Raw genomic sequence first — 57671 nt, 5'->3', positions numbered from 1 at the left:
GTCTGCGGCTCAACTAGAAGTACCGTTGGTTGCGGAAGCAGGCCATGGTGACAACTGGGAACAAGCTCACTAGACACTATTTAAGCGATTCTTGCTAAATTACATGAGCTGGCGCACAAACGTCAGCTTTTTTTATGCGTGAAAAAAGACCTTAGCAAGTAAGAGCGAATGTAGTTTAATAAAAGTTTAATGAAAAAAAATTACAAAAAGAGTTTTCATTTCTGACCAATTGTTGTACATTATTCGGCGTAGGGTACAGAGGTAAGATGTTCTATCTTTCAGACCTTTTGTTTCACGTTATTGGATTAGGCTGATTCAGCCGCCCCAGTCAGCATTTGACTGGGGCGTTTTTTATTGGGGCAAAGAAAATCCAGCCACGCTTTTGGCTGTATGAAATCTCATACTCCTAACGCCTCTTGTCGACATTCATTTCTCGTTTTTTCACTGATGGATCATTCCTTTCTGTTGTAAGTAACAGAAATTCTGTAATTAAACACCATTCACACTTTCATTATTTCTTGATGGGAATAAAGTTTGTTTTTATGAAAATCCTTACGGAATAGATTTAAAATATCAAATTAAATCAGTTGCTTATGTTTTGGTTGGTGATCTTAAAGCTGGTGGTGAGCAATAAAAGTAGGGTATTGAATAAAGACCGACTTTCAACAATCCTAGAAAGATAATAATTATTACTTCCTATTTCTCTCCCCTTTATTCCCTGCCAGGATGGCGGGGATTTTTGTTTTGTCGCCGTGAGTAATCGGTTAAGGGCCTAAAAAAGCCCCACTTTAATCAGTGAGGCTAATGGCATTTAGGCTACTTTTGAGCTTATTCTTGTTCGTCGCTTTGCTGCTCTTCAGCAACCACTTCTTCGACGAGTGACGCCGCAAGCGCAGGAGCAAACCATTCATCAAGTTTGTTGCGCAGTACATCGACACCAATACCTTTCAATGAAGAGAAAGCAGCAACGCTGACGTCACCACCAAATCCTACGGCATCTTGCTTGATCTTCAGAACCTGAGCTTTACGTGCGCCACTCTTTAGTTTGTCTGCTTTGGTCAGTAGAACCTGCACCGGAATGCCACTGTCTACTGCCCAGTAAATCAGCTGTTGGTCCAGATCTTTCATCGGATGACGGATATCCATCAACACAACCAAGCCTTTCAAGCATTGACGTTTTTGCAGATACTCGCCTAAAGACTTTTGCCACTTTTTCTTCATCTCAAGTGGTACTTGCGCAAAGCCATACCCAGGTAAATCCACGATGTGGCAACCATCAGTCACTTTAAACAAGTTGATTAGCTGAGTTCGACCGGGTGTTTTACTGGTTTTTGCTAAACTCTTCTGGTTAGTCAGTCTGTTAAGAGAGCTAGACTTACCTGCGTTGGAACGTCCCGCGAACGCAACTTCGATACCTTCATCTTCAGGCATGTGACGAATATCAGGTGCACTGGTGATGAAATGGGTGTTTTGATAATGAATTTTTACGCTCACTGTTAACTCCATCTCGACTTTGTGTAGTCGATTGATTACTTTTTTGTGAAATTGTGTAAAATAACCGTGCTCGGCATAAGGTCGCCTATTGTACCATGAGTGTTAACGCAGAGTGGTACTGGAAGCTTGATAATTATAATGGAATGTCATGAAGAAATTAGCGCTAATCTTGAGTCTTTTAGCCAGCTGCTCTGTGTGGGCCCAAGGCAGCATTGAAGCTGGTAAAGCAAAATCCCAAACTTGTGTTGCCTGCCATGGTGCTGATGGCAACAGTCAACTCGCAATGTACCCTAAACTTGCAGGTCAGCATGCTAAATATATTGAGAAGCAGCTGAAAGACCTGAAACTGGGTATGACTAGCAACGGTAAGCAAGGTCGTTACGACCCTGTGATGAGTGGTATGGCAATGCCACTGTCAGAGCAAGATATGCAAGATCTTGCGGCTTACTACGCTTCACTACCAATTTCTCACAATACTACGCCTGAAAACGTAGTTGAGAAAGGTAAAAATCTGTACACCGCTGGTGATGCTGAGCGTGGCCTAACGGCTTGTATCGCTTGTCATGGCCCACGTGGTAACGGTACTGAGCTTTCAGGTTTCCCTAAAATCTCAGGCCAACATGCAGACTATATCAAAGCTCAGCTAGAAAAATTCCGTGATGAAAATCGTGGTAACGATATGAACGCGATGATGCGTGACGTAGCGAAAAAGCTGACAGATGAAGATATTGCCGTACTTTCTAAATACGTTGGTGGTCTACACTAAGCCCTACTTATTCGTTCGAGCATAAAGTTGTAATGAAAAAGCCCAGAGTTATCTCTGGGCTTTTTCATTTGATCCAGATCTCACTTGGATTTTCTGTCACTTTCTCATCTATCTCATGTCTTTGTAAGAGATCGTCCATTCATCAAGTTAAATATACGAACAGGGTTATTTTAAGTATTTGAATTTAAAGTGTTCGCAAAATGAGAATGGATTTAGGCATCAATTTTCTTTCAGAGAGATTGTGTCAAAGAATCAAATCGTTAAAGTATCTACATCGGCAGGGGTGCTGATAAGGAAACAGACCATGATGGTCTACAGGGATGCAGGCATTGCTTGCAAGTAAGAAAAAGGGATGGGGTAGGCAGGAAGCTTACCAGATAGGGATGGTCAACTTGTCTAATGGTTTAGACAGCGGAAAGGATCAGACTAAGGACAAGTCTCAATACAGGAAGTAACAAGGAAAGCCAAAATTCACTAGGATGGTGAAAAACAAACCTTTTGCAGGGAAAGCTCTAAAAACAAAAGGAAATTTGGTGCACTAGTATCGGTGCAACACAGTTTCGCCAATAGGCATTTAGAAAGCGATAGATCTATCTATCGCTTTTTTTATTGGTTAATTTTATTAAATCGACGATTATTTGCACAATAGCACTCCACTCTAAAGCCAGTTTCTGGTATGTTTCGCATCCCTGTTTGGAGATGTAACAATGCACAATTGCCCACTTTGTCAAAGCTTAGAGATCAAAAACTACTTTGAAGATAAGCGTCGTGCATACCTTCAATGCATGCAATGTGAGCTCGTGTTTGTCAATCCAGAGCAAAGACTGGATGCTGAGGCTGAAAAAGCCCATTACGACATGCACGAAAACGACCCAACAGATGGAGGCTATCGACGCTTTTTATCTCGAGTCGCTGACCCCATATTAGAGCGTATTGAGCCTGCATCTCACGGGATAGATTTCGGTTGTGGTCCGGGTCCAACGTTATCACTGATGTTGGAAGAGCAGGGCCATACCATGAGTTTGTACGATATCTACTATCACCCGGATAATAAGGTGTTAGAGAAACAGTACGATTTTATGACGTCCACAGAAGTTATTGAGCATCTGTACGATCCCGATAGCGTGTGGCAGCAATGGTTAAATTTGGTTAAGCCAGGTGGCTGGATTGGTCTTATGACTAAACTGGTTATCAATGTCGAAGCGTTTGCCAATTGGCACTACAAGAATGACCCAACTCATGTGGTGTTCTTTAGTCGAAATACGTTTCAGTACTTGGCAGAGCGGGATCAGCTCGAGCTTGAATTTATTGGTAATGATGTAATTTTACTGAGGAAGCCGCAGTAATGAGCCGTAGTAAGAAAGCAAGATCAGGTGGTAACGGTGACGTAATCGTTGTCCGTAACCGTACACAGTCAGACGTTGAAGGACGTTTGCGTAAACGTGAAAAAAAGCGTAAAGGTTTAAAAACCGGTACTCGCAACTCTGAAGAGAAAGCGCAACAGCTACGTAGCGCAGGTCAAAAGCTTGACCCTCGTTTAGGTAGCAAGAAAAAAATTCCACTCGTGGTTGATGCTCCTAAGAAGCTAAGCAAGGCGGACCGCCGTGTGAATGCTGAGAAAGAGCTAGAGATGCTAGAAAATGACGCGCAGCTAAACGTATTGCTTGACCGCCTAGACAACGGTGAAAGCTTAGGTGCGGGCTTGCAAAAATACGTCGATGAGAAACTAGATCGCATCGAAGTACTTATGAAGCAGCTTGGCGTCTACGAAGAGCCAGCGGAAGACGAGTACGAAGAAGAACAAGAAGAAGTGGTAGAGTCTGCACCGAAAAAAGCGAATAAGAAAGTCGCATCGGATGACGATCTGCTATCGCAATTTGAAGACTTGGATCTGAATCAGTTTAAAGGATAAGAGCCCGTTATGAACGTAACCGTGTTAGCCATTGCTGGTGGAATCATTATTCTCGGCTTAGCGTCTTATGCAGGTTACCTTCTGCTCCAGCTTAAAAAGCAAAAGGAGTTGCAAGAGCAGCATAAGCAGCTAGCGATCGAGAAACGCAACGCGAACATCTTCGAAAGTGTCAGTGTGTTGTGCCTAGCGGGTATTCAAGGTCAATGTGATCTCTCTGAAATCAGCATTCGTCTTTACAACATCATGGACTATGTCCAGGGTGACGACCGAGTGGATTTCGATAAAGAATATCCAGCAACAGCAGAACTGTTTCACATCGTAAAAGACATGGCGCGCGGTGAAGATCGTCAAAAGCTGGTTAAGAAAGAGCGCATGACGCAGAATCTTGAACGCCAAAAGTCTGAGTCTCGTCTACAAGATGCGATTATTGAAGAGCTCAAGCAACTTCAGAAAAAGGTTAAGCCTTTAAATAATCAGATCAACATTCAAATGATCTAGTGAATCCCCGATTACTTCCTATGATCAGTAAGTGATCGGGTTATCATTTCAGAGCTTTGTTACTGAAAAAGCGAACTGTCTGGCAACGAGCAACCTTACGCTGTGGCAAAATATGCGTCGATATGTAAGGCCTAACGCCAGATAATTATTACAGCCTAAATGGAAAAGCATTATGTCGCAGCAAGTTGTCGCCAGTCAGCAAATAGTGTGGGATCAAGCCGTTCTCGATAAATACAACTATTCGGGCCCTCGTTATACCTCGTACCCAACCGCGTTGGAGTTCCACGAGGCATTTACTATTGCCGATTACGATATGGCTTGCACCGAGTATCCAGATCGACCGTTGTCTCTGTATATCCACATTCCATTCTGCCATAAGCTTTGTTATTACTGCGGCTGTAATAAAGTCATTACTCGCCATTCTCACAAGGCCGATGAATACCTTGATGTATTGGAGCTTGAGATCCGCACTCGCGCTGCACTACTTCATGGCCGAAAAGTCACTCAATTGCATTTTGGTGGTGGCACACCGACATTCTTAACCAAAGCGCAGATTAGTCGATTAATGGCGATTTTACGCGGCGAGTTCTCTTTTGAACCTGACTCTGAAATCAGCATTGAAGTTGACCCGCGTGAAATTGAGCTAGACATGCTTGATCACTTGCGCAGTGAAGGGTTTAACCGCCTGAGTATCGGTGTACAGGACTTCAACAAAGAAGTGCAGAAGTTGGTTAACCGAGAGCAAGACGAAGAGTTTATCTTCGCCATGGTTGAGCGTGCTAAACAGCTTGGTTTCCGTTCGACTAACCTTGATTTGATTTATGGTCTGCCAAAGCAAACGAAAGAATCATTCGCACAAACGCTGAGCCAAGTACTGGAGATGAAACCCGGCCGCTTGTCAGTGTTTAACTACGCACATATGCCGCAACTGTTTGCTGCGCAGCGCAAAATCAAAGACGAAGATTTGCCTCAAGCGGAAGAGAAAATGGCAATTCTTCAAGATACGATCAGTACGTTAACTGGTGCTGGATACCAATTCATCGGGATGGACCACTTCGCGTTACCTGACGATGAGCTAGCGGTTGCTCAGCGAAATGGTGTACTTCACCGCAACTTCCAAGGTTACACGACGCAAGGCGAGTGTGACTTGGTTGGCTTTGGGGTTTCCGCGATTTCCATGATTGGTAATGCTTACGCTCAAAACCAGAAAGAGCTGAAAAAGTATTATGCTCAGGTTGCGGAGCAGCGCCATGCTTTATGGAAAGGCGTAGCACTTGATAGTGATGACTTACTTCGACGCGACGTGATTAAGCAACTGATTTGTAACTTCAAACTTGATAAGACCGCAATCGAAGCGAACTTCAATGTTAACTTTAATCAGTACTTCAAAGAAGATTTAGGCCTGTTGCAAACCTTTATTGATGATCAATTGGTCGAAGTGGATGATAGCGAGATTCGCGTAACCTTGCGTGGTCGACTGCTGATCCGCAATATCTGCATGTGTTTTGATAAATACCTGCGTGCCAAAGCGCGTCAGCAACAGTTCTCTCGCGTTATCTAAGCCACACAATAGAGTCTACCCAGCCACCTGAATAGGTGGCTTTTTACGTTATGGTGCAATGTAGGTTGATTGGGCAACATCCCATAAAGCTTTAACTAATGGGTTATCAAGCTGCGCCCGTTTGCAACATATACCAAGCTTAAATGGTTTAATTGCGACTTTCAGGCGCTGAATCTTTTCTTTGACTGGGCTGTTATTGATAACGACATCCGGTGCAATGCCAACACCACAACCGAGCGCGACCATACTGACAATGGCTTCGTGACCAGATACTTGCGCGTAAATGTTCGGTTTGATTTTCATCTTTTTAAACCATGTGTTTGCTCGTTCACGCGCAGTGCCAGACTCAGGGACAATAAACGGAATATTTGACCAGTCAGGTTTCTCTTTTTGCAGCTCTTCAGAAAAGCTGCTCACCCCAACGGGCGCAATGAAAGAAAGTGGCATCTCGCTAATTGTCTCGAACTCAATGCGCGAAGGAAGTTGTTCAGGCAGCGCCGAGATGGCGACGTCAACATCATCCGCCAATACTCTATCGATGGCGGTTGCAGGATCGCCAGTTTGCAGCTTAAATTCGATAAAAGGATGCTGAATGCGGAACTCACTCAGTAATTCTGGTAAATGGCTGTAGCTTGCGGTCACCGAACAAAACAGACGGATTTCACCTTTGAGCTCTTTGTCTATTCCTCTGACTTGAGCATTGTAGCTCTGCCATTCCCCAATGATTCGTAATGCAACGGGGAGGAGCTTTTTAGCCGCAGGTGTTAGCTCTACGCTACGGTTATCGCGCACAAATAAGGCTTGCCCGGTTTCGGCTTCAAGCTTCTGGATTTGGCGGCTCAGAGCTGATGGACTGATGTGCATCGCTGAGGCGGTTTTGGCAAAGCTCCTACTATCACACAGGTGGGTAAAAACCTGCAGACTTTTAATGTTCATAAAAGCGTCATTTCCTTGTTGCACTTTTTGCAATAACTAATTGTGAATATATCACTTTAAGCAATCGACTGTCTGTTTTAGTATCAATTCATTCGATAGAGAAATATCGACCTGATGGAAAAATTCTTACAAGGAGAGCCCTGCTATGGCTAACTATTTCAATACCTTAAACCTACGTCAGCAACTAGACCAACTTGGTCGTTGTCGCTTTATGGATCGCAGTGAGTTCGCTACTGAAGCCGATTACCTAAAAGGCAAAAAGGTCGTGATCGTTGGTTGTGGCGCGCAAGGTCTTAACCAAGGTTTAAACATGCGTGACTCTGGTCTAGACGTAGCATATGCACTTCGCCAAGCTGCGATCGACGAGCAGCGTCAATCGTACAAGAACGCAAAAGAAAACGGTTTTGAAGTAGGCAGCTACGAGACGCTAATTCCTCAAGCAGACCTAGTAGTTAACCTAACGCCTGACAAACAGCACACCAACGTAGTAGAAACAGTAATGCCGCTAATGAAAGAAGGCGCAGCACTGGGTTACTCTCACGGCTTCAACGTTGTTGAAGAAGGTATGCAAATCCGTAAAGACCTAACAGTAGTGATGGTTGCACCTAAGTGTCCAGGTACGGAAGTACGTGAAGAATACAAACGTGGTTTCGGTGTACCAACGCTAATCGCAGTTCACCCAGAAAACGATCCAAAAGGTGAAGGTTGGGATATCGCGAAAGCATGGGCAGCGGCAACAGGTGGTCACCGCGCAGGCTGTCTAGAATCTTCATTCGTGGCAGAAGTAAAATCTGACCTTATGGGCGAGCAAACTATCCTATGTGGCATGCTACAAGCGGGTTCTATCGTATGTTACGAGAAGATGGTTGCTGAAGGTATCGACCCAGGTTACGCAGGTAAACTACTGCAGTACGGTTGGGAAACAGTAACAGAAGCACTGAAGTTTGGTGGCATCACTCACATGATGGATCGCCTATCAAACCCAGCGAAAATCAAAGCATTTGAGCTTTCTGAAGAGCTAAAAGACCTAATGCGTCCGCTTTACAACAAGCACATGGATGACATCATCGAAGGCGAATTCTCTCGCACTATGATGGCTGACTGGGCAAATGACGACGTGAACCTACTAGGCTGGCGTGAAGAAACAGGCCAAACAGCGTTTGAAAACTACCCAGCGTCTGACGTAGAAATTTCAGAGCAAGAGTACTTTGATAACGGCATCCTAATGATTGCAATGGTTCGTGCGGGTGTTGAGCTAGCATTCGAAGCAATGACAGCATCAGGTATCATCGATGAGTCAGCGTACTACGAGTCACTACACGAGCTACCGCTAATCGCAAACACGATCGCTCGTAAGCGTCTATACGAAATGAACGTAGTAATCTCAGACACAGCAGAATACGGTAACTACCTATTCGCAAACGTAGCTACACCGCTACTACGTGAAAAGTTCATGCCGAAAGTAGGCACTGACGTGATCGGTAAAGGTCTAGGCGAAACGTCTAACCAAGTAGACAACGGTCGTCTTATCGAAGTGAATGATGCGATCCGTAACCACCCAGTTGAGTACATTGGTGAAGAGTTACGAGGATACATGACGGATATGAAGCGCATCGCGGTAGGCGGCTAAATTACTGGCCTTAAGGTTCTATTTCGGTGTCGAAGGTGCTCATTTACTATCGTAAACTCCGCGCCTTCTCCTAGAAATGAAACCTTAATACTGCGTAATTTACCTAGTCTAAAGTAACGCAGTAAATGAACTCCAGGCAGACTGGAGTGATAAATACAAAATAAAACACAACATCTAATTAAAAGGCTTGGTCTCCGTTGACCAAGCCTTTTTGTTTTCGGTGCGTTTTGCTTTGAGAACAGATATAAAAAAGGCTGGCACCTAAGTGTCAGCCTTTTGAGTCTTGTCGAAGACGATGTTTACTTGTCTGCTAGTTTCGCTTCAAGCTCTGCCAGTTTTGCTTCCATTTCGGTTAGCTTTTGGCGAGTGCGCAGTAGCACTTGTGTTTGTACGTCAAACTCTTCGCGGCTAACAACGTCCAACTTGTTTAGCTGGCCTTGGATTACTTGGCGAACTTTTTGGTCGACGTCTGCACCCAGCTCTTTTACAGGTGCTGGCATAGAGTCGTGAATTTGTTTAGCGATTTGCTCTAGTTTCTTTGGGTCAAACATGGTGACTAAAACTCCTGTCTCTTTGGTTACATTCTATGTAATTGATACGGGAAAGTCGCTAGTTAGATAGCAAAAAATCGAGCCAGACACACCTTACGTTAGGCAATAAAAAAGGCCACCGAAGTGGCCTTTTGCGTTTCTAACTCTTAGTGATGGTCAGTAAGTTCGCGTTGTGCGGCTTTTGCCTCATCAACGCGTGCCAACTTTTCCAGGTCTTTGTCCTCGACAAAAACAGGTAGTGGCTTGTGCTTCTCAGCTAAGTAGCTGTAGATCACTGGCAGTACGAATAGGGTAAACAGCGTACCAATCGCTAGACCAGCAACGATTACGATACCGATACTAAAGCGCTGAGCTGCACCTGCACCTGTCGCGTACATCAGTGGGATAAGACCCGCGATCATCGCTGCTGTCGTCATTAGGATAGGGCGTAGACGAACTTTTGCCGCTTCCATTACTGCTTCTGTTTTACCTAGGTTATTGTGCAGTTGCTCTTCTTTCGCTACTTCACAGATCAAGATACCGTGCTTGGTAATCAGACCAACCAGCGTGATCAAACCCACCTGCGAGTAGATGTTCATTGACGCAGCACCCCACGCTAAGGCAATCAACGCACCACATACCGCCAATGGAACCGACACCATGATCACGATTGGGTCTTTCAGTGATTCAAACTGAATCGCTAGAACCAAGAAGATGATTGCCAGTGCTAAACCAAACGTCGCGTATAGCGCGCTACCTTCAGTCACAAACTGACGCGCTTCGCCCATGTAGTCATGGTTGTAGCCGCTTGGCAGTTTCGTTTCAGCAATGTTCTCAAACCAGTTAATCGCATCGCCCATTGCAGTACCCGGTGATGGTACAGCACCCACCGTAGCTGAGTTCAGCTGGTTGAAGTGAGGCAGTGAGCGAGGCTCAGCAATAACATCAATAGTGATTAGGTTGCTTAGTGGGACCGCGTTGCCGTCAGCTGCACGCACGTAGTAGTTGTTCATCGACTCTGGGTTTAGACGCCACTTACGCTCTACCTGAGGGATAACTTCGTAAGAGCGGCCGTTCAGGTCGATACGGTTTACGTAGCCATCCGCCATCATCGTACCCAGCGTGATACCGATGTCTTGCATGGTTACGCCGTATGCACCTGCTTTGTCTTTGTCGATGTTGATTTTCATCGTCGCCGAGTCGTAGTTCAGGTCTAGGTCTGAGTAGACGAACATCGGGCTAGACTTCACTTCCGTCAACACGTCCGTTGCAATCGCAAATAGACTTTCAAACGCGTTTGGTGTGGTCAGAACAAACTGAATTGGTAGACCGCTACCAGCACCTGGTAGTTCAGGCATTTGGAATGCGGTAACTGCCATTCCCGGTACGTCTGCAACCAATCCACCTACACGGCCAGTTACGTCTGCTTGGCTAGCTTCACGCTCACTCCAAGGCACCATCGAAGCGATACCGAACGCTTGGTTTGAGTTAGGCACACCTGAGAACACCTGAGCAAACTGTACTTCTGGCTGTTCAGAAAGGATTCTGTTTACGTCATCCATCGTGTTCTGGATAAAGTCTAAGTTCGAGTTTGATGGAGCAGTACCCATCAATACAACAACACCTTTATCTTCTGATGGAGCCAGTTCGCTTGGAATGAATTTGAACAGCATTGGTAGGCTGGCAAATACAATCAATGCAAAGCCGATTACCACAGGGCGGTGTTGCATTACCGCACCTAGCATCTTCGCATAACGGTTGGTCATACGATCTAGAACGCTATGGACTTTCTGCTCAAACTTGCTTGGCTCTTGATGCGCTTTCAGCATTTTTGAACACATCATCGGTGAAAGCGTCAGTGCCACAATACCAGACACAAATACCGCGCCCGCTAGGGTTAATGCGAACTCTTTAAATAGCGAGCCCGTAATACCACCCATCAGCGCGATTGGCGCGTATACCGCACCTAGCGTCAGCGTCATTGCAATAACGGGTACCGCGATTTCACGCGTACCAATAATGGCTGCGCGGAATGGAGATTCACCCAATTTAATGTGTCGGTCGACGTTTTCCAGTACTACGATCGCATCGTCTACCACCAGACCGATAGCTAGAACCATTGCTAGCAGTGTCATCAGGTTCCAAGAGAAACCCATTGACTGCATCACCATCGCTACACCAATCAAAGAAAGTGGGATAGTGACGATAGGGATGATTACCGCACGGAATGATCCTAGGAACAAGGTGATCACAATTAGTACGATAAGTGCTGCTTCAACGATGGTTTTGATTACTTCGTTAATCGATTCGTTGATTGCGATGGTTGAGTCATACAACACATCCATTTTGATAGTGCTTGGTAAGTTACTCTCAAGTTGAGGTAGCAAGTCCAATACGTCAGCAGCAATGTTAATCGGGTTAGCACTTGGCGCTGCGTTAATCGCGGCAACCACGGCTTCCTGACCATTTGCACTCGCACGGTACAAGTCGTGGCTCTTCTCAAGCGTCACTTTTGCGATATCGCCTAAACGTGTGACCTTACCTTCATCGGTACTGACCACTAAGTTTTTAAGCTCATCAACGTTCGAGACTTGAGTGTCTGCGCTGCCGTTATAAAGGACAAACTCACCGATAGCCTGACCGGTTGCCGACTGGTAGTTGTTCGCACTTAGCACGCCCATTACGTCTGTCGCGGTAAGGTTAAACGCTGCCATTTTTGCTGGGTCTAGCCAAACACGTAGCGCGTATTTCATACCACCGTACAGGTCAACTTTCGATACACCGTTAACGGTAAACAACTGTGGGTTGATTACGCGTTCAAGGTAATCTGTGATCTGACTTGAAGACAGCTCGTCACTGGTGAAACCAATGTACAGTACCGCGGTTGTCGAACCGGTTGACATGGTTACTGTCGGGTCTTCCGCTTCTTTAGGTAATTGAGAGCGAACCGAGTTGGTTTTTGCCAGTATATCTGACAGCGCCGCATTCGGGTCCGTGTTCAACTTCATTTTTACTGTGATAGTTGAACGGCCAAGAACCGATTGAGACGTCATATAGTCAATATTATCTGCCTGTGCGACCGCTTGCTCCAAAGGCTGAGTAATAAAGCCTTGGATTAGGTCGGCACTAGCGCCGTAGTAACTGGTCGAAACCGTTACTTCCGTATTCGTCATTTCAGGGTATTCACGGACCTGCATTTTGAAGATTGCTTGCAAACCAAGCAATGCGATCAAAAAGCTGATCGATACCGCTAAAACTGGACGTTTAATAAAAACATCAGTAAAGCGCATGAAGCCTCCGGTTACAGCATTGGTGTTTCAGCTGGTGGAGTAGTCGCATTGCTTTCTACTACACGAACTTTTGCGTTGTTACTCAAACGAACTTGACCTGATGTCACAACAACATCACCTGGTTTCACACCTTCAAGAATGTGCGCGATGTCCTTAGTGCGTTCACCCACTTTTACCACTTGCTGTTTAACACGCTTTTCACCATCTTCTTCAGATACGACGTAAATATTGTCACCGTATAGAGTGAAAGTAATGGCGGTTTGTGGAAGAGTGACTTGATTTTCAAGTTTAGGCAGGATGATGTTCGCACGTGCAAACATACCGCTGCGCAGCTTACCGTCGCTGTTCGGGATATCCGCTTGAACTTGGATAAGACCACTTTGGACATTAACCGCAGGTTCGATTGCTGTGATTGAGCCTTTGAACGCGATCTCTGGGTAAGCATCAACAAAAATATCGACGGCTTGTTCCATATGAATGCGAGAGATATCCGTTTGTGGCACGGTAAAACGCAGACGCATTACGCTGGTGTCCTCAAGACGCACGATATCAGTGCCTGCTTGTAGGTATTGACCTAAATAAACGTTACGAATTCCGACAACGCCAGAAAACGGCGCTTTGATTTCACGACGGTCGATGGATGCTTTTAAGCTCTCGATGTCTGCGCGAAGAGAGAAGTAATTCGCTTCTGCTTCATCGTACGCTTCTTTCGAAATCGAACCTTTCTTGAACAGACCTTGGTAACGCTTGTATTTAGCTTGAGCTGCAGGCAGTTTAGCTTGCGCACTCTTTAGATTGGCTTTCTCTACCGCTGAATCCAGAAGAACCAAAGGCTGGCCTTCTTTCACGGGAGTGCCCGATTCAAATGGAATTTGGCTAATTACACCGCTGGTTTCGTTTGCGACTGTCACACCTTGGTTTGGCTCGATGAAACCGATAGCTTCAATGACAGGTACCCAATCGACTGACTGAACTTCAGTGACGGTGACGGGAAAATCAGGCTCCGGACGATTGGCCATATATTCGGCTATCTTCTGTTGCTTGAACAAGTTGAAACCTATCACGCTGCCGAATAGCAGGATAGCGATAAGTAACATAAAGAAAGTCCACTTTTTCATTCTGAGGAGAACTCCAAGTTAGTGTTGAATGATTGCATCCCAACTGGCTTCAATGGCTGCTTCAATCGCCGCTTCATCCAGTTGGTAGAATCCCAAAGCATGTTTGCGAGCAAGCGAAACGCTAGTCTCAAAACTCAGCCCTGAAAGAATCTGATTATCGAGGGGTTTAAATATCCCTTGCTCTTTACCTTGATCAAACAAGCGATCGACTTGAGCAAACATTTTTCGCTCTATTTCGCGTGCTTTGTCTGTGTTGGCGGAAGGAAGAGATTCATATTGAACACGGTTGCTCAGTGTATCTATGTTGGACCCAGCTAAACGCCAAATGTTGAGCCACATAGTTCGATAGCACTCTTTCAAGGGCATATCGACGCTAACGCCTGCTTGAACTGCAGTTGCAATGCGTTTTGCTACGTTCAGTCTAACTTCATATAAAAGGTGGTCTTTGTCGGAAAAGTAACGATAGATCGTACCTGCTGCGACACCTGCTTCTTTAGCCAACTTTTGCATAGAAAAACCCTGGAACCCAGATTCTGCAATCAGCTTTTCTGCAGCACAGAGGATCTGCTCTTTTTTATCTAAAGAACTGTTATTAGACATAAAGTTTACAGCCAATGAATGAACGTTCATTCATTATAGATCAAAAGCTATACGGGTGTGCAATAAACTTTTCTCAAACGTTATAAATTTTGCATCAGTGGGATTAACTTGTTCGCTAAAGAGGGAAGGATTAAACGTAGTAATCCAAACAATGCGCCATTATTATAAGCGCCACCAATTTCACCTCAGAGAACCCTATGAAGCTGAACCCTAGACAAGACGAAGCGGTTAAGTACGTATCAGGGCCTTGCCTTGTACTGGCTGGCGCTGGATCGGGAAAAACCCGAGTAATCACCAATAAAATTGCTTATTTGGTTCAGCAGTGTGGCTATAAGGCGCGCAACATCGCAGCAGTGACCTTTACTAACAAGGCGTCACGTGAGATGAAAGAGCGTGTTGCTCAAACTCTGGGTAAGAATGAATCCAAAGGCTTAATGGTGTCCACCTTCCATACGTTAGGTCTGAATATCATTAAACGTGAGTACAAAGCGCTGGGGCTGAAAGCGGGTTTCTCTCTATTTGATGACCAAGACCAGATGGCTTTGCTCAAAGAGCTGACTGAGAAGCAGTTGGATGGTGACAAAGATTTACTTAAGCAGCTCTTAAGTTCTATTTCCAATTGGAAAAACGACATGCTGACACCAGAGCAAGCGAAAGCTCATGCGAAAGGTGAGCAGCAGCAGTTGTTTGCGTTCTGTTTTGAGATGTACCAAAAGCAGATGAAAGCGTATAACGCACTCGATTTTGATGACTTGATTCTGCTGCCTGTATTATTGCTTCGTACTAATGAAGAGGTGAGGCAACGCTGGCGAAACCGAATCCGCTACTTGTTGGTGGATGAATATCAAGATACCAACACCAGCCAATACGAATTAGTGAAATTGATCGTTGGTGAGCGTGGCCGCTTAACCGTAGTAGGGGATGATGATCAGTCCATCTACTCTTGGCGTGGCGCGAAACCACAAAACTTGGTGTTACTCGGGGAAGACTACCCAAATCTTAGATTGATTAAGCTTGAACAGAATTACCGTTCGACCAGCCGAATCTTGCGCGCTGCTAACATTCTGATTGCGAACAACCCACACGTGTATGAGAAGTCTCTGTTCTCTGAAATTCCTGACGGCGAAAAACTCAAGGTATTGCTAGCGAAAAACGAAGACCACGAAGCCGAGCGAGTTACCGGTGAATTGATCGCGCATAAGTTCCTTAATCGTACCGACTATAAAGATTACGCTGTTCTGTATCGTGGCAACCATCAATCTCGACTGATTGAAAAATCGTTGATGCAAAACCGAGTTCCGTACAAGCTCTCTGGTGGTACGTCGTTTTTTGCGCGTGCTGAAATTAAAGACATCATGGCGTACTTGCGCGTCTTGGTGAATCCGGATGATGACAACGCATTCTTGCGCATTGTGAATACGCCGCGTCGTGAGATTGGTCCAGTTACTTTAGAAAAGCTCGGCAGTTATGCCAATATGCGCGGAAAAAGTTTGTTCGAAGCCAGCTTTGAGATGGGGCTTGAGCAACATTTATCTGGGCGCGGCCTTGAGAATTTGCAACGCTTCACGTCTTGGCTGGTTAAAATCGCCGACCAAGCGGAGCGTGGAGATACGGTAGAAGCGGTTCGCTCGTTAGTGCGTGACATCAATTATGAAGATTGGTTATACGAAACGTCACCTAGCCCGAAAGCCGCAGAGATGAGAATGAAGAACGTCTCTGATCTCTATTCTTGGATTGTATCGGACTTGGAAGGTGACAATTACGACCAAGAAGAAAAAACCATTAAAGAGGTTGTTCAGCGTTTAACTCTGCGAGACATGATGGAGCGTGGAGAAGACGATGATGACAGTGATGCGGTTCAATTGATGACGCTCCATGCTTCTAAAGGCTTGGAGTTTCCTTATGTCTATTTGATAGGTTCCGAAGAGGGTATTCTTCCGCACCAGACCAGTATTGATGAAGAGAACGTTGAAGAAGAGCGACGTTTAATGTATGTGGGGATCACACGTGCTCAGCGAGAGCTCACTTTTACCATGTGCAAAGAGCGCCGTCAGTTTGGTGAGTTGATTAAGCCAACTCAGAGCCGTTTTCTAGACGAGTTGCCTTTTGATGACGTTGAGTGGGAGATTAATAAGAAACCTCAAACTCAAGAAGAGAGAATGGCCAAAGGGCAGGCACACATCGCAAACATTAGGGCGATGTTTAATAAGAAATAAAACAAAGGGCTTGGTGAAATCACCAGGCCCTTCTTGTATGTTGCTAATCTGTCAATTACAGGCCGGCAATCATATGTTCGATAGCAGCAACGATCTCGTCGTCTGAACAGTCCATACATGAACCTTTTGCTGGCATCGCATTAAAACCGTTGATCGCGTGGTCTTTTAGCACGTCCTTGCCTTGAGCGATACGTGGACCCCAGTCATCAGCGTTTCCTGTTTTTGGAGCGCCGCTCACGCCAGATGAGTGACATGCAATACAGAACGTACCGTAAACCGTTGCGCCATCACGAGGGCCAGTTGGTTCTGCTGCTACTGGCTCTGCACCCGCAAGGTAAACATCACCAACAGGTTTAATACGTTCAGCAATTGCATTATGTTCTTCTTGGCTAATACTTGCTGCGAAAGAGGCGCTAGAAAAAGTTACTGCAGCGACCAAAGCGGTTAAGACTTTTCGAGACATATCCATTAAACTCACTTTACATTCCTGAAGGTAAGTTCTTGCTTACCTATTATTAGAGTGTGGTTTGAATCAACAGGCGAATTGCTGTTAAATCAATGTAAATAATGGGTGATTATATCCTGATAACTTGTTGCAATAAACAGCAAGTTACCCCCTTCATATCAGTTATCTAATCGGAAATAGGGGTTTATCACACTTTAATTGTCCAAAAAGGCGTCAAACGGTAAAAAAAGTTGAAAAAGTACTAGACGGCCTTGAGTGATATACGTATTATTCCACTCCGCCGATAGGGCATGCGCCCGTAGCTCAGTTGGATAGAGCGTTGGCCTCCGGAGCCAAAGGTCGAAGGTTCGAATCCTTTCGGGCGTACCATTCCCCGGAGGATAAATCGGTAAAATTATAGTGGTGGCTATAGCTCAGTTGGTAGAGCCCCGGATTGTGATTCCGGTTGTCGCGAGTTCAAGTCTCGTTAGCCACCCCATTATTCTGGTAGCATTGCTTCCAATCTTGATGAAGTTCGAGATAAAACTTAAGTCGGTGAATAGCGCAGCTTGGTAGCGCATCTGGTTTGGGACCAGAGGGTCGGGGGTTCGAATCCCTCTTCACCGACCACTATTTAGCTATTATGAGTCAATCTGGTAATAGCGCACCTTGGTAGCGCATCTCATTTTTTGAGAAAGAGCGGACCAGAGGGTCGGGGGTTCGCCTGATGTTTAAATCACGCTCTTCACCGACCACTATTTCGTTTTTCGCTTAGTGCGGTAAACAACTATTTGATGGTGGCTATAGCTCAGTTGGTAGAGCCCCGGATTGTGATTCCGGTTGTCGCGAGTTCAAGTCTCGTTAGCCACCCCATTATTCTGGTAGCACTGCTCCCAACCTTGATGAAAGTTAAGGTGAAATAAAAGTCGGTGAATAGCGCAGCTTGGTAGCGCATCTGGTTTGGGACCAGAGGGTCGGGGGTTCGAATCCCTCTTCACCGACCACTATTAAAAGCCTCGTCAGAAATGACGAGGCTTTTTTGCATTCTAGCTTCTTCAGTGTTGCGAGGTTTGTGTGGGGTTCGCCTGTTGTTCAACATCTGCCTCTTCACCGACCACTATTGAAAGCCTCAACTGGCCGCCCGCGTCAGAAATGACGGGGCTTTTTTGCATTCTAATCTTCTTATAGTGTTGCGAGATTTGGGTTGGGCGTTCGCTTGACGTTCAAAGCCTCGTTTTTCACCGACCATGGCGGCCGGTGAAGAGATGGTTCTAAAATCGTTTAAGAACGAGCGGCTGCTTTTTCTCTTAATGCTTGTTTCTCTTGTTTAGAGAGAAATGCTAGTTCCAAACCGTTTAATTGCGCTTGGCGAATCTGCTTTTGCGATAGCCCAGCTTGAGGTGCTGCAACTTCATATTCGTAAGGTAGCTCGATCCCTTCCACGGCCGGATCATCGGTATTAAGGCAAGCCAATACGCCATGCTCAAGGAACTGCTTGATAGGATGGTTACTGAGTGACTCTACGGTACTAGTTTGGAAGTTAGAGGTTAAGCAAGACTCAATGCCAATACGGTTTTCTGCTAAGTAATCCATAAGTTTTGGATCGTGAATGGCTTTAACACCGTGACCAATACGAGTTGCTCCTAGTTCTTGGATAGCTTGCCACATACTTTCTGCACCCGCAGCTTCACCCGCATGAACAGTTACGTTAAGGCCCGCATCTTTCACTTGGGCAAAATGTTTCACAAAACGCTCCCCAGGTTGGCCTAGTTCATCACCAGCAAGGTCGACAGCAACGATTTGGTCTTTATGTGCGAGGATAGCGTCTAGCTCTTGTTGGCAAGCGTCAGTACCAAATGTACGGCTCATGATGCCGATAAGGTTCGCTTTAATACCGAAATCACGGACACCCGCATTAACACCATCGATAACGGCTTCGACAACACCTTGAACCGGAAGTTTGTGCTTCATGGCCATGTAGTATGGGGAAAAGCGTAGCTCTGCGTAGTCGATTTGTGCATTGAGTGCGTCTTCAACGTTTTCGTAAGCGACGCGTCGACACGCATCCAAATCACCGAGCACGGCAACACCCCAATCCAGTTTTGATAAGAATGCGACCAGAGAAGGTTCCGCTTCAACGATCTGAACGTGGGGAGTGAGGGATTCAATATCGTAAGCAGGCAGTGGAACCCCGAATTGTTGGCCTAACTCCAGAATGGTTTTAGTACGAATGTTGCCATCTAAGTGACGGTGCAAATCGGTAAGAGGTAAATTCTTGGTGATCATTATGGTCGATTCCGATGAGTTCAGTTGAGCTAAGTATAAGAATCAATAGCGAGAGTGTCAGTAGAGTAAGCATATCAAGTAGGCGATAAATGCTGGTTTTTGTTACATGTTTACTAAAAATGTTGATTGAATGGGGGCGATATCACAACTCATTCAATCAACATTCTTTGTTGAGTGCTTAATATAGCTCTTTCAGTTTGCGTGTGAGGGTGTTTCGACCCCAACCTAGCACTTTTGCTGCGTCTTGTTTATGGCCGTTAGTGTGCTCTAGTGCCGCTTCTAGAAGGATGCGCTCAAATTCAGGTAAAGCAAAAGCTAGCAATTCGGTATCGCCCTTAGAGAGGGACTGCTTTGCCCAGACAGCAAGCTGTTGTTGCCACGAACCGTTTTCGGAGAAATTACGACTGGTTTTTTCGTCGAGTAATTCTGTTGGTAAATCACTTGGCAATATTTCACTACCACTTGCCATAACCGTTAACCATCGACAGATATTTTCTAACTGACGTACGTTCCCAGGCCAGTCCAAGCGATTGAGTATCTCAATGGTAGATGGGTGCAGTGTTTTTACATCAACAGCCAGTTCTTCTGAAGCTAACGCTAAAAAGTGTAGAGTCAGTTTCTCGATATCTTGCCTACGTTCCCGAAGTGCAGGGATCTGGATGCGAATAACGTTTAATCGATGGAATAAATCTTCTCGAAAATCCCCTTTATGTACCAGCTTCTCTAAGTTTTGGTGAGTCGCGGCAACAATGCGCACGTCGACTTTGATAGGGGAGTGACCGCCGACGCGGTAAAACTGACCATCGGCCAACACCCTGAGTAAACGGGTTTGAATGTCTAATGGCATATCGCCAATTTCATCTAAAAATAAGGTGCCGCCGTTGGCTTGCTCAAATCGTCCTTGTCTGACGCTATTGGCACCGGTAAAGGCACCTTTTTCGTGACCAAACAGCTCCGACTCAATCAAATCCTTGGGAATTGCCGCCATGTTAAGGGCAATAAAGGGTTTACTCGCTCTCGGACTGTGTCTGTGCAGTGCGTGTGCGACCAGTTCTTTACCTGTACCGGATTCGCCATTAATCAGTACTGAAATCGAAGAGCGAGACAAGCGACCAATCGCACGAAAGACCTCTTGCATTGAAGGCGCTTCGCCAATAATTTCTGGTGCACTATAGGTGGGGTTTTCTGAAATGGCTTGCTCACGTTTTTGTTCTTGGCTGTGCGCAATCGCTCGTTCTACCAACGTAAGGGTTTCATCTACGTCAAAAGGTTTTGGCAGGTATTCGAACGCGCCTTTTTGATAGGCATTGACCGCGGCATCTAGATCTGAGTGGGCGGTCATAATGATGACGGGTAGCTCTGGAGAACGGTCATGGACTTGCTTGAGCAGCTCAATACCATCAATGCCCGGCATGCGAATATCAGAAACCAGCACATCTGGGCTTTCTCTTTCCAGTGCAAGTAGTACGCTTTCTGCGTCCGAAAAGGTCTCACACTTTATGTTTGCCGAAGAGAGGGTTTTTTCCATCACCCAACGGATAGAGCTGTCGTCGTCTACTACCCATACGTATCCTTTGCTCATGGCGTTTTCCTCACAGCAATGCGTTTGTCTTTATTGAATTGGCAGATAAATGGTAAAAATGGTTCTGCCGGGCCAGCTTTCTACATCAATTTTTCCTTGATGCTGGTCGATAAGATTTTGAGCGATAGAAAGCCCTAGCCCAGTGCCTCCTTCTCTGCCGCTGACCATGGGGTAGAAAAGGGTGTCTTGCAGATCTGCCGAAATACCGGGGCCGTTGTCGATGATTTCTATTCGAGCAGCGAGCTTACAGCGTTGACCATGGATATTGGCTTGATGCACTGTTCTGGTGCGAATGGTGATTTTTCCATTCTCTTGATTTTGTAGGATCTGACCTGCGTTACTGACAATGTTCAGTAGTGCTTGTTCTATCTGATCTGCGTCCATCAAAAACTCAGGTAGGCTTGGGTCATAGTCTCTTTCAAGGATAACGGGCTGAGAGACTTCGAGCTCAACGAGCTGACGCACTTTTTCCAAAATGAGGTGAAGGTTTTCATTCTGTTTTTTCCCCGGCTTTTGTGGACCTAGTAATCGGTCTACCAATGAGCGCAACCTATCAGCTTGCTCGATGATAATTTGCGTATATTCGGCTAAATCAGGATCGGGCAATGTACGTTCTAATAGCTGGGCTGCGCCTCTAAGGCCTCCGAGTGGATTTTTTATCTCATGGGCTAAGCCACGAACCAGTAATTTTGCAGCTTGCTGCTGGGCATGCTGGTTGAGCTCTTGAGATAAGCGTCGTTGTTGATCGATCTTTCGCATCTCGACTAACAGCATCAGTTCTTTGTTCCAAGAAATGGGGCTGACGGTGACTTCGAGCATCATCGGTTTGCCATCGACCACAAAAGTCACGTCACTATCCGTGATACTTTGGCCGCTCTGTAGTGGCTGGGAAAGTAAGGCTAGGTCTAGAGAAGCGTGCTGAATCAAATTTGAGAGAGGTTGATCGACTATACGTTTGGCGCTTTGCGAAAATAGTTGCTCGGCTGCGGGATTGGCATAACGAACTTGCAGCGATTCATTCATGACCAGAATCGCTGTGACCTGATGATTTAAGATAATATTTTCGAGTTCGTTACTCACGACTCCTCTCCCTTCCTTGACCTTAAATTGTGCAATGCACCATTTTGGTGCTTACTCAATTTCAAGTATGGCGCAATCTGTGTGGTAGCAGAAGGAAAAGTCGCGTAATCACGGTTTATTTATTGGTGATATGGCCTATTTCACTGTTGCACGCTGAAGATGCACCGTTATAGAACTAGAAGATGCAATAACCTTGCCGTCCTTATAAGCCTGAATGATAAAGGTATGAGTGCCTCTATCGATGTTTCTTAATTCCCATAATGCTGTGTGAGTTGGCGCACCATACTTTTTTCCATCCATGACTAGCTGAAGTTGCTCACCTATATTTAATTTCCGGTTGAGATCGCCATGAATCGTTATCATTCCTGCATTGCTGCGTAGGGCTTGATCATGCCTAGGGGATAGAATGGACAGCTCAAGAGGTTTTGTGCTGTCAGACGCTTTCTTGACGTCAGGTTTAGGCGGATCTACTTCTTCTGGTTTGTCAAATTGCGGAGGTGGTGCAGGACGTTCATGATCAGGCAATTGGATCTCTTTTACGTTCTCGCTGTTAGGGACGTCGCTAAAGTGAACAACCCCGTTTTGATCGGTCCAAGTATAAACGGTTTGTGCCAGGCTCATTGGAGCTAGAAAGAAAAATAAAAGGGCGGGAATTGAGTACCATTGCATGTTGTTCGCCTCATTATTGAGAGTGTGCTCATAGTAACGTTATGAATTAAGGCGACAAACACGAAAAAGGCTCGCCTGCGAGGCGAGCCTGATAATTATGTAACACGGTTAAACTCTGTACACTAAGTGTTATTACACTGAGTAGTAAAGTTCAAACTCTAGTGGGTGAACAGCTACGTTTACTTTCTCAACTTCTTGAGTCTTAAGCTTGATGTAAGAGTCGATGAAGTCATCTGAGAATACGCCACCCGCAGTTAGGAACTCGCGATCTTCGTCTAGGCACTGTAGCGCCTGTTGTAGTGATTCAGCAACTGTTGGGATTTCTGCTGCTTCTTCTGCTGGAAGGTCGTAAAGGTCCTTGTCCATTGCTTCGCCTGGGTGGATCTTGTTCTTGATACCGTCAAGGCCAGCCATCAGCAATGCTGCAAACGCTAGGTATGGGTTTGCTGCTGGGTCTGGGAAGCGAACTTCTACACGACGTGCTTTCGGGCTTGGTACCACAGGGATACGGATAGAAGCAGAACGGTTACGCGCTGAGTAAGCTAGCATAACTGGCGCTTCGTAGTGTGGAACAAGACGCTTGTATGAGTTCGTTGATGGGTTAGTCAGTGCGTTCAGTGCACGTGCGTGCTTGATGATACCACCGATGTAGTACAGTGCCATTTCAGATAGGCCGCCGTACTTGTCACCCGCGAATAGGTTAACGCCATCTTTTGCTAGAGATTGGTGAACGTGCATACCGCTACCGTTATCGCCTACAAGTGGTTTAGGCATGAAAGTCGCCGTTTTACCAAATGCGTGAGCAACATTGTGTACTACGTACTTGTAGATTTGGATTTCGTCCGCTTTAGTCGTTAGCGTATTGAAGCGAGTTGCGATTTCGTTTTGACCTGCAGTCGCTACTTCGTGGTGGTGTGCTTCAACAACCAGACCCATTTCTTCCATGATCAGACACATTGCAGAGCGGATGTCTTGAGAAGAATCAACAGGAGCTACTGGGAAGTAACCGCCTTTAACGCCAGGACGGTGACCTTTGTTACCACCTTCGATTTCGCTGCCTGTGTTCCATGCTGCTTCTACGTCGTCAATCTTGAAGAAAGAACCAGACATGTCAGTTGCGAACTTCACGTCGTCAAATAGGAAGAACTCTGGCTCAGGACCAACAAGTACAGTATCGGCAACACCAGTAGAACGCATGTAATCTTCAGCACGTTTTGCGATAGAGCGTGGGTCACGGTCGTAGCCTTGCATAGTTGCTGGCTCTAGGATGTCACAACGAATGTTTAGTGTTGCATCTTCAGTGAATGGGTCAAGAACAGCAGAGGCAGCGTCTGGCATCATGACCATATCTGACTCGTTAATACCTTTCCAGCCAGCAACTGAAGAACCATCGAACATCTTACCTTCTTCGAAGAAGTCTGCGTCGATTTGATGAGCAGGGATAGAAATGTGTTGCTCTTTACCTTTGGTATCAGTAAAGCGTAGGTCAACAAACTTAACTTCGTTTTCTTGGATCAGCGATAGAACGTTTTCTACTGACATGTTGGATAACCTCCAGTGTTATTAAAGCGGTGATGGCTTGATACTTAAACTAAATCTTAAGGACCAGCATTGGTTAATTTCTTTTCAAATGTATTAACCGATGCTGATTTTTATAAAGCCAAAACCATGCCAAAAATATTATTCCATTAATTTCAATAAATTAGTGGTTTGGGCGTAAAGTTGGTGCAGAATGTTGCACCAAAATGATCTTGTCTTGCACCTTTCTGGTGCACTATCGATGCGGTGCACCAATATAATACAAAACCGCCTTCCATTGAGCCCAGTTTTATATCAATTGTCAATTGAGTTGTCGGCTGACTCGCAGCGTTCTGGGTTTAGATTTCACTTTGTTTATTGAAAATCAACTGAACAGATCACATATTTCTGGGTTTTTCGCTAAAATCTGGTACATTATGGCCGTTTTTTTAATCAACAAAGCTCGCTCATAATATGAGCGAGCTTCTTATATCGAGTGAATCAAATCCATGGCTACTCCACAGATTGATAAATTAAGAAATATCGCGATCATCGCGCACGTTGACCACGGTAAAACAACACTGGTTGATAAACTACTACAACAATCAGGTACTCTAGAGTCTCGCGGCGAAGCTGAAGAGCGTGTCATGGACTCTAACGATATCGAAAAAGAGCGTGGTATCACCATTCTTGCTAAGAACACAGCAATCAACTGGAATGATTACCGCATCAACATCGTAGATACTCCGGGACACGCGGACTTCGGTGGTGAAGTAGAACGTATCATGTCGATGGTAGATTGTGTGTGTCTGATTGTTGATGCAGTTGATGGTCCAATGCCACAAACGCGTTTCGTAACGCAAAAAGCGTTCGCTCACGGTCTGAAGCCAATTGTGGTTATCAACAAGATTGACCGTCCAGGCGCTCGTCCTGATTGGGTTATGGACCAAGTGTTCGACCTATTCGACAACCTAGGTGCAACTGACGAACAGCTAGACTTTAAAGTGGTTTACGCATCAGCACTAAACGGCTGGGCTGCACTAGAAGAAGGCGAAACAGGCACAGACATGGAGCCGCTATTCCAAACCATCGTTGAAGAAGTAGCAGCACCAGAAGTTGACCTAGATGGTCCACTGCAAATGCAAGTTTCTCAGCTAGATTACAGCTCATACGTGGGTGTTATCGGTGTTGCTCGTGTAACTCGTGGTAGCGTAAAACCAAACCAGCAAGTCACTATTATCGGTGCGGATGGCAAAACTCGTAACGGCAAAGTGGGCACAGTAATGGGTTACCTAGGCCTAGAGCGTCATGATGTAGAGCAAGCGAACGCTGGCGACATCATTGCGATCACCGGTCTTGGTGAGCTAAAAATCTCTGACACCATCTGTGCTCAAGGTAATGTTGAAGCGCTACCAGCACTGTCTGTTGATGAACCAACAGTAACGATGACGTTCCAGGTGAACACCTCTCCATTCGCAGGTAAAGAAGGTAAGTTCGTGACTTCACGTAACATCCTTGAGCGTCTAGAGAAGGAACTGGTACACAACGTTGCACTACGCGTTGAGCAAACAGACGATCCAGATAAATTCCGCGTATCAGGCCGTGGTGAACTTCACCTATCTATCCTGATCGAAAACATGCGTCGTGAAGGCTTTGAGCTAGCAGTATCTCGTCCAGAAGTAATCATCAAAGAAGAAGATGGTCAGCTAATGGAACCGTTTGAAACGGTAACTATCGACGTGATGGAAGAGCACCAAGGCGGCATCATGGAGAACATTGGTCTGCGTAAAGGTGAGCTAAAAGACATGGCTCCAGACGGTAAAGGCCGTGTACGTATGGACTTCGTTATGCCATCTCGTGGTCTTATCGGTTTCCAAACTGAATTTATGACGCTAACGTCAGGTTCTGGTCTTCTTTACCATACATTTGACCACTACGGTCCGCACAAAGGCGGCGTAATCGGTCAGCGTAACAACGGCGTACTGATCTCTAACGGTGCAGGTAAAGCTCTGACTAACGCGTTGTTCAACCTGCAAGAGCGTGGTCGCTTATTCATCGGTCACGGTGTTGAAGTGTACGAAGGCATGGTTATCGGTATTCACAGCCGCGACAACGACCTAACCGTTAACCCGCTTAAAGGTAAGCAGCTAACCAACGTTCGTGCATCAGGTACTGATGACGCGCAGGTTCTGACTCCGCCGATCATTATGACTCTTGAGCAAGCGCTAGAATTCATCGATGATGATGAACTAGTAGAAGTAACGCCAGAGAGCATCCGCATTCGTAAGAAGTACCTATCTGAGAACGACCGTAAACGCGCGTCTCGCTCAGCGAAGTAATTCTCTGCGATAGCGGAATAGAATAATCAAAGCCCCGGGTTTCGCTCGGGGCTTTTTGTTTTTATAAGGGAAAAATATGCAGCCGATCATTATTACTGGCGGGCCGGGCGCGGGCAAAAGCACGCTACTGAATGCATTGGGTGAATGCGGGTTCGCCACTTATGCCGAAGGCTCACGCACCTTGATTGAGCAGCAAAGCCAATTGCCTGATGGCGTACTGCCGTGGACAAATCTGCCGGAGTTCGCTCGTTTGTGCCTGAATTTGATGCGTGAGCAAAAAGCTAACGCAACGACTCACCCTATGGCGTTCATGGATCGAGCGATCCCTGACATCATCGCTTATCTGCGAGTTGGCGGGTGTGACGTGGAGGAAGACTTTCTGCGTGAGAGCGCTGGGTACTACAGTAAGGTGTTAACTTGTCGACCTAGACGCTCCATTTACGTGCAAGATGCTGTGCGCCCACATAGCTTTGAAGAAGCGTTGGAGATTCACCGAATCCTAGTAAAAACCTATGCGGAGCTTGGATATCAAGTATTGGAAGTTCCATGGGGAACAGTGGAAGAGAGAGTGGCTTTTGTGCAGCAAGTAACCGGTTTAGTCACTGACTTAGAAGATCGTGCCTAGCGGCAATCTAGGCACGTATTGGCGGATTATTTTTGATTGAGCTTTTGCAGAAATTTGTCAGATTCAGCAATAGCGGCATTCATTTGCTTAATAGCATATTGAATGTCTTGCTCTAGGCTGGTGAACTCACCTTGTAGCGAACCAATCGCGCTGGCATTTAGGTTGTGCTTCAAGTAAAGCGTATTGTCGCGCAAAGTGTTGAGTACTGGCGTCATCTTTTGCTCTGCACGTTTCATGGCTCTCAACATGGTATTGTAAGAGGACTTTGTCTCGCGGAGTTTTTGCTCACTTGAACGGCGTAAATTGCTGTTGGTATATAGCTCTAGCTCATTCTCCCACTCTTCAAACAGCGCCTCCGAGACATCTTCAATCGCCGCGATACGCTCACGAACTTTTTTTGCGGCTTTTTCGCTATCCTGATATTTGTCATTAATCTGGTTATAGACACTTTCTAGCTCTCCACCATCAAAATTGGTCAGTGAAGAAATAGCTTCAAGGGCGCTAGTGAACTCTTGTTGTGCATCCTGCTGTGATTCTTTTGCTTCTTCTACACGGTCTACCATGATATCGCGTTTGTGATATCCAACTTGTTCCATAGCAGAATAATACGCTGACTGACACCCTGTTAGAGTAAAAATAGATAATACAAAGACCAGTAAATACGGCATAGTTGACCCTTTTTCGTTTAGTATGGTGCTAGGATGAATGACTCAATAGGGAGTTACAAGTTGAAAGTTGAGCAAATAGCGAAAGATTGCCTGCATTTTGGTCAGTATCTATTGTCGCGGATGGGGCACGATCGGATAAATGTTAACGCTGGGTATTTAGCTTATATAACGTTGCTCTCAATTGTACCTATGGTGACGGTATTACTCTCCATACTTTCATCATTTGAAGTGTTTGAAAGTGCTGGTGAAGTTATTCAGGACTTTGCGATACAAAACTTTGTTCCGGCCTCTGGCGATGCAGTAAAAGGTGCGTTATTGGAGTTTGTCGCGAATACAGGAAAAATGACCGCAGTAGGTAGTGGTTTTTTGTTTATCGCTGCACTCATGCTGATCTCTAACATTGATAAAAATCTTAATTACATTTGGCGTGTAGAGAAAAAGCGCCGTGCCGTTTTTTCGTTTTCTATGTACTGGATGGTGCTAACGTTAGGACCGATTTTGGTAGGGGCAAGTATAGCCGCGACGTCTTACGTGACCTCGTTGAAAATTCTTGAAAGCGAGACGGTGTCTAGTGCGTTCAACCTGTTCTTAAGCTGGTTACCATTCTTATTGTCATTCTTTGCATTTGTTGGGCTGTATTTATTAGTCCCAAATAAGAAAGTGCATATCTCGCATTCTATTGTCGGGGCGCTGATAGCGGCTATGCTCTTTGAGGCAAGCAAGCAAGGTTTCGCTGCGTACATTACTCATTTTCCTTCTTACCAACTTATCTATGGGGCATTGGCTGCCATTCCTATTTTGTTCGTTTGGGTTTATTTGTGTTGGTTGATTGTTCTTGTCGGTGCGGAAGTTACGGCAGCTCTGGGGGAAAGAGAGCACTGGAGTGAAGTCGAAGAGATGATAAAATGTTCAGAAAATCCAACCCAATCAAATAAAGGAAGTCAAAGTGATAGCACTGATCCAGAGAGTGAGTGAGGCAGCCGTACGCGTAAATGGAGAAGTGGTAGGAGAGATCGACAAAGGTCTACTTGTCCTACTTGGTGTAGAAAAGGACGATGATGAAGCGAAAGCGAAGCGCTTGGTTGAGCGCGTAACGAGCTATCGTGTCTTTGAAGACGAAGACGGTAAAATGAACCTTAATGTTCAGCAAGTAGGCGGAAAGGTGTTGGTCGTCTCTCAATTTACTTTGCCAGCAGACACGAAAAAAGGGACACGTGCAGGTTTTTCTCGTGGGGCTCATCCAGCCGATGCTGAACGTCTATACGACCATTTTTCTGATTTGTGTGAAAATGTATTGCCAACAGCGAGAGGCCAATTTGCTGCCGATATGAAAGTATCGCTGGTCAATGATGGTCCTGTGACTTTCTGGCTACAAGTATAAATACCACTGTGGAGCGTTTGGAAGCTCTGAATTATCCCGCTACTTCTGAAGCCGAACATTGCCAAGAAGCAGCAATTGAAAAGGACTTTTATGTTTAAGCTGATAACTCCAAAAACGGATAACCAACTTAACAAGTATTATCATTTTCGTTGGCAGATGCTGCGAGAGCCATGGCGTATGCCTTTAGGCTCGGAACGTGATGAATATGATCCCATGAGCTTTCATCGAATGATTGTTGATGGGCGTGGTCGTCCTATGGCGATTGGCCGCTTATACATTACACCTGATAGTGAGGGCCAAATTCGCTATATGGCGGTTAAGGGTTCTCGTCGAAGTAAAGGCATGGGCTCACTGTTGTTGGTGGCTTTGGAGTCATTAGCTTTGCAAGAAGGGGCTAAGCGATTGGTGTGTAACGCTCGTGAAGATGCGATTTCATTCTACGAAAAGAATGGTTTTGAGCGTCGTGGTGAGCTGACCGATGAACGTGGGCCAGTTCGACACCTTCAAATGGTGAAGCCACTTGACCCTATGTCGAATGTTCTACGTAAACCGGAGTGGTGCTCAGAGTTACAGGAGCGTTGGGAAAGTCAAATTCCAATCAGTGATAAGATGGGCATCAAGATCAACCAATACACGGGTTACCAATTTGAGTGCAGTGCGCAGCTGAACCCGAATCTCAATCCACATAACACCATGTTTGCAGGGTCTGCGTTTACTTTAGCGACGTTGACTGGATGGGGCATGACTTGGTTATTGATGAAAGAGAGAAACCTACAGGGTGATATTGTGTTGGTAGATAGCCGAATTCGATACCGCCATCCGGTGACGCAAAGCCCGGTCGCATCGACATCACTTGATGGCATCAGTGGTGATTTAGATAGATTGGCAGCAGGCCGAAAAGCGCGCATTGTTATTCATGTCACCATTTATAGCGGTGATGAGCCTGCAGTCGAATTTGTGGGTACTTACATGCTGATCCCTGATTATCAATCCGTCATCCAAGAAACGATACCGTCTGAGGCTTGAGTGGTTTCCTATTGAGAGGATTGCTATTGAGTTGGCGAAACCACCGTTTCCTCGGTACACATGTTTTTTATCACATTAGTAAGCTCAAAAATTCCAGACCACAATTGTTGGCACTCTTGATTGATGTTGAGAATCAGAGTGCCAAACTTGGGTTTGGTTAAATCTAAGCGCCCGCTGAGTTGCGCGTTTTCATTTTTAGAATGAAAAACAAGTCGTCCTCTGTCGGCGCCGATTTGGATTTCCTCAAGTGGCCAAGTCTGCTTGAACTGTATTTCACCATCTGCACTGCGCGCATCCACGATCCCACCATGAATTTGCCCGACAATTTTTCCACTTACACTGTGTGCGAACATGGAGTAGTCTCCTGATAGGCCTGAAAGTTCAGCCTCAATCTCAGCGAAACCGGTTAGTGAAAAAGGCAGCTTTTCTTGAACCCAAGATTGCTCCAATGGAATACCATCGCCATACAGTGAAAATTGCCAAGGCGCACTCAATGAGAGCCTGTCCCACTGACCCGTTGCTTCGACATAGCCATTTTCGAGCGGTAGGAAGGCTCGTGTGAGGGCAATTTTGTTGTTGTCTGACTTGGCGTTTATCAGAGCTTGTGTGGTTAGCCAGTTATCCCAACTTGCACTGTTTGCACTGAGCTCGATCTCACCTTGGAAGAAGCCCCATTCTCCATCACGCATGAGCGACAGTTGTACTCCAGTTGCGTTAAACCCAGACGCCTGCCAGTAAGGTTTTCGTTCCACCTGAATAAGTTGGCTGTTATTTACTTCCAGTGTCTGAATGGAAAAATTTTGTAGTGATGTTGAGGCAGCTTGTAAGGAGTCGAACAGCTCTGAGGTATTTTCCAGCCATTTAATGCCTGATAACTTTAGGCTGTTTAACTTAATTTGATTTGGAGAAACAAGCCCATCAATTTGGACTCGTCCCTGTTTAAAATCGGCATCAAAATCTTCAAACTCAATGCCTTCTGGAGTAATGCGTAGCTTAGAGGTGGGCGCAATAAGCTGGAACGCTGAATGTGTTGCACTTTCCGCATCAAATGAGAGAGATCCCTCTTCTTGTTGCCATATTGATTTATCGAGCGATAGATTTTCCAACGAGGCATCAAGTTGTTCAAACCGCCAGCCAGAGTAATTAAAGCTGCTTCCTAAAATATCCAGACTGTTGATATGAGCTATCGGCAGGTTGAGAGACTCAAGTGTGGAAAGAAGTCGCTCTGAAGGTATTTGAGGCGGTAGCCTTAAGTGATTGATGGTGACATTAACCAACGACCATCCGTTTTGGTATTGTTCTGCTTGTCCGGAAATATTGGCACCGCGCCAGTCAAAAGAAACACCATAAAGCGTGCTGTTCTGGGGCTTATATTTGGCATCAATGAGAATCGTGTCAAACGCTTCACCATGAGAATAAAGCTGTTGTGCTGAGAGTTGTAACTCTCCGTAGGGTAAGAGTTGTTCAGGCTTTTCCCAGACAGGCTCTTTGATTTGCACACTGAGCTCTCGTATTGACCAAGGTCCAGCTGAAATATCAACATGTTTAAGTGAAATCGAGTTTAGGTGCACAGAGCGAGCAAGCTGAGTGTCTAGCTTCCGCACATCAATATTAGCTCCCTCGATGAGTAGGGAATCAAAAGCCAACTTGCCATCGCTAAAAACATAAGGACTTAGCCAGATTGTGATTTTAGAAATCGGGAATGTTTGGCTCTCAGATGTTATCTCAACATCCTCAAGATCTAGTTGATAAGGGGGAGAGTACAGGGCTTTTCGCGCTACTACTGAATAAGGCGTGAGATGCTGAAACGCAAAGTTAATGATGTTTGCAGAGTAGCGAGTTTGAAGTAGGGCATACAGAGAAATGGCGAACAGGCTCAGCAAACAAATGAGGAATATTGTGCTCAGTAGCAAGATTCTCTTCAAAATTACGACCTTCCCTTACACCCATTCACTATCCTAATCACGGCTAGACATGCCTCAATGAAGCCTTTTTCAACGAAATGAAAAAGAGGCGTCCAGTACGGAACAATGACTAGCTTGAAACATTTTGGAGTTCGAGGCAACAAAAAGCCCCTAGAAATAGGGGCTTAGAATTTTATTTGAAGACAAGGTCACTAATCTAGCTGTGGGCCAGCTGCAATAAGTGATTTACCTTCTTCATTATCGGTGTACTTCTCGAAGTTGTTGATGAAAAGCCCAGCTAGATCTTTAGCTTTGCTTTCCCACTGTAGTGGATCAACATACGTGTCACGTGGGTCAAGGATGGTTGGGTCAACATCGTGCAGCGCAGTTGGTACTTCCAAGTTAAAGATTGGAATGTGCTTAGTTTCTGCATGCTCGATAGAGCCATCTAGGATCGCATCAATAATGCCACGAGTATCCTGAATCGAGATACGTTTGCCACTGCCGTTCCAACCTGTGTTCACTAGGTATGCTTCTGCACCTGCTGCTTCCATACGCTTAACGAGAACTTCCGCGTACTTCGTTGGGTGTAGAGTTAGGAATGCTGCGCCGAAACATGCAGAGAATGTTGGTGTTGGCTCAGTGATGCCACGCTCAGTACCAGCTAGTTTTGCTGTAAAACCAGATAGGAAGTGATACTTAGTTTGCTCTGGTGTTAATTTTGAAACCGGAGGTAGCACACCAAATGCGTCAGCGGATAGGAAGATAACTTTCTTCGCATGGCCGCCTTTCGATACAGGCTTCACGATGTTTTCGATGTGTTCAATTGGGTAAGAAACGCGAGTGTTTTCTGTTTTCGAACCGTCATCAAAGTCGATAGTGCCATCTGAAAGAACCGTTACGTTTTCTAGAAGGGCATCACGGCGGATAGCGTTGTAGATATCCGGTTCCGCTTCTTTCGATAGTTTGATGGTTTTCGCGTAACAACCGCCCTCGAAGTTAAATACGCCGTCATCGTCCCAACCGTGTTCATCATCACCAATCAGTTCACGTTTTGGATCAGTAGAAAGGGTTGTTTTACCCGTACCAGACAAGCCGAAGAAAATGGCTACGTCGCCTTCTTTACCCATGTTTGCGCTACAGTGCATTGATGCGATGCCTTGTAGAGGAAGGAAGTAGTTCATCATAGCAAACATACCTTTCTTCATCTCACCACCGTACCACGTACCACCGATAAGCTGTGTGCGCTCGGTTAGGTTAAATACAGTAAAGTTTTCTGAGTTCAGGCCTTGTTCTTGCCAGTTTTTGTTCGTGCATTTCGCGCCGTTCATGACTACAAAGTCTGGCTCGAACGTTTCTAGCTCTTCTTCTGAAGGGCGGATAAACATGTTTTTCACGAAGTGTGCTTGCCAAGCGACTTCTGTAATTACACGAATGCTTAGGCGAGTATCTGGGTTGGCACCACAGTATCCATCAACAACGAATACACGTTTACCAGAAAGCTGGTTTGTTACCTGTTCTTTTAGGTCATTCCAGATTTCTTGTGAGATTGGTTTATTGTCATTTTTTACTGCGTCAGATGTCCACCACATGTGTTCTTCAGTGGTTGCATCCTTAACGATGTATTTATCTTTTGGTGAGCGGCCAGTAAAAATACCAGTGTCAACGGCAACAGCGCCGAGTTCAGTGACAACACCTTTTTCATAGCCTTCTAAGTCAGCACGAGTCTCTTCTTCAAATAACAGCTCATAACTAGGGTTGCGAACAACCTCTTTTACGTTATGCAGTCCGTGCTTAGTCAGGTCAATTGTTGCAGCCTTTGTATGTTCCATAACGGTCATCGGTGCTCCTTGTCGGAATAATTTGTAGGGATTTTGTAAGAATTTTTTAATTTTTATACGCTCACCATGCTAGCAATGGGCCTAAGTAAAAACAGGGATATAGCTCAAAAAATATCCTTGTTTAGACTGGGGTTTTAAGCGACGCATCACATATTGGCAGGGATAGTTTATCGCGCACGCAAAGCTTTGCGCTAGACCAAAATCGTTAATATTCGACTAAAATTAACCAGTTGCTTAATTACAGGAAAGCTAGGAATGACGGGGTGTTGATCACAAAAAGGCCAGCATTGGCTGGCCTTTTGAAGGGTAAATTACGTGCTTGGTAAAAAATATAAATTAATGCAGCGTTTTATTACCTGTTATTGACTGTTCAAACAGTTCAGACACCTCTGCTTCGTCGAACGTGTAGCTCGTGCCGCAGTAATCACAATGTAAAGAAATGGTGCCAATCTCTGTCAGAATGTCATTAACTTCTGCTCTATCGATAGTAATGATTGCTGCTCCACTGCGCTCTCGAGAACAGCCACAGTGGAACTCAACAGGTTGAGGTTCAAAGATGCGCACTTTCTCTTGGTTGTATAAGCGGTAAAGCAGTTCATTGGCACCCAAAGAAAACAGTTCTTCGTCTTTCACTGTATTGGTTAGCTGCTCAAGGTGCTCAAAATCTTCTGGAGCGCCAGTGCCATCAGGCATAACCTGAATTAACATGCCAGCAGCGTGTGCGATACCTTCATGTTCACCAGTGCGAATCCAAAGGCGTGTTTTAAGCTGCTCTGAATTAGCAAAATAACCTTCAATAATGTCAGTGAGATTGTCGCCTTCTAGGCCAACAATACCCTGATAGCGCTCACCTTGTTTTGGATCGATAGTGATTACAAGATGGCCTTTGCCCATCATGTCATGGATAGTTGCATCGTCAGCAATTTCGCCTTCCCAGCGGGCGACACCACGAACCTTTTGGTTGTTATCACCGTTAATGACAACCAGTGATACAGGGCCATCACCTTGTAGTTGCAGCGTGATAGAGCCTTCGAACTTTAGTGTTGCTGTAAGAAGTGTCGTTGAAACTAATAGCTCACCGAGTAGCTTTTGAAGTGCCGCAGGGTATTCCTTGCTAGTAATAATACGTTGGTATACTTCATCCAATTGCACCAACTCGCCACGTACTGAGAGGTCTTCAAAAAGGTAGCGGTTTAATACGTTGTTTGCCATGGAGTTAATTCCTCGTACGTATGGTACTTATTGATGTTTAAATTTGATGATGTCGCGGCGCTGTTTTTTGTCAGGGCGACGATCAGGGCTAGGGCTATGCGCATGAAGTTTGCGTTGTGCGGCGTTTTCTTCGCGCTTTGCAATGCTCTCAGCCGTTTCTTCATACAGAGTCTGAGCTTCAGGAGCGCCTCGTCGTTGATCTGAAATCTTTTCAATAACAACGGTTTTCTCTTCGTGACCTTGGCGAAGAGTAATGACTGCACCAAGCTCAACTGCCTTACTAGGCTTGCTGCGTTGGCCATTATAGTGGACTTTGCCGCCATCGACCATGTTTCGCGCAATAGAGCGCGTTTTGTAAAAGCGTGCCGCCCAAAGCCATTTATCGAGCCTGACTGCTTCTGTTTGGGAACCCATTGTTGGAACGGACCTCTAACGATAATAAATTATTTGGTGATATCAGCTGTAACAATGGTGATGTGATGTGCATTTTTCAAGCGGGATTATCAAAATTAGCATTTGGACCTTTGGGTATAGGGAGTTAAGTGTTTAGCTTGTTAGGGATTTTGGTACAATAGTTGGCTACACTTTTATTAATGGGCACCATCAGATTTGGGCGCAAACGAGAAGGACACTCAGTGAAGCATCAAAGCGCAAGCGCACTGTACAGATTGAGCGAATCTATCCAAGATGTACAGATTCAGCAGCGCCTAAGTAAGATTGTAGTGATTGTTTTATTAGTAGTCAGTGCTTGGATCTTAGGTCGATTGATCTGGCAACCTTTCACATCTGAATCCATTACTCAGTGGCAACCTAAACCCTCCAACAATCGGTCAAGCAATGTAGGTTCTTCAGTCAATCTGACTGAGCTGCAAAACGGTCAGCTTTTTGGTCAATACCAAGAGCAGCGTAAAGTTGTTGAAAAGCCCAAAGTTCAAGATGCTCCCAAAAGTCAGCTTAATGTTGTATTGGTGGGAGTCGTCACAAGCACAAATCCAGATAAGAATCTGGCTGTTATCGCCAATCGTGGTAAGCAGGTGACTTATGGGATCGGTGAAGTTATCGAAGGCACCAGAGCTAAGCTATATCAAGTGCAACAGGATCGCGTAATAGTGGATAACTCAGGCCGCAATGAAACCGTGATGCTTGAAGGGCTGAAATACGAAAGATCAGAGCCTCGTCAAGTGGCTGAGCCCCCTCCGGTTTCACAGGATAAGCTAGAGCAGATCCGAGATGAGATTCGTCAAGATACAAAACAAGTGTTCCAGTATGTGCGCATGTCGATGGTAAAAAATGGTAATGACATCGTCGGCTATCGTTTGTCTCCAGGTAAGGATCCTGCCTTATTTAAAGCAGTAGGATTGGAATCTGGTGATATTGCCACTCAAATTAATGGATTGGATTTAAAAGATTCAGCAGTTATGGGAGAGATATTCAAAAATTTATCTGAGCTGACTGAATTAACTCTAACGGTCGAGCGCGATGGCCAGCCGTACGAGATATATATTGAATTATAGGTAGCGGCTTTTGGCCACTATCGCCACGAGGAGTAAAACGTGAATCATTGGCTTAAGAAAAGCGCGTGGCTTTTAGCAGGAAGCTTATTAACTTCGCCAAGTATAATGGCGGCTAATGAATACAGTGCCAGTTTCAAAGGTACGGATATTCAAGAGTTTATCAACATTGTTGGTCGCAACTTAGAAAAGACCATCATCGTTGATCCGTCTGTTCGCGGTAAAGTGGATGTACGTAGTTACGACATGCTAACCGAAGAACAATACTACAGTTTCTTCTTAAATGTGCTCGAAGTGTACGGATACGCCGTCATTGAAATGGAAAACGGCGTGATTAAGGTCGTTAAATCCAAAGATGCCAAAACCTCCGCTATCCCTGTTGTGGGTGATGGAAAAGTTCAAGGTGATGAGGTTGTCACTCGCGTTGTCGCTGTACGCAATGTGTCTGTGCGCGAACTCTCCCCGCTGCTTCGCCAGCTAAATGACAACGCTGGTGCGGGTAACGTAGTCCATTATGATCCAGCCAACATCATTCTTATTACAGGCCGAGCTGCCGTTGTAAACCGTTTAGCTGACATTATTAAACGCGTGGATCAGGCGGGTGATAAATCGATAGAAGTGGTTGAACTTGATAACGCGTCTGCCGCTGAAATGGTGAGAATTGTAGAAGCGTTAAGTAAGACTGATGTGAAGAATACTCCTGGATTCTTACAGCCTAAGCTGGTGGCTGATGAGCGCACCAACTCAATCCTGATTTCTGGCGATCCTCAAGTACGTCAGCGCCTTCGTAAACTGATCAAGCAACTTGATGTTGAAATGGCGTCAAAAGGTAACAATCGCGTGGTTTATCTAAAATACGCGAATGCTGAAGAACTTGTTGATGTGTTAAAAGGCGTATCAGATAACCTGCAGGCGGAAAAGTCGTCTGGTGGTCAAACGAATGGCTCTACCAAGCGTGGTGAGGTGATGATCGCAGCGCACCCAGATACCAATGCACTGGTTTTAACTGCACCGCCAGATATTATGATCGCTCTGCAAGACGTGATTGCCCAGCTGGATATTCGTCGCGCTCAGGTGCTGATTGAAGCGTTGATCGTAGAAATGGCTGAAGGCGATGGGATCAATCTAGGTGTGCAATGGGGCTCTTTAGACACGGGTGCCGTTATCCAATATGGCAATACAGGCGCGCCGATCGGCCAAGTCATGGTAGGTCTGGAAGAGGCTAAGGATACTGAAACAACAAAAGCTGTATATGATTCTGATGGCAATTTCTTGCGCAACGAAACGACCAGTGAGAAAGGCGATTATTCTACTCTTGCTTCGGCCCTTGCAGGTGTTAACGGCGCCGCAGTGAGCTTGGTGATGGGCGACTGGACGGCACTGCTGAGCGCGGTCGCGACAGACTCTAACTCCAACATTCTCTCCTCCCCAAGTATTACTGTCATGGACAACGGTGAAGCGTCATTCATTGTGGGTGAAGAAGTGCCTGTCATTACTGGTTCCACTGCGGGTTCAAACAACGATAACCCGTTCCAGACGGTCGATCGTAAAGAAGTTGGTATTAAGCTTAAAGTTGTCCCTCAAATTAACGAAGGTAACTCGGTTCAGTTAAATATTGAGCAGGAAGTCTCCAATGTGTTGGGTGCAAATGGCGCGGTCGATGTTCGATTTGCCAAACGCCAGCTGAACACGTCAGTGATGGTGGAAGACGGTCAAATGATTGTTCTAGGCGGCTTGATTGATGAACGCGCACTAGAGAGCGAATCGAAGGTACCATTATTGGGCGACATTCCAGTCCTCGGTCATCTATTCAAATCAACCAGCACGCAAGTGGAAAAGAAAAACCTGATGGTGTTCATCAAGCCAACGATTATTCGTGATGGCGTGACAGCCGATGGCATTACTCAGCGCAAATACAACTTTATTCGTGCAGAACAGCTCTACAAAGCTGATCAAGGTCTGAAGCTGATGAGTGACAGCCATATCCCAGTGTTGCCTAAGTATGGTGAAGAGATTCGTCATCCAGCGGAAATTCAAGCCTTCTTAGACCAAATAGGTACGCAGTAATGTCTATGGATGCCGCAGTATTGTTTCGTCGATTGCCGTTTGGGTTTGCTAACCGCTTTAATTTGGTTCTAGAGCCCAAAGAAAATGGTGTTGTGCTCTATTATGTAGAACCACTTTCGGTGAGCGCATTACTCGAAGTTCAGAGAACGATTGGGACTGATTTTTCACTGGTAGAAATTAATAAAGAAGAGTTTGAGCAGAAGCTAACCATCGCTTATCAGCGTGACTCATCAGAAGCTCGGCAGCTGATGGAAGATCTTGGTGCAGACAGTGATGATTTCTTCTCTCTAGCGGAAGATTTACCTCAAAGTGAAGATTTACTGGAATCGGAAGACGACGCACCTATCATCAAGCTAATCAACGCTATGCTAGGTGAAGCAATCAAAGAAGGGGCATCCGATATTCATATCGAAACCTTTGAAAAGAAACTGATGATTCGCTTCCGTGTTGATGGGGTGCTTAGGGATGTCCTCTCACCTAGCCGTAAGCTGGCTCCATTACTTGTATCGCGCGTTAAAGTTATGGCGAGGCTCGATATTGCCGAGAAGCGTGTTCCACAAGATGGCCGAATATCGCTGCGTATTGGCGGTCGCGCAGTGGATGTGCGTGTTTCGACGATGCCATCTTCTCACGGCGAACGTGTAGTAATGCGTCTTCTGGATAAAAACGCGACGCGCCTAGATCTTCATAGTTTGGGTATGACGAAGGTAAATCACGATAACTTCCAAACCATGATTGGTCGTCCGCATGGCATCATTTTGGTGACAGGTCCAACAGGGTCGGGTAAGTCCACGACGCTTTATGCTGGTTTACAAGAATTAAACAGCAATGAGCGCAACATACTAACGGTAGAGGACCCGATTGAATTTGATATCGATGGTATCGGTCAAACGCAGGTTAACCCTAAAGTTGATATGACCTTTGCTCGTGGGTTACGTGCCATTTTGCGTCAAGACCCAGACGTCGTCATGGTGGGTGAGATCCGAGATCTTGAAACGGCTCAAATTGCTGTTCAGGCTTCTTTGACCGGGCATTTAGTGATGTCGACCCTCCATACCAATACCGCGATAGGTGCTATTACACGACTGCGCGACATGGGAATTGAGCCATTTCTTATCTCATCCTCTCTGCTTGGTGTGTTAGCACAGCGACTAGTTCGGACGCTGTGCAGTGACTGTAAAGAACCTTATGACGCAGACAAGGAAACCAAAAAGCTGTTTGGTGCTGAAGTTAATGAACCTTTAACGCTTTATCGTGCCAAAGGGTGTGAGAAGTGTAGCCATAAAGGTTATCGAGGCCGTACAGGTATTCATGAACTCCTTATTGTTGATGAAACTGTTCAGGAACTTATTCATAGCGAAGCAGGTGAGCAAGCCATTGAAAAGGCTATTCGTCAACGAACCCCAAGTATTCGTGATGATGGCTTGTCCAAAGTCCTTAACGGCGTGACCTCTTTGGAAGAGGTTTTGCGAGTCACTAAGGAAAGCTAATGGCCGCGTTTGAATACAAAGCGTTAAATGGCAAGGGGAAAACCCAGAAAGGAGTCATTGAAGGCGATAATGCTCGACAAGTGCGGGCGCGTTTAAAAGAGCAAGGGTTAGTGCCTGTTGAGGTAAATGAGACGCGCCAGAAGAGCAAACAGCAAGGCTCTCAGCCGAGTATGGCTTTTAAACGTGGTATCAGTACCCCCGACCTTGCGCTGATCACGAGACAGCTTGCTACGTTAGTTCAATCAGGTATGCCATTGGAAGAGTGCTTAAAGGCCGTTTCTGAGCAGTCTGAAAAGCCACGTATTCGCACCATGTTGTTGGCAGTGCGTTCAAAAGTGGTGGAAGGTTACACGTTGGCAGATAGCTTAGCTGATTACTCACATATCTTTGATGAGCTATTTCGCTCGATGGTGTCAGCTGGCGAAAAGTCCGGGCACTTGGACTCTGTGCTTGAGCGTCTGGCAGACTACGCTGAGAATCGGCAAAAGTTACGCTCCAAACTGCAGCAAGCGATGATATACCCTGTGGTGTTGGTCGTATTTGCTGTGGGTATCGTGGCATTTTTGCTGGCTGCAGTCGTGCCGAAGATTGTTGGTCAGTTTGTACAAATGGGGCAAGAATTACCACAGTCGACACAGTTTCTACTCTCATCGAGTGAATTCCTCCAGAATTGGGGAGTGCAGCTGTTAGTGGCACTGATTGCTCTGATTTACGGAATAAAGTTATTACTACGCTCGCCAGATGTACGCCTAAAATGGGACCGAAAAGTGGTATCGCTGCCTTTGATTGGCAAGATTTCCCGTGGATTGAATACTTCCCGATTTGCACGCACGCTATCGATCTGTACGTCCAGTGCGATTCCTATCTTAGATGGCATGAAAGTCGCTGTGGATGTGATGTCTAATCAATATGTCAAACAGCAGGTTATGGCCGCTAGAGAAAACGTTCGTGAAGGTGCCAGCCTTCGAAAGGCGCTGGATCAGACCAAGCTATTTCCTCCAATGATGTTACATATGATCGCGAGTGGCGAGCAGAGTGGTGAGTTAGAAGGAATGCTAACCCGTGCAGCAGATAACCAAGACTCTAGTTTCGAATCGACGGTGAACATCGCACTGGGTATTTTTACCCCGGTGCTGATCGCACTGATGGCAGGCTTGGTCCTGTTTATTGTGATGGCGACACTAATGCCAATTTTAGAAATGAATAATTTAATGAGTGGATAAGGCAGTTAGCTTAATATCCACTCTAAGTTTTTGATTTGGAGAACATAATGAAAACTATAACGAAAAAACAGTCAGGCTTTACCCTATTAGAAGTCATGGTTGTTATCGTCATTTTGGGTATTCTCGCAAGTTTTGTTGTACCTAACCTTCTGGGCAACAAAGAGAAAGCGGATCAACAAAAGGCAATCACAGATATTGTTGCGCTTGAGAACGCACTAGACATGTATAAGTTAGACAACAGCGTATACCCAACCACTGATCAAGGTTTGGATGCACTGGTGACAAAACCGTCTAGCCCAGAACCACGCAATTACCGTGAAGGCGGCTACATCAAGCGTTTACCTAACGATCCATGGGGCAATGAATACCAATATTTAAGCCCAGGTGATAAAGGCGCGACAGATATCTTTACGCTAGGTGCAGATGGTCAGGAAGGCGGCGAGGGCGCTAATACTGATATCGGCAACTGGAATATCCAAGATTTCCAATAACCCGATCTAATGGTGTGGGGCGGAGTGATCTGCCCCAGATAAGCGATGCGTATTCAAAAGGGATTCACCCTAATCGAGATCCTGCTGGTACTTGTGCTGCTTTCAGTGGCATCGGTAGCGGTCATCTCGACTCTGCCGCAAAAAAGCTCGGATGAAGCAAAGCAGCAAGCGCTGGCGCTTTATCATCGTTTGCAGCTTCTTAACGAAGAGGCAATTCTAAGTGGCAAGGATTATGGTGTTCATTTTGATGAAAAGGACGCCTCTTATCAGCTGCTGACATTAGATGTAGAAGGCTGGGAAAAGTTGAACGACAGCGAACTTCCTGAAGAGGTGGATCTACCCGATGGTATAGCAATGGTGTTACAGCTAGGTGGAACTGCGTGGAAAGATGAAGACCGATTGTTTAACCCCTCTAGCCTCTTTGATGAAGAGATGTTTGCTGATGTAGAGGAAGAAGAGAAAGTACCTGCCCCTCAGGTGTTTATTATGTCGAGCGGTGAAGTCACCCCATTCTCTATTGCCATTTACCCGCAGAACCTCAGTGCTGAGCAAGATGCGTGGCATGTAGTGGCAAAAGAAAATGGACAGATCATCATTCTGGCCCCAGGAGAGAGTGATGAAGAAGCGTAAGTCAGGATTTACCCTACTTGAAGTTTTGGTTGCGCTTGCGATCTTTGCGACAGCAGCAATCGCGGTTATTCGTTCTGTTAGTCAGCACATCAATACCTTGAGCTATCTAGAGGAAAAAACGTTTGCTTCGATGGTGGCGGATAACCAAATGGCAAAAGTCATTTTATCGGAGAGCAAACCTACGAAATCAAACGGTAAAGAAGAGCTTGCAGGTATTGAGTGGTATTGGACGATAGAGCCAGTTGCTACGGCAGGAAACCTATTGCAAGCCTTTGACGTTAAAGTCGCGGCGAAAGAAAACGGCTCGCCGATTGTCACGGTACGAAGTTATGTTACGAACTAAACGTGTTCAGTGTGGCTTTACCTTAATCGAGGTGCTGGTGGCGATTGCGATATTTGCCAGCTTGAGTGTCGGTGCGTACCAAGTACTTAACCAAGTTCAGCGCAGTAACGAGCTTTCTCTGGAGCGAAATGAACGCTTAAAAACACTACAACGAGCGTTGGTGTTTTTGAATAACGACTTTCGGCAAATGGCATTGCGGAAAACTCGAACGAATGGAGAGGATCCCTCACCCAAGCTGATTCAATGGCAAGATTACTTGCTTGATTCGGATGCGAAAGGCGTGATGTTTGCTCGTTTGGGATGGCACAACCCAGAGCAACAATTTCCCCGTGGTGAAGTGACAAAAGTAGGATACCGCCTCAGAGACAACCAGCTAGAGCGAGTTTGGTGGCGATACCCAGATACACCAGCGGGTCAACAGGCACTCGTCATGCCTCTGATAGATAAGGTCGAGTCATTTAATTTGAGCTTTTACGACGGTAAAGAGTGGCAGTCTAATTGGGAAAAAAATAATGCCTTACCTCAGGCCATAACCGTTGAACTTGAGCTGAAAGATTACGGAAAAATTGAGCGTATTTACTTGATTGCTGGTAGTTCAATCAGCTTGTCTGGAGCAGACGATGAAACCAGTTAATCCGCAGCGAGGTGTGGCACTTATCGTTGTTTTGTTACTACTGGCAGTGATGGTAAGCATTGCCGCCACGATGGCTGAGCGTCTATTTGGGCAATTTAAGCGCGCTACTAATCAGCTCAATTATCAGCAGGCTTACTGGTATAGCATTGGCGCAGAAGCGTTAGCCAAAACTGGTATTGAGCAAAGTTACAAAGACTCTGACACGATTAATCTGTCTCAGCCTTGGGCTATAGAAAAGCAAACGTATCCTCTCGATTTTGGTACGTTGACTGGGCATATCGTCGATAAACAGGCGTGTTTCAACTTAAATGCGTTCACTGCTGTCACGCAGGAAGCGGGTTCTGATCGTGTGCCATTCTTGGTGCAAGCGTTTCAGTTCATGATGGAAGAGCTAGAGATAGACAATTATCAGGCGGAAGAAGTGTCTCAATCATTATGGGATTACGTTGACTCAAATAATGTGCAGAGCTCTGTGTCGGGTGTTGAAGACAGCTATTACGAATCAATGTCACCCTCGTATGTCGCTGCCAATTCCATGTTGGCCGATAGCTCCGAGCTTCGTGCTGTCAATCAAGCATCAGGTGAAGTCATGCAAAAGTTGGCTCCGTACATCTGTGTCATACCGACCAATGAGCTGAAGCTGAATGTCAATACTATTCACCCAGAGCAGGCTGAGCTACTGAGCGCAATCTTTCAGCCAAATTTCAGTACACAGCAAATGAGAGACATTTTAGAGAGTCGTCCTTACGAAGGGTGGGGAAGTGTCGACGATTTTCTCAAGGAAGGTGAGTTAGCGAACATCAAGCAAGAAGTGCTAGCCCCAATCAAAGGATATTTGACGGTAGATAGTGCGTATTTTGAGTTAGATGCAGAGATACTTGTTGGGAACTCAAGAGTTCGCGCACGTAGCCTAATATTTAGTAATAATCGTGAAACTGCAACGGTGGTCAGCCGTCGCTTTGGAGGTATCGGTGAACGAGTATCTGATCGTTCGACTGAGCAATAATACAGGGTCGACCATACAATGGCTGGTTTGGTCTGAGCAGCAAAAGGAAGTCATTGCTTGTGGAGAACTGGCTGACTGGGATGCGCTTGCTGAACTGGCTGCCTATGCTGAAAATCGCCGAACCATCGTGCTACTTTCTGCTGCGAGTCTTGTTTTAACTGAGGTAGATATTCCTGCAGGGGCAAGCCGTCAATTTGAAGGCATGCTACCGTTTTTGTTGGAAGATGAGCTCGCTCAGGATGTTGAACAGCTCCATTTTTCAGTGTTGAGCAAGAGCGCAGGAAAAGCTCAGATCTGTGCAGTTGAAACCGAATGGCTTGAGCAGGCGTTATTGAGCCTAAGGGATATTGGCTGTCAGGTGCAGTCTGTATTACCTGACGTACTAGCACTACCTGATCTGGAAGGGATTGCTGCGCTAGAGATCGATAACCAATGGCTCTTGAAGAAAACGCCTTATAGCGGTATCTCAATCAATAATGAGTGGTTGTCCTTCATGGCTCAATCGGAGTGGGTAAAAGAGGGTGATGAGTTTTTACCTCTTACTTCTTTTACTGCACTGCCTGATATTGCATTGGATGAGAATCAACTGTGGGTAAATGGTGAGCCACAATTGGTGATTCAGCTGTTAGCAGAGCATGCGATTCGTAGCAAAGTGAACCTGCTTACCGGTACTTTTAAACCTAAGTCGTCGTTTTATCGCTATTGGAAAGTGTGGCAAAAAGTGGCGATTGCCGCTGTGTTTTTGATAGCGGTTGTGCTGGTTGACAGCGTACTGAAAATTCAAAAATACGAAGCAGAGGCCCAGGCTTATCGAATGGAAAGTGAACGCATTTTCCGTCAAGCATTACCGGGTAAAACGAAGATTCCGACAGTGAGCTATCTAAAACGCGAGATGGAACGCGAAGCAAATCGACTTTCTGGCAATGGTGGTGATGAATCACTTCTGCAATGGATGGGAGATATGCCAGCGCTGTTAAAACAGGTACCAACGCTCAATTTAACCAGTTTTAAGTTTGATGGTGCGAGAGGAGAAGTGCGACTTCAAGCTCAAAGCCAAGATTTTCAAACCTTTGAGAAAGCCCGTGAACTTTTGGCATCCAAATTCAGTGTCGAACAAGGACAACTTAGCCGCTCAGGTGAGCTGGTCAATGGCTCCTTTGTATTAAAGCCATTATGAGGAGGCCCATATGAGCGCATTACTTAATTCGGTACAAAACTGGTGGCGTCAGATCTCGGGGCGAGAGCAAAGACTGGTGATAGTCTGTACGATACTGTTGGTATTTGGCGGGCTATATTGGGGATTAGTTCAGCCCGTATTACAGAGAGCGGAAGCAGCACAGCAAAGCATTCAAAGCGAAAAACAGTTGCTTACTTGGGTTAAAGAGAAAGCAGATGAGATTACTTCTTTACGTGGTCAGTCAGGACAGGTGGTGTCAAGTACGCCATTGAATCAGGCTGTTTCTTCCTCAGCTCGTCGTTTTAACATTGAGCTGCTTCGAGTACAGCCACGTGACGAACAGCTTCAAGTGTGGATTTCACCTCTACCTTTTAATCGCTTTGCTGAATGGATGGCCTTTCTTCAAGATACTCAAGGTATCACGGTGACATTTTTAGATATTGATAAAGGTGATCAGAACGGCGTGGTTGAAATTAAGCGCTTACAGTTCACGAAGGGGTAAATGGGTGAAAAAATATTTTCTGCTTGGCATTGGTTTGTTGTTCATCTTTGTCGTGAGCGCAATTGTACATTTGCCAGCGCAGGTGCTTGTCGACAACGTGCCACTACCAAGGCAGTTAAAATTAGCGGGTATAGAAGGCACTGTTTGGCAAGGTAGTGCCTCTAATGTGAGCTGGCAGAATGAAAGCTTTGGTGAGATCCAGTGGACGTTGCTGCCCTCTAAGTTGTTATCAGGAAAAGCAGAAGCTCAGATCCGATTTGGTCAGGGCAGTGATATGCAGCTAACAGGACGTGGAGCCGTCGGTTACGGCTTGAATGGAACCTTGTATGCCGAAAATTTAATGGCTTCTCTGCCAGTGAGTCAGGTGATTAAAATGGCTCCGCCAATGCCGATACCATTGACGTTAACTGGGAATATAGAACTGACAGTGAAGCGCTTAGACTACGCTGCACCTTATTGTCGAGCAGGTGAAGGAACGGTTGTTTGGAACACAGACAAGATTGGAACACCGCTGGATGAATTAGTTGTTGGCCCTGTCGTGGCGGATGTGACTTGCAGTGATAGCGTGATCGCCTTAAATGGTGGGCAAAAAAGCGCGCAAGTAGAGAGCGAAGCGGAAGTGGTACTGCAGCCTGATCGTCGTTACCAAAGTAAAGCATGGTTCAAACCGGGTAGTGAATTTCCGAAGGCATTCAGTGATCAGTTAGCCTGGCTACCTGACCCTGATTCAGAAGGTCGATATCAGTTTACTTACAACGGTAGATTTTAATTTAAAAAGGGCGTAGTCAATGACAGCGCCCTTTCTCTTTCGTCTGACACTACTTCATTGCAGGGAAGCTAATCTGCACTTTCAAGCCTCCACCGCTGCGATTATTCACAATCACAGAGCCACTATGCTGGCTGACAATTCTTTTCACGATGGTTAGACCTAGCCCGGTTCCTTCACTCCCACGAGCCGTGTCTCCGCGTGTGAATGGGGCAAACAACTTACTGATCTGACTTTGCTCGATTCCAGGTCCATTGTCTTCAACACTTACCCAGACCAGCTTATTGTCTGCGGTTATGCCCGTGCTGACTTTAATCCAGCCATTTCCGTAGCGCAGTGCATTAACGACTAGGTTGCTCACCGCACGCTTAATCGAAATTGGGCTTCCCAGTGTCATTTTCATCGGCTCGTGGAGTTCGGTTTCTATCTGAATCTCATAGCCGCCTTCTGACATCGCCACATCATTGGCAATTTCGTTCAGGTCGACTTCCAAAAATGACTGTTTGTTGACTGGCTTTAAATAGTCCATAAATTGGCTGATGATCTCATTGCACTCTTCGGTGTCACTGATGATACCTTCAGCTAAGTAGCTATCTTCAGGCGACATCATTTCTGTCGCGAGTCGAATACGAGTCAGAGGGGTGCGCAAGTCGTGGCTGATGCCCGCCATGAGCAATGCTCGGTCTTCTTCTAGCGCTTGTATCCCCTTTGACATCTGATTAAATGCACGTGTTACCGAGCGAATCTCAGATGCACCTTGCTCAGGGATAGGTGGCGGCACTTCACCACGACCAACCCCTTTCGCCGCTTTTTCTAGGGCAATAAGAGGGCGGTTTTGTAAGCGGATAAACAGCCATCCGCCAGCAATGATGAGCAGCGCCATGATTAAGCTATTGCGAAACAGAGGCGTAAAGTCTTCTTCTTGAAGCTCAGAGAGTGGGATGCGAAGTAGCGAACTAGGAAGTGCATCGGTCTGAATCCACAATATGTAGCTTTCTGAACCCAGCATCATGCGCACATCGGTCGCGGCTCCTAACTCCTTGCTCATCTCCTCGCTCATTAAGTCTATGGTGATGGCGTGGTGGAACTCTTCAGCGATTGGGCTCTCTTCGCTGTGAATTGTCACCCCGAGTTGCTCTAGTACTCGCCTACGCAGTGGACCATCCATACCTAAGCCATCTTCAAGATTGTCAGAGTCGCTTAGCATCAGGCTAATCTCATGACCTAAAATCTTGTTGAACTGCTGCAAACTTGGCATTAACGCGTAGTTGAAAACCGCGTAGTAAGAGTAGATTTGGCTAGCAATCAGCAGGGTGAGGAAGATGAAAATGGATTGAGTGAATGAACTGCGAATGCGCATAACAGCGACCTTGATAGTGGCAAAAACAAAAAGTGCGAGACAATGTCTCGCACCTTAACACATAAGTATTTACGCTTCTTTTCCGTCCGGTACGAAAACGTAACCTAAGCCCCAGACCGTTTGAATATAACGTGGTTTGCTTGGGTCAACTTCAAGCATGCGGCGCAGGCGAGAAATCTGAACGTCTATAGAACGTTCCATCGCAGAGTACTCACGGCCTCGCGCCATGTTCATCAACTTATCACGCGACATTGGCTCTCGAGCATTCGTCACCAATGCTTTCAGCACCGCAAATTCACCTGATGTGAGTGGCATTGATTCGTCGCCACGGAACATTTCGCGTGTACCTAAGTTTAAACGGAAATCACCAAACTCAACCACTTGTTCTTCACTGCTTGGCGCTCCTGGCAACTCTATCGTTTGACGACGGAGTACCGCTTTAATACGAGCAAGCAGTTCACGTGGATTAAAGGGCTTTGGTAGGTAGTCATCGGCACCCACTTCGAGGCCTACGATACGGTCAATTTCATCTCCCTTTGCAGTGAGCATCAGGATCGGTAGCATGTTATTGGCATTACGTAGGCGACGGCAGATTGAAAGACCATCTTCGCCAGGTAGCATTAAGTCCAGCACCATTAGATGAAAGTTTTCACGAGTGAGCAGGCGATCCATTTGTTCACTGTTTGCCACACTGCGTACTTGGAATCCCTGTTCAGACAAGTAACGCTCGAGCAACGCTCGTAGGCGTGCATCGTCATCAACGACTAAGATCTTGTGATTTTCTTGCATGTAATGATTCCACCTAATAACTGTATTTGCGCCCATGCAGGGTTTTTACCCTTTTTGACCATTTGGAATGTAACACTGTTCTGACCAAAGTGGCGCAAAGAATTGTTAACGTTTATTTCCTTTTTAGCTAATGTATACAGTAGTTTCAATCCAGTCGTAACAGAAATATGAAAACAAACCTAATCACCCGTGAAGGCTTTGATCGGCTTAAAAAAGAGCTCGATTTTTTATGGAAAGAAGAACGTCCAGAAGTGACCAAAAAAGTGACTTGGGCAGCCAGTTTAGGTGATCGATCAGAAAACGCAGATTACCAATACAACAAAAAGCGACTGCGCGAGATTGATCGACGTGTGCGTTATCTACGTAAGCGACTCGAACAAGTGACTGTGGTGGACTACTCTCCACAGCAAGAAGGCAAAGTCTTTTTTGGCGCGTGGGTCGAGATAGAAAACGACTCTGGCGAAGTGAAAGCGTTCCGCATTGTTGGCCCTGACGAAATCTATGGTGATGCGAAAGGGTATATCTCTATCGACTCACCCATGGCACGCGCACTGCTAAAAAAAGAAGTGGATGACGAATTCAGCGTAAAAACCCCGGAAGGTTATAAAGAGTGGTTTGTTAACCGGATTGAGTATAAGCAATAGCTTTATATCGCAGCCCTTCGACCCCACATACTAATTAATTCATTGATGCCTTAGGGCTTCACAAATAAATCATACAAAGAGATTCAACGGATGAGCCAAGCTATCTGTCACATGATTGCTCAGGAACTCAATGTTCGCACTGAGCAAGTCACTGCCGCTGTTACCCTGATCGATGATGGCAACACAGTTCCATTTATTGCCCGTTACCGTAAAGAGGTGACAGGTGGTCTGGACGATACCCAGTTACGTAACCTTGATAGCCGACTATCGTATCTGCGTGAGCTGGATGACCGCAGACAAACCATTCTTAAATCGATTGGTGAGCAAGGCAAACTGACTGCTGAGCTAGAAGCTGAAATTAACCAAGCCGACAGTAAAACACGTTTAGAAGACTTGTACTTACCATACAAACCCAAGCGTCGCACCAAAGGTCAAATCGCAATTGAAGCGGGCCTTGAACCGTTAGCCGACACGCTATGGAACGAACCACAAACCGAGCCTGAAAGTGAAGCAGCGCGTTATATCGATGCAGACAAAGGCATCGCGGATACCAAAGCGGCACTGGATGGTGCACGCGCGATCATCATGGAACGTATCGCGGAAGACGCGAATCTACTGGAAAAAATCCGCCATCACCTCAATCGTAACGCCGAGTTGGTTTCTCGCGTTGTCGATGGCAAAGAGCGTGAAGGTGAGAAATTTAAAGATTACTTCGAACATAATGAACCGCTCAGTAAAGTACCTTCACACCGTGCATTAGCGATGCTACGTGGCCGTAACGAAGGCTTCCTGACACTGGCGATGAACGCCGACCCAGCTCAGGAAGAGAGTGTACGTCAGTCTTACTGTGAAACCATCATTGCTGACCATTATGGTATTTCGCTCAGCAATGCTCCTGCCGACACATGGCGTAAACAGGTGATTAGCTGGGCGTGGCGTATCAAGGTTTCGATGCACATGGAAACCGAACTGATGGGCGCAATGAAAGAGCGTGCTGAAATCGAAGCGATTGAAGTATTTGCGACGAACTTGAAAGACTTGTTGATGGCAGCGCCTGCGGGCCCTCGCGCGACACTCGGTCTGGACCCTGGTTTGCGTACCGGCTCTAAAATTGCCGTGGTGGATTCAACCGGTAAGGTGCTAGCGACAGAAACCATCTACCCACACCCGCCGCAAAACCAATACGATAAATCAGCGCAGGTGGTGGCAAGCTTAGTTGCCAAGCACAATGTTGACTTGATTGCGATTGGTAACGGTACGGCTTCACGCGAAACCGACAGCTTTGTGGCTGACCTCATAAAACGCAATAACCTGAAAGTACAAAAGATCATGGTAAGCGAAGCGGGCGCGTCGGTGTATTCTGCATCCGAGCTAGCGGCGAACGAGTTTCCTAACTTGGACGTTTCGTTGCGTGGTGCTGTGTCGATTGCTCGTCGTTTGCAAGACCCACTAGCCGAACTGGTGAAAATCGACCCTAAATCTATCGGTGTGGGTCAATACCAGCACGATGTCAGCCAATCTATGCTGGCGAAGCGTCTAGATGCGGTGGTTGAAGACTGTGTTAACGCGGTAGGTGTTGACGTGAACACCGCTTCTCCGGCGTTGTTAACTCGTGTGGCAGGCCTGTCGAGCACGATCGCTCAGAACATTGTGGATTACCGCGACGAAAACGGTCGCTTTGAAGCACGCAGTACGTTGAAAAAAGTCGCTCGTTTGGGGCCTAAAGCGTTTGAGCAGTGTGCGGGATTCTTACGTATTATGGATGGTAAAAACCCTCTTGATGCGTCATCCGTTCACCCTGAAGCCTACCCAGTGGTGAAGGCTATTGCAGAGAAAAACCAGAAAGAGGTGAAGTCTCTGATCGGCGATACGGATTTCTTACGCGGTTTGCACGCGGTTGATTACACCGATGAAAATTTTGGTGTACCGACGGTAACAGACATCATCAAAGAGCTTGATAAACCGGGCCGAGATCCGCGCCCTGAGTTTAAAACCGCAACGTTTGCCGACGGTGTAAATAAAGTTTCAGACCTAGAACCGGGTATGGTGTTGGAAGGTGTGGTGTCGAACGTCGCCAACTTTGGCGCATTTGTTGATATCGGCGTTCATCAGGACGGATTAGTCCATATTTCTGCGCTGACTGACCGTTTTATCTCTGACCCACGTGAAGTGGTGAAAGCCGGTGACATCGTTAAAGTCAAAGTGATGGAAGTGGATGTACAACGCAAGCGCATCGCACTCTCTATGCGCTTGAATGATGAACCAGGACAAGACAACCGCCCACAACGTGGCTCTGCGCCTCGTGGTCAACAGCGTCAAACCAATCAAGGTGGTGGTCAACGTCGCCGTGAGGAATCATCAAACAACGCGATGGGTGGCGCATTTGCAGCCGCATTCGCTAAAGCTAAGCGTTAATCTTAGCGCTTGTTAAAATACAAATCCCCGCAGTCTTGTGTTGAGACGCGGGGATTTTTTTTCGGTATTTCCTAATTCTGAATATCGAACATTAGGTACTACAACACCGCAATCACATCGGATGGCGTATTCGGCGCCACAGCGTGGCCATAGTGAAACTTAATTACGGTTCTGCGTTTTGCCATTTTGCCTTCCGTTCTCGCCGCATCGATTATACGTTTGGGCAACCGAAAGCGCATCGCATAGCCTTTCCCTTGATGTTGACTGTAGCTATTCAGGGAGAGCAGTTGGAACATCCTCGCAAGGGTATCCTCCGGATTATCCAGATAAGAGTCACTTTCTTCGTCTTGTTCACCGGTTTCATAGCTCGGATGCTCTGAAGGATCCCATGACGATTGTTTGCGCCTTTTATCGTCTGCTTTGACTTTTCGCTCAGCATTACTCTTGGTCAATGCCATCGTCGGAACAATCGGTTCGCGCACTTTATTATCGCGAGCAGCTTGCTCCGTCTGAACATTCACCGATGGGGCAATTAGCGGCACACTTACGTTCGTAGGTGATACGAGCATCGCTAAATCTCCTCACGCCCGACTGGGTTCCTCTCGCAAAAGTTTAATCTCACGTAAAGTCATCCAGTTCGTCTATTTATCGACCAGAAGGGTCAAATATTTAGCATTGAGGTCAAAGATTTTATGATTTTTCGTTCATAAAGCGCGTAACTTGCTGACAGAACTCATCAAATTCGGTCATGAAAGGCGCGTGAGACGATGAACCAAAGATGAAACTTTCACTGCCGGGCATTAACGAATCCACATCGGTTGCCACTTTGGCAGGCACAAGCCCATCCAAACGTCCATATAGTCGGAGTGTCGGCAGTTGTAGTGCGCTCAACATTTCTCGGTAGTCGATATCGGCTAATAGGTTTAACCCTGCAAGCAGCGATTTAGGATTGGGAGATGGGCGAGAGAGAACCGCTTTCTTGAGCGATTTTACGTCTTGGCGTGCAGATGGACTACCCATCGCTTGCAGCGCCATAAATTGCTCAATCGTCCGCTGGAAGTCTTCGACCAGTTGTTCGGTGAAGGCACTCAACACGTTAGGTTGAATACCACGCCAAGGCTTATCGGCGGCAAACTTAGGAGAGCTGGCAACGGTGATCAGCTTTTCTACTCGCTCAGGATGATGTAGGGCGATATGTGTGGCGAGAAGGCCGCCTAAAGACCAGCCAAGCCAAATCGCTTTTTCTGGCGCGTGCTCAAGCACCAGATCCGCCATGTGCTCAATTGAGTCAAAATGCGTTTGATGGCTGTGACCAAACCCCGGCAAGTCCACCACATGAACACGGTATTGCTGGTTTAGCGCTTCAACGGTTTGGTGCCAGACTGCTCCGTTCATACCCCAGCCATGAAGTAGGACAATATCGTCACCTTCTCCTGAAGACTGCCAGTAGAGTGGTGAATTTACGCTCTCACTTGTTGCCACTTTTTTCATCCTTTCACTTTTCATAACCCATGCACAATAACCAAAAATTTTGTGCAGAGGCGGCTATGGTAGCTCATTGGTTGAAAAAATACACAACGGACCTCTTGCCGCCGCATTGCGAGGTGTGTCAACTCGAGGTAGGGCAGAGTGCAGATTTCTCCTGGTTGTGTGAACACTGTCAGCGCTATATCACTGAAGTAAAAAGATGTTCCCGCTGTGGCTTACCCATGGAAACGCAGATGGAGGTTTGTGGGAAGTGTTTGGTTGAACCGCCAACATGGCAACGTGTTTTTTGTGTGGGAGACTACCAACAACCGATTTCTGGGTATGTTCATAGGCTTAAATATGAGCGCCAGTTCTGGCAAGGCGCCAAACTCGCCAGTTTGCTTGTCCCAAGGATACAGAAACCAGCAGAACTTCTCACATCGGTCCCATTGCATTGGAAAAGACAATGGTACAGAGGATTTAACCAAAGCGAACTGATTGCGTTGAGTTTGGCAAAGTCCCTAAACAGACCGTATAACAATCTGTTCAAGCGGACACGTGCAACCTCACCCCAGCAGGGTAAAGACCGCGCCCAAAGAATGCGAAACCTGCATGATGCATTTCGATTGATTCAACCCGTAAATGTTAAGCATGTCGCGATTGTTGATGACGTGCTGACCACGGGGAGTACTGTGCAGCATTTATGTAAATTACTGCTTGAAGCAGGCGTGGAAACCGTTGATATTTATTGCATCTGCCGGACTCCTGAACCGACATCCTAGCTTTAGATCTCGAGTTTTCATACCGAAGGGCTAGATCTTGCAAAAATCAGGAGTAGAATGGTGACTAAATAGCCTACAAATTTACTCAGGTATTCGTCGTGTCAAATCCTATTACTATTACAGAAAATGCTCAAAAGCATTTTGCTAACCTTTTGAGCCAACAGCCAGAAGGCACTAACATTCGTGTATTCGTAGTGAACCCAGGGACTCAAAACGCTGAGTGTGGTGTGTCTTACTGCCCACCAGAAGCGGTAGAAGGTACAGACACTGAGTTTGCGTTTGAAGGTTTTTCTGCGTACGTAGATGAGCTAAGCCTGCCTTTCCTAGAAGACGCAGAGATCGATTTTGTGACTGACAAAATGGGCTCGCAGCTAACGCTAAAAGCGCCAAACGCGAAGATGCGTAAAGTTTCTGACAATGCGCCACTTATCGAGCGCGTTGAGTACGTAATTCAAACTCAGGTTAACCCACAGCTGGCTAGCCATGGCGGCCACGTAAACCTTGTTGAGATTACCGAAGAAGGCGTTGCGATTGTTTCATTCGGTGGCGGCTGTAACGGCTGTTCTATGGTGGATGTGACTTTGAAAGAAGGCATCGAGAAGCAACTAATCCAAGAGTTTAATGGTGAGCTGACAGCCGTTCGTGACGCAACCGAGCACGACCGTGGCGAGCACTCTTACTACTAACTTGTTAAGATACTTGTGATTTACGCATAAGAATGAGAAAGGGTTGGCAGAAATGTCAGCCCTTTTTTGATTTAAAACCAGATGTTTTTCTCATATATTAAGACATTACAATTTTACTAAGGAGCAAGAGTGTGGCTAAGCGAACACCGCCAGAAGTTCTGGCAAAAGAAACCGTTGCCCAATCTAGGTTGTTCTCCATCGAAGCTCTCGACTTGCGCTTTAGTAATGGTGAGCATCGTACTTACGAACGGATGAAACCACGTGGTCGGAATGCCGTGATGATGGTTCCGGTCACTGCGCAGGGTGATATTTTATTGGTACGTGAGTATGCTGCGGGCACTGAACGTTACGAGCTTGGTTTCCCCAAAGGGCTGATTGATCCAGGTGAAACGCCAGAGCAAGCGGCGGATCGAGAGCTAAAAGAAGAGATCGGTTTTGGTACAAGAAAGCTAACGCCTTTGAAAGAAGTGATTCTTGCTCCGTCTTATTTTTCTAGCAAAATGACTCTGTTTATCGCAGAAGATCTATACTCAGAACAACTAGAAGGCGACGAGCCTGAACCATTGGAAGTGATCCGCTGGCCACTAGCGCAAGCAGAGGAACTGTTAACTCATCTTGATTTTTGTGAAGCACGGAGTATCACCGCGTTGTTACTCGCCCTAAGATCATTAGCTGCATAATAAAGGGCGTAAAGGATTGACCATGCCAATGACACAAGACCTTTCCCAGCACATCAATGCCGTGATTGACATTGCCCGTTCTGCTGGACAGTTGATTCTCGATATTTACGAGAAAAAAGAGTATCAGGCGTTTACCAAAAGTGATGAAACACCCGTTACTAGCGCAGATATTGCCGCGCATAAATTTATTGTCGAGCAGTTATCAGAGTTGACGCCGGATATTCCGGTACTGTCGGAAGAAGCCGCAGACATCAGTTTAGATAAGCGTTCTCAGTGGGACCGCTACTGGTTGGTTGACCCGCTTGATGGTACTCAAGAGTTTATTGCTCGCAGTGGCGACTTTGCGACTATTATCGCGCTGGTAGAAAACAATAAGCCGATTATGGGTGTCGTTTATGGTCCGGTTTCTGGTGTGACGTACTACGCGTATCAAGGTAAAGGTGCATGGAAAATCCCTGATATGCACGAAAGTGTGCGTATTAATAGCCATGAGCACGATGGTCGCTCTTCGCCAATCGCCATCGCCATCAGTCGCCGACAAGACATTAACCGCATTACTAGCCGTATGAGTAGCGCGTGGAACTACGATTTGGTTCCGCTTGGTTCTGCCGCATTGAAAGCGTGCTTGGTGGCCGAAGGGGCTGTGGATTGTTACCTGCGCCTTGGGCCGACAGGAGAGTGGGATACCGCTGCGACACAATGTATTGTTGAAGAGGCGGGTGGGCGCATTCTCAGTACCCAGCTTGAGCCACTGTCATACAATGAGCGCGATACGCTAGAGAATCCAAACTTTATTGTGTTGGGTGATGAAAGCCTGCCGTGGGATGAAATCTTAAAAATCAAAGACTAGCTCTGGCTCGCTTGAATAGTCAATGCAAAGAGGGTTGATACATCAGTATCAACCCTTTGTTGTTTTAGGCTTTGGCGTACACGTCACGGTCGCCGAGCCAACGGTCGATAATCGCTACCGCGTTGTCTGGGTAGTTGTCGTGAATGTAACGCGCGATGCGTTGAACTTCGGGGATTAAACGTTGATCTCTAACTAAATCGGCAATCTTAAAGTCGGCCACTCCGGTCTGCTTTGTGCCGAGTAATTCACCCGGACCTCGAATCTCTAGATCGCGTTGTGCAATCACAAATCCATCATTACTTTCTCTTAGAACGCCCAAACGCTTTTGTGCGGTTTTAGATAATGGTGCGTGGTAAAGCAAGACACAATGACTGGCGACGCTACCTCGACCCACTCGTCCACGCAGCTGGTGGAGCTGAGCCAAGCCAAGACGCTCTGGATTTTCGATGATCATTAAGCTTGAGTTAGGCACATCCACACCCACTTCTATCACCGTAGTCGCGACCAAAAGTTGCAACTTGTTTGCTTTGAAGTCCTGCATCACCGCTTGTTTCTCGGCGGGTTTCATTCTTCCATGCACCAGGCCGATTTTGACATCAGGAAGCTTGCGTTGTAGGTCTTCAGCGGTATCGGCGGCGGCTTGCGCTTCCAGTAGTTCTGACTCATCAATTAAAGTACACACCCAATATGCTTGCTTGCCTTCAGTTAAACAGGCATGTCGCACGCGTTCGATGATGTCGTCACGTTTGGTATCAGGTATCGCAACGGTTTGAATTGGTGTTCTTCCCGGCGGCAGTTCATCGATCACCGATGTTTCGAGATCGGCGTACGCGGTCATCGCCAATGTACGTGGGATAGGTGTCGCGGTCATGATTAACTGATGTGGAAATGCCCCTTGTTTTTCGCCTTTTTCACGCAGTTCTAGGCGTTGGTGGACGCCAAAACGGTGTTGCTCATCAATGATCACGAGTGCTAAGTGGTTAAACTTTACGTGCTCTTGGAATAGCGCGTGTGTACCAACCACCATTTGC

General features: G+C 46.1%; 54 protein-coding genes and 5 tRNA genes (2 of these 59 cut by a window edge). 37 read left to right on the top strand and 22 right to left on the bottom strand.

Features of this window, described 5'->3' with window-relative positions; translation table 11 throughout:
* Positions 1-73, top strand: partial view of a DNA polymerase I gene (gene polA, locus NP165_RS12880; RefSeq protein WP_257084304.1) — the 3' portion only. Its footprint begins 2717 nt before the window's first position; the window shows 73 of its 2790 coding nt (coding positions 2718-2790); its start codon lies beyond the left edge, outside the window; its stop codon occupies positions 71-73.
* A gap of 193 nt (positions 74-266) precedes the next feature.
* Positions 267-314 (top strand): small protein SpfP, encoded by a 48-nt coding sequence (gene spfP, locus NP165_RS20140; protein ID WP_438356636.1) that lies wholly within the window; start codon positions 267-269, stop codon positions 312-314.
* Positions 315-828: 514 nt separating this feature from the next.
* Here spfP and yihA read toward each other — a convergent pair.
* Positions 829-1494 (bottom strand): ribosome biogenesis GTP-binding protein YihA/YsxC, encoded by a 666-nt coding sequence (gene yihA, locus NP165_RS12875; protein ID WP_257084303.1) that lies wholly within the window; start codon positions 1492-1494, stop codon positions 829-831.
* Positions 1495-1642: 148 nt separating this feature from the next.
* On the opposite strand from yihA, the gene NP165_RS12870 reads away from it, so the two are divergent.
* From NP165_RS12870 to hemN, 5 genes are all read left to right on the top strand, one after another.
* Positions 1643-2260 (top strand): c-type cytochrome, encoded by a 618-nt coding sequence (locus NP165_RS12870; RefSeq protein ID WP_257084302.1) that lies wholly within the window; start codon positions 1643-1645, stop codon positions 2258-2260.
* Between the two features lie 707 nt (positions 2261-2967).
* Positions 2968-3606, top strand: coding sequence for a class I SAM-dependent methyltransferase (locus NP165_RS12865; RefSeq protein WP_257084301.1), 639 nt, complete (start codon positions 2968-2970; stop codon positions 3604-3606).
* A complete protein-coding gene (gene yihI, locus NP165_RS12860; RefSeq protein ID WP_257084300.1) occupies positions 3606-4172 on the top strand; it encodes a Der GTPase-activating protein YihI in 567 nt (188 codons plus the stop codon). The genes NP165_RS12865 and yihI overlap by 1 nt, the downstream gene beginning before the upstream one ends.
* A gap of 9 nt (positions 4173-4181) precedes the next feature.
* Positions 4182-4670 carry a DUF2489 domain-containing protein gene (locus tag NP165_RS12855; protein WP_257084299.1) on the top strand — a complete coding sequence of 163 codons (489 nt, stop codon included), beginning with the start codon at positions 4182-4184 and terminating at the stop codon, positions 4668-4670.
* 172 nt (positions 4671-4842) lie between these two features.
* Positions 4843-6231 (top strand): oxygen-independent coproporphyrinogen III oxidase, encoded by a 1389-nt coding sequence (gene hemN, locus NP165_RS12850; RefSeq protein WP_257084298.1) that lies wholly within the window; start codon positions 4843-4845, stop codon positions 6229-6231.
* Between the two features lie 48 nt (positions 6232-6279).
* On the opposite strand, the gene ilvY is transcribed toward hemN, so the two are convergent.
* Positions 6280-7167 (bottom strand): HTH-type transcriptional activator IlvY, encoded by an 888-nt coding sequence (ilvY, locus tag NP165_RS12845; protein ID WP_257084297.1) that lies wholly within the window; start codon positions 7165-7167, stop codon positions 6280-6282.
* A gap of 145 nt (positions 7168-7312) precedes the next feature.
* Here ilvY and ilvC point away from each other — a divergent pair, with 145 nt between their 5' ends.
* The gene (gene ilvC, locus NP165_RS12840; protein ID WP_257084296.1) at positions 7313-8797 is read left to right on the top strand and encodes a ketol-acid reductoisomerase; all 1485 of its coding nucleotides are present in this window, start codon (positions 7313-7315) and stop codon (positions 8795-8797) included.
* A 299-nt stretch (positions 8798-9096) separates the two neighbouring features.
* Here ilvC and ubiK read toward each other — a convergent pair whose 3' ends face one another.
* The 4 genes from ubiK to NP165_RS12820 form a co-directional block, all read right to left on the bottom strand.
* Positions 9097-9348 (bottom strand): ubiquinone biosynthesis accessory factor UbiK, encoded by a 252-nt coding sequence (gene ubiK / locus NP165_RS12835; RefSeq protein ID WP_014230445.1) that lies wholly within the window; start codon positions 9346-9348, stop codon positions 9097-9099.
* 146 nt (positions 9349-9494) lie between these two features.
* Entirely contained in the window at positions 9495-12617 is a 3123-nt protein-coding gene (locus tag NP165_RS12830; protein WP_257084295.1) for a multidrug efflux RND transporter permease subunit, read from the bottom strand.
* Positions 12618-12628: 11 nt separating this feature from the next.
* On the bottom strand, positions 12629-13735 hold the full coding sequence (locus NP165_RS12825) for an efflux RND transporter periplasmic adaptor subunit (RefSeq protein WP_257084294.1): 1107 nt from the start codon (positions 13733-13735) through the stop codon (positions 12629-12631).
* An 18-nt stretch (positions 13736-13753) separates the two neighbouring features.
* Positions 13754-14335, bottom strand: coding sequence for a TetR/AcrR family transcriptional regulator (locus NP165_RS12820; protein ID WP_257084293.1), 582 nt, complete (start codon positions 14333-14335; stop codon positions 13754-13756).
* 197 nt (positions 14336-14532) lie between these two features.
* On the opposite strand from NP165_RS12820, the gene rep reads away from it, so the two are divergent.
* Positions 14533-16551, top strand: coding sequence for a DNA helicase Rep (gene rep, locus NP165_RS12815; protein WP_257084292.1), 2019 nt, complete (start codon positions 14533-14535; stop codon positions 16549-16551).
* 55 nt (positions 16552-16606) lie between these two features.
* Here rep and NP165_RS12810 read toward each other — a convergent pair whose 3' ends face one another.
* Positions 16607-17020, bottom strand: a complete 414-nt coding sequence (locus tag NP165_RS12810; RefSeq protein ID WP_257084291.1) for a c-type cytochrome — start codon at positions 17018-17020, stop codon at positions 16607-16609.
* A gap of 289 nt (positions 17021-17309) precedes the next feature.
* Here NP165_RS12810 and NP165_RS12805 point away from each other — a divergent pair.
* From NP165_RS12805 to NP165_RS12785, 5 genes are all read left to right on the top strand, one after another.
* Positions 17310-17386, top strand: a tRNA-Arg gene (locus NP165_RS12805).
* Positions 17387-17419: 33 nt separating this feature from the next.
* A tRNA-His gene (locus tag NP165_RS12800) sits at positions 17420-17495 on the top strand.
* Between the two features lie 54 nt (positions 17496-17549).
* Positions 17550-17626, top strand: a tRNA-Pro gene (locus tag NP165_RS12795).
* Between the two features lie 167 nt (positions 17627-17793).
* Positions 17794-17869 (top strand) — tRNA-His (locus NP165_RS12790).
* Between the two features lie 54 nt (positions 17870-17923).
* Positions 17924-18000: transfer RNA gene (locus tag NP165_RS12785), tRNA-Pro, on the top strand.
* Between the two features lie 277 nt (positions 18001-18277).
* On the opposite strand, the gene add is transcribed toward NP165_RS12785, so the two are convergent.
* From add to glnA, 5 genes are all read right to left on the bottom strand, one after another.
* Positions 18278-19282 carry an adenosine deaminase gene (add, locus tag NP165_RS12780; RefSeq protein ID WP_257084290.1) on the bottom strand — a complete coding sequence of 335 codons (1005 nt, stop codon included), beginning with the start codon at positions 19280-19282 and terminating at the stop codon, positions 18278-18280.
* 178 nt (positions 19283-19460) lie between these two features.
* The gene (gene glnG, locus NP165_RS12775; protein ID WP_257084289.1) at positions 19461-20864 is read right to left on the bottom strand and encodes a nitrogen regulation protein NR(I); all 1404 of its coding nucleotides are present in this window, start codon (positions 20862-20864) and stop codon (positions 19461-19463) included.
* Positions 20865-20894: 30 nt separating this feature from the next.
* On the bottom strand, positions 20895-21944 hold the full coding sequence (glnL, locus tag NP165_RS12770) for a nitrogen regulation protein NR(II) (protein WP_257084288.1): 1050 nt from the start codon (positions 21942-21944) through the stop codon (positions 20895-20897).
* 135 nt (positions 21945-22079) lie between these two features.
* Positions 22080-22613 carry a DUF4124 domain-containing protein gene (locus NP165_RS12765; protein WP_257084287.1) on the bottom strand — a complete coding sequence of 178 codons (534 nt, stop codon included), beginning with the start codon at positions 22611-22613 and terminating at the stop codon, positions 22080-22082.
* A gap of 132 nt (positions 22614-22745) precedes the next feature.
* On the bottom strand, positions 22746-24155 hold the full coding sequence (glnA, locus tag NP165_RS12760) for a glutamate--ammonia ligase (RefSeq protein ID WP_257084286.1): 1410 nt from the start codon (positions 24153-24155) through the stop codon (positions 22746-22748).
* A gap of 485 nt (positions 24156-24640) precedes the next feature.
* On the opposite strand from glnA, the gene typA reads away from it, so the two are divergent.
* Positions 24641-26470 carry a translational GTPase TypA gene (gene typA / locus NP165_RS12755; protein WP_257084285.1) on the top strand — a complete coding sequence of 610 codons (1830 nt, stop codon included), beginning with the start codon at positions 24641-24643 and terminating at the stop codon, positions 26468-26470.
* Between the two features lie 76 nt (positions 26471-26546).
* Positions 26547-27095, top strand: coding sequence for an AAA family ATPase (locus NP165_RS12750; RefSeq protein ID WP_257084284.1), 549 nt, complete (start codon positions 26547-26549; stop codon positions 27093-27095).
* A gap of 26 nt (positions 27096-27121) precedes the next feature.
* Here NP165_RS12750 and NP165_RS12745 read toward each other — a convergent pair whose 3' ends face one another.
* Positions 27122-27763, bottom strand: a complete 642-nt coding sequence (locus NP165_RS12745; protein WP_257084283.1) for a DUF2959 domain-containing protein — start codon at positions 27761-27763, stop codon at positions 27122-27124.
* Between the two features lie 33 nt (positions 27764-27796).
* On the opposite strand from NP165_RS12745, the gene NP165_RS12740 reads away from it, so the two are divergent.
* From NP165_RS12740 to NP165_RS12730, 3 genes are all read left to right on the top strand, one after another.
* Positions 27797-28738 (top strand): virulence factor BrkB family protein, encoded by a 942-nt coding sequence (locus tag NP165_RS12740; protein ID WP_257084282.1) that lies wholly within the window; start codon positions 27797-27799, stop codon positions 28736-28738.
* Positions 28710-29144, top strand: a complete 435-nt coding sequence (gene dtd / locus NP165_RS12735) for a D-aminoacyl-tRNA deacylase (RefSeq protein WP_257084281.1) — start codon at positions 28710-28712, stop codon at positions 29142-29144. Before NP165_RS12740 ends, dtd begins: the two co-directional genes overlap by 29 nt.
* A gap of 90 nt (positions 29145-29234) precedes the next feature.
* The gene (locus NP165_RS12730; RefSeq protein WP_257084280.1) at positions 29235-30170 is read left to right on the top strand and encodes a bifunctional GNAT family N-acetyltransferase/hotdog fold thioesterase; all 936 of its coding nucleotides are present in this window, start codon (positions 29235-29237) and stop codon (positions 30168-30170) included.
* A gap of 23 nt (positions 30171-30193) precedes the next feature.
* Here NP165_RS12730 and NP165_RS12725 read toward each other — a convergent pair whose 3' ends face one another.
* From NP165_RS12725 to hslR, 4 genes are all read right to left on the bottom strand, one after another.
* A complete protein-coding gene (locus NP165_RS12725) occupies positions 30194-32095 on the bottom strand; it encodes an AsmA family protein (RefSeq protein WP_257084279.1) in 1902 nt (633 codons plus the stop codon).
* Between the two features lie 191 nt (positions 32096-32286).
* Complete coding sequence (gene pckA, locus NP165_RS12720; protein WP_257084278.1) at positions 32287-33915, bottom strand: phosphoenolpyruvate carboxykinase (ATP); 1629 nt, start codon at positions 33913-33915, stop codon at positions 32287-32289.
* 336 nt (positions 33916-34251) lie between these two features.
* Positions 34252-35127 carry an Hsp33 family molecular chaperone HslO gene (gene hslO / locus NP165_RS12715; protein ID WP_257084277.1) on the bottom strand — a complete coding sequence of 292 codons (876 nt, stop codon included), beginning with the start codon at positions 35125-35127 and terminating at the stop codon, positions 34252-34254.
* Between the two features lie 27 nt (positions 35128-35154).
* Positions 35155-35541 carry a ribosome-associated heat shock protein Hsp15 gene (gene hslR, locus NP165_RS12710; RefSeq protein ID WP_257084276.1) on the bottom strand — a complete coding sequence of 129 codons (387 nt, stop codon included), beginning with the start codon at positions 35539-35541 and terminating at the stop codon, positions 35155-35157.
* Positions 35542-35762: 221 nt separating this feature from the next.
* Between hslR and gspC the strand changes: the two genes are divergently transcribed.
* Genes gspC through NP165_RS12650 form a run of 12 tightly spaced genes read left to right on the top strand, consistent with a single transcriptional unit; the run spans position 35763 to position 46970 of the window.
* A complete protein-coding gene (gene gspC, locus NP165_RS12705) occupies positions 35763-36641 on the top strand; it encodes a type II secretion system protein GspC (RefSeq protein WP_257084275.1) in 879 nt (292 codons plus the stop codon).
* Positions 36642-36680: 39 nt separating this feature from the next.
* The gene (gene gspD / locus NP165_RS12700; protein ID WP_257084274.1) at positions 36681-38705 is read left to right on the top strand and encodes a type II secretion system secretin GspD; all 2025 of its coding nucleotides are present in this window, start codon (positions 36681-36683) and stop codon (positions 38703-38705) included.
* A 5-nt stretch (positions 38706-38710) separates the two neighbouring features.
* Positions 38711-40195: a type II secretion system ATPase GspE gene (gspE, locus tag NP165_RS12695; protein WP_371133717.1), complete on the top strand. Its 1485-nt coding sequence runs from the start codon at positions 38711-38713 to the stop codon at positions 40193-40195.
* Positions 40195-41418 carry a type II secretion system inner membrane protein GspF gene (gene gspF, locus NP165_RS12690; protein ID WP_257084272.1) on the top strand — a complete coding sequence of 408 codons (1224 nt, stop codon included), beginning with the start codon at positions 40195-40197 and terminating at the stop codon, positions 41416-41418. The genes gspE and gspF overlap by 1 nt, the downstream gene beginning before the upstream one ends.
* Before the next feature lie 47 nt (positions 41419-41465).
* Positions 41466-41909: a type II secretion system major pseudopilin GspG gene (gspG, locus tag NP165_RS12685; RefSeq protein WP_257084271.1), complete on the top strand. Its 444-nt coding sequence runs from the start codon at positions 41466-41468 to the stop codon at positions 41907-41909.
* Between the two features lie 45 nt (positions 41910-41954).
* Positions 41955-42539 carry a type II secretion system minor pseudopilin GspH gene (gene gspH / locus NP165_RS12680; protein WP_257084270.1) on the top strand — a complete coding sequence of 195 codons (585 nt, stop codon included), beginning with the start codon at positions 41955-41957 and terminating at the stop codon, positions 42537-42539.
* Positions 42526-42882 (top strand): type II secretion system minor pseudopilin GspI, encoded by a 357-nt coding sequence (gspI, locus tag NP165_RS12675; protein ID WP_257084268.1) that lies wholly within the window; start codon positions 42526-42528, stop codon positions 42880-42882. The genes gspH and gspI overlap by 14 nt, the downstream gene beginning before the upstream one ends.
* Positions 42869-43516, top strand: coding sequence for a type II secretion system minor pseudopilin GspJ (gene gspJ, locus NP165_RS12670; protein WP_257084267.1), 648 nt, complete (start codon positions 42869-42871; stop codon positions 43514-43516). The genes gspI and gspJ overlap by 14 nt, the downstream gene beginning before the upstream one ends.
* The gene (gene gspK / locus NP165_RS12665; RefSeq protein WP_257084266.1) at positions 43503-44522 is read left to right on the top strand and encodes a type II secretion system minor pseudopilin GspK; all 1020 of its coding nucleotides are present in this window, start codon (positions 43503-43505) and stop codon (positions 44520-44522) included. The genes gspJ and gspK overlap by 14 nt, the downstream gene beginning before the upstream one ends.
* Complete coding sequence (gene gspL / locus NP165_RS12660; RefSeq protein ID WP_257084265.1) at positions 44488-45699, top strand: type II secretion system protein GspL; 1212 nt, start codon at positions 44488-44490, stop codon at positions 45697-45699. The genes gspK and gspL overlap by 35 nt, the downstream gene beginning before the upstream one ends.
* Before the next feature lie 10 nt (positions 45700-45709).
* Positions 45710-46201: a type II secretion system protein M gene (locus NP165_RS12655; protein ID WP_257084264.1), complete on the top strand. Its 492-nt coding sequence runs from the start codon at positions 45710-45712 to the stop codon at positions 46199-46201.
* A gap of 4 nt (positions 46202-46205) precedes the next feature.
* Positions 46206-46970 carry a type II secretion system protein N gene (locus NP165_RS12650; protein ID WP_257084263.1) on the top strand — a complete coding sequence of 255 codons (765 nt, stop codon included), beginning with the start codon at positions 46206-46208 and terminating at the stop codon, positions 46968-46970.
* 49 nt (positions 46971-47019) lie between these two features.
* Here NP165_RS12650 and envZ read toward each other — a convergent pair whose 3' ends face one another.
* Positions 47020-48327 (bottom strand): two-component system sensor histidine kinase EnvZ, encoded by a 1308-nt coding sequence (gene envZ, locus NP165_RS12645; protein ID WP_257084262.1) that lies wholly within the window; start codon positions 48325-48327, stop codon positions 47020-47022.
* 69 nt (positions 48328-48396) lie between these two features.
* The gene (gene ompR, locus NP165_RS12640) at positions 48397-49116 is read right to left on the bottom strand and encodes an osmolarity response regulator transcription factor OmpR (protein WP_257084261.1); all 720 of its coding nucleotides are present in this window, start codon (positions 49114-49116) and stop codon (positions 48397-48399) included.
* A gap of 167 nt (positions 49117-49283) precedes the next feature.
* On the opposite strand from ompR, the gene greB reads away from it, so the two are divergent.
* Both greB and NP165_RS12630 read left to right on the top strand, forming a co-directional pair.
* Positions 49284-49760 (top strand): transcription elongation factor GreB, encoded by a 477-nt coding sequence (gene greB / locus NP165_RS12635; RefSeq protein ID WP_257084260.1) that lies wholly within the window; start codon positions 49284-49286, stop codon positions 49758-49760.
* A gap of 90 nt (positions 49761-49850) precedes the next feature.
* A complete protein-coding gene (locus NP165_RS12630) occupies positions 49851-52175 on the top strand; it encodes a Tex family protein (RefSeq protein WP_257084259.1) in 2325 nt (774 codons plus the stop codon).
* Positions 52176-52273: 98 nt separating this feature from the next.
* On the opposite strand, the gene NP165_RS12625 is transcribed toward NP165_RS12630, so the two are convergent.
* Positions 52274-52744: an ATP-dependent Lon protease gene (locus NP165_RS12625; protein ID WP_257084258.1), complete on the bottom strand. Its 471-nt coding sequence runs from the start codon at positions 52742-52744 to the stop codon at positions 52274-52276.
* Between the two features lie 121 nt (positions 52745-52865).
* Complete coding sequence (gene bioH, locus NP165_RS12620) at positions 52866-53666, bottom strand: pimeloyl-ACP methyl ester esterase BioH (protein WP_257084257.1); 801 nt, start codon at positions 53664-53666, stop codon at positions 52866-52868.
* Positions 53667-53686: 20 nt separating this feature from the next.
* Here bioH and NP165_RS12615 point away from each other — a divergent pair, with 20 nt between their 5' ends.
* The 4 genes from NP165_RS12615 (at position 53687) to cysQ (ending at position 56640) form a co-directional block, all read left to right on the top strand.
* Positions 53687-54424: a phosphoribosyltransferase family protein gene (locus NP165_RS12615; RefSeq protein ID WP_503169883.1), complete on the top strand. Its 738-nt coding sequence runs from the start codon at positions 53687-53689 to the stop codon at positions 54422-54424.
* A 98-nt stretch (positions 54425-54522) separates the two neighbouring features.
* The gene (nfuA, locus tag NP165_RS12610; protein ID WP_257084255.1) at positions 54523-55110 is read left to right on the top strand and encodes a Fe-S biogenesis protein NfuA; all 588 of its coding nucleotides are present in this window, start codon (positions 54523-54525) and stop codon (positions 55108-55110) included.
* 131 nt (positions 55111-55241) lie between these two features.
* Entirely contained in the window at positions 55242-55790 is a 549-nt protein-coding gene (nudE, locus tag NP165_RS12605; RefSeq protein ID WP_257084254.1) for an ADP compounds hydrolase NudE, read from the top strand.
* 22 nt (positions 55791-55812) lie between these two features.
* On the top strand, positions 55813-56640 hold the full coding sequence (cysQ, locus tag NP165_RS12600) for a 3'(2'),5'-bisphosphate nucleotidase CysQ (RefSeq protein WP_257084253.1): 828 nt from the start codon (positions 55813-55815) through the stop codon (positions 56638-56640).
* Between the two features lie 64 nt (positions 56641-56704).
* Here cysQ and recG read toward each other — a convergent pair whose 3' ends face one another.
* On the bottom strand, positions 56705-57671 hold the 3' end of the coding sequence (recG, locus tag NP165_RS12595; protein ID WP_257084252.1) for an ATP-dependent DNA helicase RecG. Its footprint extends 1112 nt past the window's final position; the window shows 967 of its 2079 coding nt (coding positions 1113-2079); its start codon lies off the right edge, out of view; it ends in the stop codon at positions 56705-56707.

This window comes from Vibrio japonicus, assembly GCF_024582835.1.
GTDB classification, from domain to species: Bacteria; Pseudomonadota; Gammaproteobacteria; order Enterobacterales; family Vibrionaceae; genus Vibrio; species Vibrio japonicus.
This window is presented reverse-complemented; position numbering and strand designations above follow the sequence as displayed.

Bases quoted from the DNA above. Each gene is read 5' to 3' on its own strand.
- hslO (WP_257084277.1), bottom strand. From the start codon at position 35,127: ATGGCAAACAACGTATTAAACCGCTACCTTTTTGAAGACCTCTCAGTA.
- yihI (WP_257084300.1), top strand. From the start codon at position 3,606: ATGAGCCGTAGTAAGAAAGCAAGATCAGGTGGTAACGGTGACGTAATC.
- NP165_RS12870 (WP_257084302.1), top strand. From the start codon at position 1,643: ATGAAGAAATTAGCGCTAATCTTGAGTCTTTTAGCCAGCTGCTCTGTG.
- ubiK (WP_014230445.1), bottom strand. From the start codon at position 9,348: ATGTTTGACCCAAAGAAACTAGAGCAAATCGCTAAACAAATTCACGAC.
- NP165_RS12825 (WP_257084294.1), bottom strand. From the start codon at position 13,735: ATGAAAAAGTGGACTTTCTTTATGTTACTTATCGCTATCCTGCTATTC.
- ompR (WP_257084261.1), bottom strand. From the start codon at position 49,116: ATGCAAGAAAATCACAAGATCTTAGTCGTTGATGACGATGCACGCCTA.
- gspF (WP_257084272.1), top strand. From the start codon at position 40,195: ATGGCCGCGTTTGAATACAAAGCGTTAAATGGCAAGGGGAAAACCCAG.
- NP165_RS12865 (WP_257084301.1), top strand. From the start codon at position 2,968: ATGCACAATTGCCCACTTTGTCAAAGCTTAGAGATCAAAAACTACTTT.
- NP165_RS12855 (WP_257084299.1), top strand. From the start codon at position 4,182: ATGAACGTAACCGTGTTAGCCATTGCTGGTGGAATCATTATTCTCGGC.
- NP165_RS12655 (WP_257084264.1), top strand. From the start codon at position 45,710: ATGAGCGCATTACTTAATTCGGTACAAAACTGGTGGCGTCAGATCTCG.
- glnG (WP_257084289.1), bottom strand. From the start codon at position 20,864: ATGAGCAAAGGATACGTATGGGTAGTAGACGACGACAGCTCTATCCGT.
- NP165_RS12625 (WP_257084258.1), bottom strand. From the start codon at position 52,744: ATGCTCGTATCACCTACGAACGTAAGTGTGCCGCTAATTGCCCCATCG.
- hemN (WP_257084298.1), top strand. From the start codon at position 4,843: ATGTCGCAGCAAGTTGTCGCCAGTCAGCAAATAGTGTGGGATCAAGCC.
- gspI (WP_257084268.1), top strand. From the start codon at position 42,526: ATGAAGAAGCGTAAGTCAGGATTTACCCTACTTGAAGTTTTGGTTGCG.
- rep (WP_257084292.1), top strand. From the start codon at position 14,533: ATGAAGCTGAACCCTAGACAAGACGAAGCGGTTAAGTACGTATCAGGG.
- NP165_RS12820 (WP_257084293.1), bottom strand. From the start codon at position 14,335: ATGTCTAATAACAGTTCTTTAGATAAAAAAGAGCAGATCCTCTGTGCT.
- typA (WP_257084285.1), top strand. From the start codon at position 24,641: ATGGCTACTCCACAGATTGATAAATTAAGAAATATCGCGATCATCGCG.
- add (WP_257084290.1), bottom strand. From the start codon at position 19,282: ATGATCACCAAGAATTTACCTCTTACCGATTTGCACCGTCACTTAGAT.
- NP165_RS12730 (WP_257084280.1), top strand. From the start codon at position 29,235: ATGTTTAAGCTGATAACTCCAAAAACGGATAACCAACTTAACAAGTAT.
- NP165_RS12745 (WP_257084283.1), bottom strand. From the start codon at position 27,763: ATGCCGTATTTACTGGTCTTTGTATTATCTATTTTTACTCTAACAGGG.
- cysQ (WP_257084253.1), top strand. From the start codon at position 55,813: ATGCCAATGACACAAGACCTTTCCCAGCACATCAATGCCGTGATTGAC.
- glnA (WP_257084286.1), bottom strand. From the start codon at position 24,155: ATGTCAGTAGAAAACGTTCTATCGCTGATCCAAGAAAACGAAGTTAAG.
- NP165_RS12740 (WP_257084282.1), top strand. From the start codon at position 27,797: ATGAATGACTCAATAGGGAGTTACAAGTTGAAAGTTGAGCAAATAGCG.
- NP165_RS12615 (WP_503169883.1), top strand. From the start codon at position 53,687: ATGCACAATAACCAAAAATTTTGTGCAGAGGCGGCTATGGTAGCTCAT.
- NP165_RS12810 (WP_257084291.1), bottom strand. From the start codon at position 17,020: ATGGATATGTCTCGAAAAGTCTTAACCGCTTTGGTCGCTGCAGTAACT.
- gspJ (WP_257084267.1), top strand. From the start codon at position 42,869: ATGTTACGAACTAAACGTGTTCAGTGTGGCTTTACCTTAATCGAGGTG.
- pckA (WP_257084278.1), bottom strand. From the start codon at position 33,915: ATGACCGTTATGGAACATACAAAGGCTGCAACAATTGACCTGACTAAG.
- NP165_RS12830 (WP_257084295.1), bottom strand. From the start codon at position 12,617: ATGCGCTTTACTGATGTTTTTATTAAACGTCCAGTTTTAGCGGTATCG.
- NP165_RS12630 (WP_257084259.1), top strand. From the start codon at position 49,851: ATGAGCCAAGCTATCTGTCACATGATTGCTCAGGAACTCAATGTTCGC.
- gspH (WP_257084270.1), top strand. From the start codon at position 41,955: ATGCGTATTCAAAAGGGATTCACCCTAATCGAGATCCTGCTGGTACTT.
- NP165_RS12765 (WP_257084287.1), bottom strand. From the start codon at position 22,613: ATGCAATGGTACTCAATTCCCGCCCTTTTATTTTTCTTTCTAGCTCCA.
- bioH (WP_257084257.1), bottom strand. From the start codon at position 53,666: ATGAAAAAAGTGGCAACAAGTGAGAGCGTAAATTCACCACTCTACTGG.
- hslR (WP_257084276.1), bottom strand. From the start codon at position 35,541: ATGGGTTCCCAAACAGAAGCAGTCAGGCTCGATAAATGGCTTTGGGCG.
- NP165_RS12750 (WP_257084284.1), top strand. From the start codon at position 26,547: ATGCAGCCGATCATTATTACTGGCGGGCCGGGCGCGGGCAAAAGCACG.
- ilvC (WP_257084296.1), top strand. From the start codon at position 7,313: ATGGCTAACTATTTCAATACCTTAAACCTACGTCAGCAACTAGACCAA.
- greB (WP_257084260.1), top strand. From the start codon at position 49,284: ATGAAAACAAACCTAATCACCCGTGAAGGCTTTGATCGGCTTAAAAAA.
- ilvY (WP_257084297.1), bottom strand. From the start codon at position 7,167: ATGAACATTAAAAGTCTGCAGGTTTTTACCCACCTGTGTGATAGTAGG.
- gspG (WP_257084271.1), top strand. From the start codon at position 41,466: ATGAAAACTATAACGAAAAAACAGTCAGGCTTTACCCTATTAGAAGTC.
- gspK (WP_257084266.1), top strand. From the start codon at position 43,503: ATGAAACCAGTTAATCCGCAGCGAGGTGTGGCACTTATCGTTGTTTTG.
- envZ (WP_257084262.1), bottom strand. From the start codon at position 48,327: ATGCGCATTCGCAGTTCATTCACTCAATCCATTTTCATCTTCCTCACC.
- gspE (WP_371133717.1), top strand. From the start codon at position 38,711: ATGGATGCCGCAGTATTGTTTCGTCGATTGCCGTTTGGGTTTGCTAAC.